This window comes from Paenibacillus sp. Root52 (assembly GCF_001426865.1).
Taxonomy (GTDB): Bacteria; Bacillota; Bacilli; order Paenibacillales; family Paenibacillaceae; genus Paenibacillus.
Map to the genome: position 1 here is coordinate 1 of NZ_LMFO01000030.1, position 57,671 is coordinate 57,671.

The 57,671-nt window shown below is 45.3% G+C and carries 52 protein-coding genes (1 of these 52 running past the window's edge); 45 read left to right on the forward strand and 7 right to left on the reverse strand.

The annotated features are described in order from the left end of the window. Window positions 1-200: 200 nt before the first annotated feature. The 8 genes from ASD24_RS23575 to yajC all read left to right on the forward strand — a co-directional run bounded on the left by ASD24_RS23575 (window position 201) and on the right by yajC (window position 8,314). On the forward strand, window positions 201-899 hold the full coding sequence (locus ASD24_RS23575) for a BofC C-terminal domain-containing protein (protein ID WP_056701194.1): 699 nt from the start codon (window positions 201-203) through the stop codon (window positions 897-899). A gap of 371 nt (window positions 900-1,270) precedes the next feature. Continuing rightward, complete coding sequence (gene ruvC / locus ASD24_RS23580) at window positions 1,271-1,774, forward strand: crossover junction endodeoxyribonuclease RuvC (protein ID WP_056701196.1); 504 nt, start codon at window positions 1,271-1,273, stop codon at window positions 1,772-1,774. Then, window positions 1,771-2,385 carry a Holliday junction branch migration protein RuvA gene (ruvA, locus tag ASD24_RS23585; RefSeq protein WP_056701199.1) on the forward strand — a complete coding sequence of 205 codons (615 nt, stop codon included), beginning with the start codon at window positions 1,771-1,773 and terminating at the stop codon, window positions 2,383-2,385. Before ruvC ends, ruvA begins: the two co-directional genes overlap by 4 nt. 54 nt (window positions 2,386-2,439) lie before the next feature. After that, window positions 2,440-3,450, forward strand: a complete 1,011-nt coding sequence (ruvB, locus tag ASD24_RS23590) for a Holliday junction branch migration DNA helicase RuvB (protein WP_056701201.1) — start codon at window positions 2,440-2,442, stop codon at window positions 3,448-3,450. 198 nt (window positions 3,451-3,648) lie between these two features. Continuing rightward, on the forward strand, window positions 3,649-5,670 hold the full coding sequence (locus ASD24_RS23595) for a SpoIID/LytB domain-containing protein (protein ID WP_235540819.1): 2,022 nt from the start codon (window positions 3,649-3,651) through the stop codon (window positions 5,668-5,670). Window positions 5,671-5,677: 7 nt separating this feature from the next. Continuing rightward, complete coding sequence (gene queA / locus ASD24_RS23600) at window positions 5,678-6,706, forward strand: tRNA preQ1(34) S-adenosylmethionine ribosyltransferase-isomerase QueA (RefSeq protein WP_056701203.1); 1,029 nt, start codon at window positions 5,678-5,680, stop codon at window positions 6,704-6,706. Between the two features lie 92 nt (window positions 6,707-6,798). Then, the gene (tgt, locus tag ASD24_RS23605) at window positions 6,799-7,935 is read left to right on the forward strand and encodes a tRNA guanosine(34) transglycosylase Tgt (protein WP_056701206.1); all 1,137 of its coding nucleotides are present in this window, start codon (window positions 6,799-6,801) and stop codon (window positions 7,933-7,935) included. A gap of 67 nt (window positions 7,936-8,002) precedes the next feature. Next, window positions 8,003-8,314, forward strand: coding sequence for a preprotein translocase subunit YajC (gene yajC / locus ASD24_RS23610; protein ID WP_056701208.1), 312 nt, complete (start codon window positions 8,003-8,005; stop codon window positions 8,312-8,314). A 161-nt stretch (window positions 8,315-8,475) separates the two neighbouring features. Here the strand turns inward: yajC and ASD24_RS23615 are convergent, their stop codons facing one another. Then, window positions 8,476-8,868, reverse strand: a complete 393-nt coding sequence (locus tag ASD24_RS23615) for a TIGR04086 family membrane protein (RefSeq protein WP_056701210.1) — start codon at window positions 8,866-8,868, stop codon at window positions 8,476-8,478. A gap of 226 nt (window positions 8,869-9,094) precedes the next feature. Here ASD24_RS23615 and ASD24_RS23620 point away from each other — a divergent pair, with 226 nt between their 5' ends. Next, window positions 9,095-9,811 (forward strand): DUF421 domain-containing protein, encoded by a 717-nt coding sequence (locus ASD24_RS23620; RefSeq protein WP_056701709.1) that lies wholly within the window; start codon window positions 9,095-9,097, stop codon window positions 9,809-9,811. Window positions 9,812-9,819: 8 nt separating this feature from the next. On the opposite strand, the gene spoVB is transcribed toward ASD24_RS23620, so the two are convergent. Next, complete coding sequence (spoVB, locus tag ASD24_RS23625) at window positions 9,820-11,424, reverse strand: stage V sporulation protein B (protein WP_056701213.1); 1,605 nt, start codon at window positions 11,422-11,424, stop codon at window positions 9,820-9,822. Window positions 11,425-11,651: 227 nt separating this feature from the next. Between spoVB and ASD24_RS23630 the strand changes: the two genes are divergently transcribed. From ASD24_RS23630 to ASD24_RS23655, 6 genes are all read left to right on the forward strand, one after another. Beyond that, on the forward strand, window positions 11,652-11,891 hold the full coding sequence (locus tag ASD24_RS23630; RefSeq protein WP_056701711.1) for a post-transcriptional regulator: 240 nt from the start codon (window positions 11,652-11,654) through the stop codon (window positions 11,889-11,891). Between the two features lie 90 nt (window positions 11,892-11,981). Beyond that, entirely contained in the window at window positions 11,982-13,232 is a 1,251-nt protein-coding gene (secD, locus tag ASD24_RS23635; protein WP_056701214.1) for a protein translocase subunit SecD, read from the forward strand. Continuing rightward, a complete protein-coding gene (gene secF, locus ASD24_RS23640; protein WP_056701216.1) occupies window positions 13,222-14,130 on the forward strand; it encodes a protein translocase subunit SecF in 909 nt (302 codons plus the stop codon). Before secD ends, secF begins: the two co-directional genes overlap by 11 nt. Before the next feature lie 73 nt (window positions 14,131-14,203). Beyond that, entirely contained in the window at window positions 14,204-15,178 is a 975-nt protein-coding gene (locus tag ASD24_RS23645) for a cation diffusion facilitator family transporter (protein WP_056701217.1), read from the forward strand. A gap of 40 nt (window positions 15,179-15,218) precedes the next feature. Next, window positions 15,219-17,627, forward strand: coding sequence for a single-stranded-DNA-specific exonuclease RecJ (gene recJ, locus ASD24_RS23650; RefSeq protein ID WP_056701219.1), 2,409 nt, complete (start codon window positions 15,219-15,221; stop codon window positions 17,625-17,627). Window positions 17,628-17,664: 37 nt separating this feature from the next. After that, the gene (locus ASD24_RS23655) at window positions 17,665-18,177 is read left to right on the forward strand and encodes an adenine phosphoribosyltransferase (protein WP_056701222.1); all 513 of its coding nucleotides are present in this window, start codon (window positions 17,665-17,667) and stop codon (window positions 18,175-18,177) included. Window positions 18,178-18,380: 203 nt separating this feature from the next. Here ASD24_RS23655 and uraA read toward each other — a convergent pair whose 3' ends face one another. Then, on the reverse strand, window positions 18,381-19,697 hold the full coding sequence (gene uraA, locus ASD24_RS23660; protein ID WP_056701223.1) for a uracil permease: 1,317 nt from the start codon (window positions 19,695-19,697) through the stop codon (window positions 18,381-18,383). 382 nt (window positions 19,698-20,079) lie between these two features. On the opposite strand from uraA, the gene ASD24_RS23665 reads away from it, so the two are divergent. The 11 genes from ASD24_RS23665 (at window position 20,080) to ASD24_RS23710 (ending at window position 35,092) form a co-directional block, all read left to right on the forward strand. Next, window positions 20,080-22,257: a RelA/SpoT family protein gene (locus tag ASD24_RS23665; RefSeq protein ID WP_056701225.1), complete on the forward strand. Its 2,178-nt coding sequence runs from the start codon at window positions 20,080-20,082 to the stop codon at window positions 22,255-22,257. Between the two features lie 12 nt (window positions 22,258-22,269). Further along, window positions 22,270-22,725: a D-aminoacyl-tRNA deacylase gene (gene dtd, locus ASD24_RS23670; protein ID WP_056701227.1), complete on the forward strand. Its 456-nt coding sequence runs from the start codon at window positions 22,270-22,272 to the stop codon at window positions 22,723-22,725. Window positions 22,726-22,804: 79 nt separating this feature from the next. Continuing rightward, window positions 22,805-22,972, forward strand: coding sequence for a hypothetical protein (locus tag ASD24_RS30425; protein ID WP_156395533.1), 168 nt, complete (start codon window positions 22,805-22,807; stop codon window positions 22,970-22,972). A gap of 343 nt (window positions 22,973-23,315) precedes the next feature. Next, window positions 23,316-23,822, forward strand: a complete 507-nt coding sequence (locus tag ASD24_RS23675) for a type 1 glutamine amidotransferase domain-containing protein (RefSeq protein ID WP_056701229.1) — start codon at window positions 23,316-23,318, stop codon at window positions 23,820-23,822. Window positions 23,823-23,918: 96 nt separating this feature from the next. Further along, on the forward strand, window positions 23,919-24,368 hold the full coding sequence (locus ASD24_RS23680; RefSeq protein ID WP_056701231.1) for a hypothetical protein: 450 nt from the start codon (window positions 23,919-23,921) through the stop codon (window positions 24,366-24,368). Window positions 24,369-25,088: 720 nt separating this feature from the next. Further along, window positions 25,089-26,339, forward strand: coding sequence for a histidine--tRNA ligase (gene hisS / locus ASD24_RS23685; RefSeq protein ID WP_056701233.1), 1,251 nt, complete (start codon window positions 25,089-25,091; stop codon window positions 26,337-26,339). 226 nt (window positions 26,340-26,565) lie between these two features. Then, entirely contained in the window at window positions 26,566-28,344 is a 1,779-nt protein-coding gene (gene aspS, locus ASD24_RS23690) for an aspartate--tRNA ligase (RefSeq protein WP_056701234.1), read from the forward strand. Window positions 28,345-28,361: 17 nt separating this feature from the next. Beyond that, window positions 28,362-29,120, forward strand: a complete 759-nt coding sequence (locus ASD24_RS23695) for a tRNA threonylcarbamoyladenosine dehydratase (protein ID WP_056701235.1) — start codon at window positions 28,362-28,364, stop codon at window positions 29,118-29,120. 424 nt (window positions 29,121-29,544) lie between these two features. After that, window positions 29,545-30,843 carry an NCS2 family permease gene (locus ASD24_RS23700; protein WP_056701238.1) on the forward strand — a complete coding sequence of 433 codons (1,299 nt, stop codon included), beginning with the start codon at window positions 29,545-29,547 and terminating at the stop codon, window positions 30,841-30,843. A 70-nt stretch (window positions 30,844-30,913) separates the two neighbouring features. Then, a complete protein-coding gene (locus ASD24_RS23705) occupies window positions 30,914-32,695 on the forward strand; it encodes an ABC transporter ATP-binding protein (RefSeq protein WP_056701240.1) in 1,782 nt (593 codons plus the stop codon). 219 nt (window positions 32,696-32,914) lie between these two features. Then, entirely contained in the window at window positions 32,915-35,092 is a 2,178-nt protein-coding gene (locus ASD24_RS23710) for a HelD family protein (protein ID WP_056701242.1), read from the forward strand. A 181-nt stretch (window positions 35,093-35,273) separates the two neighbouring features. On the opposite strand, the gene ASD24_RS23715 is transcribed toward ASD24_RS23710, so the two are convergent. Genes ASD24_RS23715 through ASD24_RS31545 form a run of 3 tightly spaced genes read right to left on the reverse strand, consistent with a single transcriptional unit; the run spans window position 35,274 to window position 36,402 of the window. After that, a complete protein-coding gene (locus ASD24_RS23715; RefSeq protein ID WP_056701245.1) occupies window positions 35,274-36,149 on the reverse strand; it encodes a DMT family transporter in 876 nt (291 codons plus the stop codon). Window positions 36,150-36,178: 29 nt separating this feature from the next. Next, window positions 36,179-36,316 carry a hypothetical protein gene (locus ASD24_RS30040; RefSeq protein WP_442952604.1) on the reverse strand — a complete coding sequence of 46 codons (138 nt, stop codon included), beginning with the start codon at window positions 36,314-36,316 and terminating at the stop codon, window positions 36,179-36,181. After that, window positions 36,250-36,402 (reverse strand): hypothetical protein, encoded by a 153-nt coding sequence (locus tag ASD24_RS31545; RefSeq protein WP_442952609.1) that lies wholly within the window; start codon window positions 36,400-36,402, stop codon window positions 36,250-36,252. The genes ASD24_RS30040 and ASD24_RS31545 overlap by 67 nt, the downstream gene beginning before the upstream one ends. 145 nt (window positions 36,403-36,547) lie before the next feature. Here ASD24_RS31545 and ASD24_RS23720 point away from each other — a divergent pair, with 145 nt between their 5' ends. The 4 genes from ASD24_RS23720 to crcB (ASD24_RS23735) are packed head-to-tail and all read left to right on the forward strand — an operon-like array spanning window position 36,548 to window position 39,509. After that, window positions 36,548-37,429, forward strand: a complete 882-nt coding sequence (locus tag ASD24_RS23720; protein ID WP_056701247.1) for a LysR family transcriptional regulator — start codon at window positions 36,548-36,550, stop codon at window positions 37,427-37,429. An 18-nt stretch (window positions 37,430-37,447) separates the two neighbouring features. Beyond that, complete coding sequence (locus ASD24_RS23725) at window positions 37,448-38,755, forward strand: replication-associated recombination protein A (RefSeq protein ID WP_056701250.1); 1,308 nt, start codon at window positions 37,448-37,450, stop codon at window positions 38,753-38,755. A gap of 2 nt (window positions 38,756-38,757) precedes the next feature. Continuing rightward, window positions 38,758-39,156 (forward strand): fluoride efflux transporter CrcB, encoded by a 399-nt coding sequence (gene crcB / locus ASD24_RS23730; RefSeq protein ID WP_056701253.1) that lies wholly within the window; start codon window positions 38,758-38,760, stop codon window positions 39,154-39,156. Continuing rightward, window positions 39,153-39,509, forward strand: a complete 357-nt coding sequence (crcB, locus tag ASD24_RS23735) for a fluoride efflux transporter CrcB (RefSeq protein WP_056701255.1) — start codon at window positions 39,153-39,155, stop codon at window positions 39,507-39,509. Before crcB (ASD24_RS23730) ends, crcB (ASD24_RS23735) begins: the two co-directional genes overlap by 4 nt. A gap of 184 nt (window positions 39,510-39,693) precedes the next feature. Here the strand turns inward: crcB (ASD24_RS23735) and mnmA are convergent, their stop codons facing one another. Next, window positions 39,694-40,818, reverse strand: a complete 1,125-nt coding sequence (mnmA, locus tag ASD24_RS23740; RefSeq protein ID WP_056701257.1) for a tRNA 2-thiouridine(34) synthase MnmA — start codon at window positions 40,816-40,818, stop codon at window positions 39,694-39,696. A gap of 438 nt (window positions 40,819-41,256) precedes the next feature. Between mnmA and cymR the strand changes: the two genes are divergently transcribed. The 15 genes from cymR to ASD24_RS23815 all read left to right on the forward strand — a co-directional run. Further along, complete coding sequence (gene cymR, locus ASD24_RS23745) at window positions 41,257-41,676, forward strand: cysteine metabolism transcriptional regulator CymR (protein WP_056701259.1); 420 nt, start codon at window positions 41,257-41,259, stop codon at window positions 41,674-41,676. A 159-nt stretch (window positions 41,677-41,835) separates the two neighbouring features. Continuing rightward, window positions 41,836-42,987 (forward strand): cysteine desulfurase family protein, encoded by a 1,152-nt coding sequence (locus ASD24_RS23750; protein WP_056701261.1) that lies wholly within the window; start codon window positions 41,836-41,838, stop codon window positions 42,985-42,987. A gap of 165 nt (window positions 42,988-43,152) precedes the next feature. Next, window positions 43,153-43,674, forward strand: a complete 522-nt coding sequence (locus ASD24_RS23755; protein ID WP_056701263.1) for a PRC-barrel domain-containing protein — start codon at window positions 43,153-43,155, stop codon at window positions 43,672-43,674. Between the two features lie 10 nt (window positions 43,675-43,684). Then, window positions 43,685-43,894, forward strand: a complete 210-nt coding sequence (locus ASD24_RS23760; RefSeq protein ID WP_024633070.1) for a hypothetical protein — start codon at window positions 43,685-43,687, stop codon at window positions 43,892-43,894. Between the two features lie 313 nt (window positions 43,895-44,207). Then, window positions 44,208-45,275 (forward strand): AI-2E family transporter, encoded by a 1,068-nt coding sequence (locus ASD24_RS23765; protein WP_056701265.1) that lies wholly within the window; start codon window positions 44,208-44,210, stop codon window positions 45,273-45,275. Window positions 45,276-45,700: 425 nt separating this feature from the next. After that, window positions 45,701-48,331: an alanine--tRNA ligase gene (alaS, locus tag ASD24_RS23770; protein ID WP_056701267.1), complete on the forward strand. Its 2,631-nt coding sequence runs from the start codon at window positions 45,701-45,703 to the stop codon at window positions 48,329-48,331. Between the two features lie 232 nt (window positions 48,332-48,563). Continuing rightward, window positions 48,564-48,824, forward strand: coding sequence for an IreB family regulatory phosphoprotein (locus ASD24_RS23775; protein WP_056701269.1), 261 nt, complete (start codon window positions 48,564-48,566; stop codon window positions 48,822-48,824). 127 nt (window positions 48,825-48,951) lie between these two features. Then, complete coding sequence (ruvX, locus tag ASD24_RS23780) at window positions 48,952-49,368, forward strand: Holliday junction resolvase RuvX (protein WP_186380887.1); 417 nt, start codon at window positions 48,952-48,954, stop codon at window positions 49,366-49,368. 12 nt (window positions 49,369-49,380) lie between these two features. After that, entirely contained in the window at window positions 49,381-49,680 is a 300-nt protein-coding gene (locus ASD24_RS23785) for a DUF1292 domain-containing protein (RefSeq protein WP_024633075.1), read from the forward strand. Beyond that, window positions 49,681-49,995, forward strand: coding sequence for a DUF1292 domain-containing protein (locus ASD24_RS23790; RefSeq protein ID WP_056701273.1), 315 nt, complete (start codon window positions 49,681-49,683; stop codon window positions 49,993-49,995). Window positions 49,996-50,088: 93 nt separating this feature from the next. Continuing rightward, on the forward strand, window positions 50,089-51,111 hold the full coding sequence (mltG, locus tag ASD24_RS23795; protein WP_056701713.1) for an endolytic transglycosylase MltG: 1,023 nt from the start codon (window positions 50,089-50,091) through the stop codon (window positions 51,109-51,111). Window positions 51,112-51,126: 15 nt separating this feature from the next. Then, complete coding sequence (locus ASD24_RS23800) at window positions 51,127-52,056, forward strand: peptidase U32 family protein (RefSeq protein WP_056701275.1); 930 nt, start codon at window positions 51,127-51,129, stop codon at window positions 52,054-52,056. A 17-nt stretch (window positions 52,057-52,073) separates the two neighbouring features. After that, window positions 52,074-53,402 carry a peptidase U32 family protein gene (locus tag ASD24_RS23805; protein ID WP_056701277.1) on the forward strand — a complete coding sequence of 443 codons (1,329 nt, stop codon included), beginning with the start codon at window positions 52,074-52,076 and terminating at the stop codon, window positions 53,400-53,402. A gap of 239 nt (window positions 53,403-53,641) precedes the next feature. Then, window positions 53,642-55,903 carry a methyl-accepting chemotaxis protein gene (locus ASD24_RS23810; RefSeq protein WP_056701279.1) on the forward strand — a complete coding sequence of 754 codons (2,262 nt, stop codon included), beginning with the start codon at window positions 53,642-53,644 and terminating at the stop codon, window positions 55,901-55,903. 122 nt (window positions 55,904-56,025) lie between these two features. Next, window positions 56,026-57,671 carry the 5' portion of a peptidoglycan D,D-transpeptidase FtsI family protein gene (locus ASD24_RS23815; RefSeq protein ID WP_235540792.1) on the forward strand. The gene runs 175 nt beyond the window's last position, so only the first 1,646 of its 1,821 coding nucleotides appear in the window; the start codon lies at window positions 56,026-56,028; its stop codon lies beyond the right edge, outside the window.

Below are 57,671 nucleotides of genomic sequence, written 5' to 3' on the forward strand. Positions count from 1 at the left end.
AGAGCACCTGGTTTGGGACCAGGGGGTCGCATGTTCAAATCGTGTCATCCCGATCTAAGAAAGCAGATTATCTGATATAGATAATCTGTTTTTTGTATTTGTGTAAATAATGAGTAATGTTTAAATGCAAGCTTGTTTGTGCATAAACGGTAACCCTTTCGGTCACACTAGGTTTAAAAAAAGTGATAGAAGGGGTTCAGGTGAACACGTTTAAATTAAAGAAACAATTTAAAAGGCGTTGGCGACGTTGGAAACGAACTGCATGGATGAGTCTAGCCTTAGTGGCTGTAACGATACTAGCATATAGCGGACTGTCCATCTCTTCTCATATTCAACGTTTATTAACAACTGATTTTAGTGAGACCGTCACTGTCATGGGGGCAGCTCCTATAGAGGCGAATCGTTCGGAAGCAGAGGTACAAGCCATAGTAAAACAACTAGGATCTACTACACCTGATGACTTAACTGCTGTTGTATTGGAAGTCCACTATATTTGTGGAGTCGAGACTGAGCAATTAGGCAAAATGACAGCTTCACAAGTCGAAGTGTTATTACTCCAACATCCCGAATGGGATGCAGAAGTTGCAGCAGATGGTTTACGGGTTAAGCAACAGGTTGATGACCTTTCTCCTCTATGCAAAGAGCAGGCTTATATTAGCATAGATGCATTAGGGAATCTGAATTTGTACGAAGGTCGCCCTACAGAGGACAAAGTAATCCGCACTTTTTTTCAAATGGATGTTGGGTCACTTGAGTCTTCATTGCCTGAGGGAGTATGGGAACAGCTACAGCAAGGAATTCGAGTACAGGACAAAGATGAATATAACAGTGTCATTTCTACATTTAGCGACTATGCGGTTGATCGAGCCTCTGAAGAAGTCATTCTAAATGGTGGTTGACTCAAGAAAGTTTTGAAGAGCATTAAAACGAAGACAGGTTATAGGTTTGCTGGAGAAGGGCATCGAAGTGATGTCCTTTTTGTCGTGTGTTGACCGATCGTAAGGAAATAAATTAGCCCTTAGGGTTTGTGTGATACCTTCCTGTTAACAGGTTTAGGGCTTTGCTCGACCTTGGATACCAGAGGATGGGAAATGTTTTGTGACATCTTTATAGGTAAAGCGACAAGGTTTTCTAAGACTCCATAGGAGTGTGAATGATAGATTTTATGAGGATTAAAATGTAGTCAAAGTTTCCTGCCGCAGGGTCTATCTTTTTGTTATAATGAAATGAACGATACATATGTTCGCTTTATTGTAAGGGAGAGATGGGTTTGCGTTTTTTGGGGATAGACCCGGGAATTGCGATTGTTGGGTTTGGTTTTGTGGATAAGATCGGAAGTAAAGTGGTTCCTGTACAATATGGCTGTATTCAGACAGAAGCTCATACACCTGAAGAGGAACGATTACTTCACGTATATGAGGGAATGGTACAGCTCATCGATAAATATAAGCCAGATGCAGTCGCATTGGAGAAACTTTTCTTCAATCGGAACGTTACAACAGCGATGTCCGTCAGTCAGGCCAGAGGGGTAATGGTTCTGGCTGCTGCACAGAAAGGGCTACCTATTGCTGAGTACACACCGATGCAGATTAAACAGGCGATTGTAGGATACGGCAAAGCGGAGAAACGTCAAGTGCAAGAGATGGTCAAAATGTTTTTGCGGTTACAGGCGATTCCTAAGCCAGATGACGTAGCAGATGCGTTGGCAGTAGCCGTATGTCATGCACATTCTTATACATTAAATTCGAAGTTAAATGAGGTATTGCGAAAATGATTGATTTTCTTAGAGGACAGTTCGTGCATGTGGAGAATGAATATATTGTGCTTGATGTTCAAGGTGTGGGCTATCGTGTATTTTGTCCTAACCCATATGCGTTCGCGAAACAAGAAGGTGAGATCATGGTCTATACCCATCATCACGTGCGTGAAGATGCCATGTTGTTATATGGTTTTGTTACAAGAGAAGAACAGCGCTTGTTTCGTAAGTTGATCGAGGTGTCTGGTATTGGACCACGAGTCGCCCTGGGCATTTTGGCAGGAGGCACGCCTGATCATGTCGTTACAGCGATTTACCAAGAGAATCTGACATTCCTAACCAAACTACCGGGAATCGGTAAAAAGACAGCTCAGCGTATGATTTTGGATCTGAAGGATAAGCTGGACGGATTCGGTGCTGCCGCGTATGCAACAGGTTTATTTGCTCCTCCTTCAGAAGAAGCAGGAAGCGGCTCAGCTTGGGATGAGGCACGTGATGGTCTCAAAGCGCTTGGTTACACAGACAGCGAGTTGGATAAAGTATGGCTCAAGCTGAAAAAAGATGTTACATCTGCCGATTCGGTTGATGTGTTGATGAAACGAGCACTGCAAATGCTATTCACTGGATAACTAACTTTACCAACACGATAGCACATTGCTCGTACTAAAAAGGTAGGGATGAACATGGATGAGCGTATTATTTCCGCTAACCTGATGATGGATGATCAAGCTGTTGAGCTGAGTCTTCGTCCCCGGTATTTGAACGAATATATCGGACAAAATCAGGTGAAGGAGAATTTAAAAGTATATATTGAAGCAGCCAAAATGCGTAATGAAGCATTGGATCATGTTTTATTGTATGGCCCACCAGGACTAGGTAAAACAACACTTGCCAACATCGTCGCTAATGAATTGGGTGTTAACTTGCGTACCACTTCAGGGCCTGCAATTGAGCGACCAGGAGATCTAGCAGCATTGCTGACTAATCTTCAAGAGGGTGATGTGCTATTTATTGACGAGATTCATCGTCTGCATCGTACTGTTGAAGAAGTGATGTACCCTGCGATGGAAGACTCTGCATTGGATATTATGATCGGTAAAGGTCCCAGTGCGCGATCTGTGCGTCTTGATCTGCCACCATTCACTCTCATTGGGGCTACAACACGCGCTGGTTTGCTGTCTGCGCCTCTGCGGGATCGTTTTGGTGTCATTAGCCGGTTGGAATTTTATACGGTTGATGAGCTAGCCTACATTGTCTCTCGCTCTACAGAAATCCTTGGGGTTGAGATTGTTGGAGATGCTGCAGAAGAGATTGCCCTCCGTTCCCGTGGAACGCCGAGGATTGCCAATCGTTTATTGAAGCGAGTTCGAGACTTCGCTCAGGTACGAGGCGATGGAGTCATTACACAGGCATTAGCAGAAGAAGCACTTAAACGTCTACAGATTGATCCGAGAGGATTGGACGAGATCGACCACAAGATGCTTAAGTCCATGATCAATAGCTTCCGGGGAGGCCCAGTTGGTCTGGATACCATTGCAGCTACGATTGGTGAAGAGAGCCAAACCATTGAGGATGTTTATGAGCCTTATTTATTGCAGATCGGTATGATTCAACGTACACCAAGAGGTCGAATTGTTACAGATATGGCTTATCATCATTTGGGTTTGCCGATTCCGCCGCGAGATGGAAAGTAACATAATTGACTCATGGGTAGTGGGATGTGTGAATGTTGTTCTTCTATTACATGAAACAGTTCTAAATATCAAATGAAGTTTGAAATTCATAGATGTATCTACACAAGGAAAAGTGCGGAGAGGAGCCTGATTGTGGGGAAAGCAATACAAAATAAGAAATGGAGTCGCCGATTAAAGGTTTTGGCTGCGGCTGTATTGATGGCAGGATGTCTGCAGGTACCCGCGTATGCAGCAGAAAATGATGGACAGCTGATTCGGGTTGCGATGTTTGCGAATCTGGGAAGCACATACAAATCAACAACACCATTAATCACACTTGAATCGAATGGGAGTTGGACAATTGGATCTGAGACGGGTGCTAACGTAAGTCTTCCAGCGGGGCAGATTCGATTCAGCGCAGATGGTTTCCGAGTGAAGGTGTTGGAGACAGCAGATTTCAAAACAGCGGCGGCAGCAGCCAAATTATTGCAACCAACCAGCGATAAGCCGTTACTCTTCAGCTCAAGTGTGAGCGGCAAAACGGTGTATCAGCTCTATACCGGAAACTATGCTACAGAGACACTCGCTGGACAAGCCGTTGCTCGAGTTCAGAAGGTAGCTGCAGCTCAATTGGGTGGGCAGAAACCAGTCGTAACGGGAAACAAGCATTTATCTACTGGAAACTATAGCTCCTTACAAGAAGCACAAGCGGCGCAAGCTTCTCTCTCAGCATCAGGCATCACTTCCTTTACTGTATTGTCATTGGATGCAGGTAGTTCGGGCTACAGTGTATGGGTCGGTGAAGCTGTGACAGATGCAGAGCTTACTGCTGTGAAGAAGACGGTAGAGACTCAAGTAGGTGGCAGCAGCCTATCTCCTATATCTAATAACAGCTCTGCTCTAATCATTCGGCAGGATGCGGGGTTAAGTCTAGACACGCCTAAGACTGCAGCACATTACACGATTGCCGGTACGGAAGCCAAAGCGTGGGTGCAGGGAGATGGAAATGGCATTAAAGTATTGGAACGTTCCCAGCGAACATATCGCGGAGATATGGAAGTCAGTATCGTGAATGGTGACTTGGCTTTAGTGAATGTCGTTCCGTTGGAACAATATTTGTACTCCGTAGTTGGAGCAGAGGTGTATTCCTCCTGGCCTGCAGAGGCTCTAAAAGTACAAGCAGTTGCTGCTCGTTCCTATGCTCTCCAACAGGGCACTCGCTTCCAGATTGCCAATGTTGTGGATACAACACTAAGTCAAGCCTATAACGGCGTTGATTCGGAGAATGATAAAGTAACCAGCGCAGTAGATGCTACCGCAGGAGAAGTTGTCAAAAGTGGTGGTAAAATTGTAGAGGCTGTATTTTCATCCAATGCAGGTGGACAAACGGCACATCCCTCCGAGGTTTGGAACGGGGGAGCAGGGGTCTTCACCAATGTGGATAGTTCTGGAGATACATCAGCACAGGCTGGATTGCATACGTGGTATCATGTACTGCTTAACTCAGGCATCAGTGGGTATATCCGTGAGGACAATGTGAAGGAGCTAAGCTCCAAAACGGATGCGGGCCTTTCCAAGGTTACTGTCACCGCACAGAATACGAATGTACGTGCCATCCCATTAATCCAATCTACGGTTGAGCCGGTAGCCAAAATGAATCCAGGGAACGAAGCCGTTGTTTTGGCAAAAGTAGCACAATCCAATGATTATGCTTGGGTGAGAGGGCCATTTACCGCTGCTCAATTAGTCAAAACGTTGCAAGGTAAAACGACGACGACTGTTCCCTCATCCATCTCAACATTAGAAGTCACGAAGCGCGGACCTTCTGGTCGAGCACTTGAAGTAAGTGCCAATGGACAAGCGCTGACTGTTAAATATGCAGATACGTACCGCTCGGCGCTGGGTGGATTGCCTAGTACTTTATTTGATATTGCAGGTACTGGAAGTTATACTGTATTAGGCGCTGACGGGAATACAGCGAGTAAGACAGGGTCTCAAGGAGCAGCTGTATTGTCTGCCTCAGGTACAGGAACTTCATCTGGTAATGCCCTTGTCGTCATGAGCGGTGATGGTCAGGCAAGAGCCGTAACTCAGGGACAAAACTTTATGTTCATCGGCCAAGGAAATGGTCACGGATTAGGTTTGTCGCAATGGGGAGCCAAAGGCATGGCGGATGAAGGGTATGATTACCAGGAAATATTGAAACACTATTACCAAAATGCGACTATTGTTAAGGAATGAATTGACGATGAATGTGAACTTATATGATTTTGAATTACCGGAACAGCTTATCGCACAGACGCCGTTGCTTGATCGGACTGCGTCTCGCTTGCTTACCTTGAATAAGGAGAGCGGTGAAGTCAACCATAATACGTTTCCGGATATTATTAACTTTCTACAGCCTGGTGACACACTTGTGCTTAATGATACACGAGTGTTGCCAGCTCGTTTGTTTGGAACAAAAGAGGATACAGGAGCCAAAGCGGAAGTGTTACTGCTCAAAAACGTGGAAGGTGATCGCTGGGAAGCACTGGTTAAGCCAGGCAAAAAGCTGAAAGCCGGTTCTGTTATCGTTTTTGGTGATGAACTGAAAGCCGTGATTGACGAAGAAGGCGAAATGGGCGCGCGTATGCTTACATTTTCGTATGAGGGGATTTTTCAGGAGATTCTAGATCGTCTCGGTGAAATGCCGTTGCCTCCGTATATTAAGGAAACACTGGATGATCGTGAACGCTATCAGACGGTATATGCGAAGCATGAAGGTTCTGCGGCCGCACCAACAGCTGGACTTCATTTTACGGATGAGTTGCTTGATCAGATTCGAGCAAAAGGTGTTAATGTAACCTTCATTACGCTTCACGTTGGGCTGGGAACATTCCGTCCTATGTCCGTAGATGTAGTAGAGGATCATGTTATGCATGAAGAGTATTACTCTATGTCACAGGAGACGGCCGATCTGATTAATGAAACGAAGCAACGTGGGAATCGTGTTTTTGCTGTAGGTACAACAAGCTGCCGTACACTTGAAACGGTAGGCAGTAAATTTGAGCAAGGACTCCTGCAGGAGAGTAGCGGCTGGACTAAAATTTTCATTTATCCTGGCTATACCTTCAAGGTAATTGATGGCATGCTGACGAATTTCCATCTTCCGAAATCTACATTAGTCATGCTGGTAAGTGCGCTTGCAGGCAGAGAACACATTATGCACGCCTATGAGGAAGCTATTGCTCAAGAGTATAGATTTTTCAGCTTTGGCGATGCGATGTTGATCTATTAATGTTGAATTAGGCAAAAAATGATTGGTGTTGAACCTACAAAGATTCACGAGTAAAGGTCTAACGATTAACTTTTAGAGGATGATTAAAACCAATGGCAGCAATTACGTACGAACATATTAAAACTTGTAAACAATCTGGTGCCCGATTAGGACGTGTACATACACCTCACGGAATCATTGAGACACCAACGTTCATGCCGGTAGGCACGCAAGCAACCGTTAAAACGATGAGCCCTGAAGAGTTAAAGGAAATGGATGCGCAAATTATTCTGAGTAATACGTATCATCTGTTCCTTAGACCTGGACATGAGATTATTCGTCAAGCTGGTGGCTTGCACAAATTCATGAATTGGGATCGCCCAATTCTGACTGATAGTGGTGGATTTCAAGTATTCTCTCTCAGTGAAATGCGTAAAATCACAGAGGAAGGCGTAAATTTCCGCTCGCATCTGAATGGAGACAAGAAGTTCTTGTCCCCTGAAGTTGCCATGGAAATACAGAACGCACTGGGTTCCGATATTATGATGGCATTTGATGAATGCCCACCGTACCCGGCAGAATACGAATATGTGAAAAAATCCCTTGAACGTACAAGCCGCTGGGCGGAGCGTTGCTTAGAAAGTCATGCACGTCCACATGACCAAGGTTTGTTCGCCATCGTGCAGGGTGGAATGCATGAAGATCTGCGCCGCCAAAGCGCAGCAGATTTGACTTCCATGGATTTCCCGGGGTATGCTATTGGTGGACTGAGTGTTGGAGAGCCGAAACATTTAATGTATGGCGTGTTGGATTATACGGTGCCTTTGTTGCCTTCCAACAAACCACGTTATTTAATGGGGGTAGGTTCACCCGATGCATTGATTGAGGGATCGATTCGTGGAGTAGACATGTTTGACTGCGTACTTCCAACGCGGATTGCCCGTAACGGAACAACGATGACTAGCCAAGGACGGCTTGTAGTTCGAAATGCCAAGTTTGCAACTGATTTTGGTCCACTTGACCCTGAATGTGATTGCTACACTTGTCGTAACTATTCCAGAGCCTATTTGCGTCATTTAATCAAGGCGGATGAAACGTTTGGCTTGCGTCTGACGACCATCCATAATCTTCATTTCTTGCAGAATTTGATGCGCAACGTGCGCAAAGCCATTATGGAAGATCGTCTGCTTGATTTCCGGGATGAATTTTTCGATCAATATGGTCTTCATGACAATGACAAAGGTTTCTAAGAGGTTTGTTGCGGAACCGGAGGAACAAGCATTATTTTGTACGTATAGTCGATAAGGGGGAGTTTACATGTTTCAAGGAATGGCACTACAAGCGGCTAATCCAGGCGGAGGTATCGTATCTTTGATTGTACCTTTGGTACTTATGGTTGCGATTTTCTACTTCTTGATGATTCGTCCACAGAACAAAAAGCAAAAACAGCGTAATGCGATGCTTGGCCAGTTGAAAAAAGGCGATAAAATCGTTACTATCGGTGGTCTCCACGGTACAATCGCTGAAATTACAGAAGACGTGGTTGTTCTGCGCGTAAACGATGTAACGAAGCTTACATTCGATCGTAATGCGATCAGCAGTGCAGTAAGTCGTGAAACTGCTGAATAATTATAAATGAGCGAGAAGTTAGAGAAATAGAGTTCGCTCACAATAGTTAGTTCTGTCTGTTATTACAGAACCGAAGCTCCTTTTTACAGGGCTTCGGTTCTTTTTTTATTTTATAGTCTGATCAGGAACTCATATGCCATATACCAAGAACTCGTTGACTGTTAGTTTCGTTGTGTGTTTACTCCGAAAATTCCACCCAGAGCAGAGATTAGAAATGCACTTGCGAGTTGAAGGCTATCCTTCCAGTTGAACGAAGCATCCAGTGCCAGAAATCCAATGATCAATACGATTATCCCATAAACGACACCCGTTAGGCCTCCATGGTACCATCCTTTTTCACCGGATCTTTTGCCAGCCACGAATCCACCAATGAGTAGCGACAGCGCATGAACAACGTAAGTATACAGGGAAAGATCCTGCTCCCGCATTCCAGTCATCCAGAGAAATAAGGAAAGAACCAGTGCTCCTAATAACATCCAAACAAAGGCATGACAGAGACCTGACAAAATCGGGTTGGACATTCGAAACGAGATCACTCGGCGAATCAGCTGCATGAAGCATCCCCCTTGTACAAGTTTGAAATTAATACAGTGTATGGTCAAGCCTTCAGACTTATGAACTGAATTTTCCATTAAATGAATTGATGTGATCTGCATGAGCATGTCAGCTTCGGGTCAAAATAGGGATTACGCTACAGGTGCCTATGGATAACTCAAACAAAGGAGGAACCTTGTCGTGAACTTCTCAGATATCGGAGCACATGTTTTTCGAACGATCCTCATGTATTTCATTGTCTATGGCGCGATCCGAGTGATGGGGAAAAGGGAAATTGGAAAGCTGTCCATGTTTGACCTGGTCGTGTCCATTATGCTTGCAGAGATTGCGGCCTTTGTCATTGAGGATATGGAAAAACCTTTATCTCACGGAATTGTGCCTATGCTAACTGTACTTATAATGCAGATTGGTATGGCATTTGTCAGTCTCAAAAGTCGTAGACTCCGCCTAATGATTGATGGCAAACCAACAGTTCTCATCTCCAAAGGAACCTTGCATCGGGATGAGATGCGTAAGCAGCGATATAACTTAGATGATTTGTTACTTCAACTGCGTGAGCAGAATATAGACAGCATCGGTGATGTCGAGTTTGCGATTCTGGAGACGACAGGTAAATTAACTGTTTTCCCGAGTAATCAAAGCAACACAAGTAATTCAGGTGGAAATGGATCATCAAACAACAGAGGCAGTGCACATACGAAACAAAAAGCCAGGCAAGATCGAGTGGATGGGTTTCAAAATATTAAATATGAAGGTCTGCCCTTACCACTAATCATGGATGGAAAAGTTCAGGATCAAAATCTGGAGCTGATTCAAAAGACAAGGTTCTGGCTTAAAAATCAGATTCAACAAAAAGGTATCCTTGATTTCAAGGAAGTATTTATCTGTTCAATTGATCACAATGGCAAAGTTTTTGTTAGCCTGAAGGATGATTCCAAATAAGACGTTGCTTATTTACGTGATCTGCGTTCAAACCACGAACCGATGATAGGTACACGAGACAAATCATGAAAATCAATCATACGTGTCATACCCATCACGATCAAATAGACGATTAACCCTATGGCTGGAGCAAGAATCATTCTTGCCCATAGTGGCAGAATAACGACAGTATGCTCAAAGACAAGAAGAGTGGCTGCGCCCATGATGAACATGCCTGTGCCTGTCTTAACCCAGTCCATAAACTTGAAACGAAATTGAAGTAAAGTACGTACACTTCGTGCATGTAAAAGAGTTACGATTGTGGAGTTAGCACAGATAGCAATAATTGCACCAAAGATGCCGTATTCAGGACGTGAAGCGAGCAGTAGGATCAATGTGATTTTGATAACAGCTCCGATAAACGTATTAAGCAATGCTTTTCCCGGACGATCAAGTGCTTGTAATGCTGCCTGCAGAGGAGCCTGAATGTAAATGAAGAGAGCAAAAGGAGCCATGAGTTTCAGCATGCTTCCAATCGATGCATCATTATAGAGAATAAGGCACATCGGTTCGGCAAGCACATACATAAAAACAGAAAAAGGAGCACCTGTAACGAGTGCAAGCCTTAAAGCTTGATGCATGCGTTTATGAATCAGGGCACGATCCCCCTGCGCAGATGCTTCAGACAATGAAGGGACGAGAGAGGTTGCCAGTGATGAGGTAAGTGCCCCTGGAAGCAATAATAATGGAATAATCATGCCTTGTAGTGCTCCGTACTGGGCGGTAGCTAATCCTCGTGAAATACCTGCAATGGCCAAGCTTTGCGCTGTTACGATAGTTTCGGCAAGATAGGATAAGGAGCCGACCAATCGTCCTGCCGTAACAGGTACAGAGATGGCTAACAAACGGCGAATAAGTGAATGATTGGGCTGAGCAACTGAACCGAGACTGTTGTGTGCTTGAGGTAAGACTGGCGGCGGAGTGTAAAGAGGCTCGGTATCGTTTTTTTGCCTATGGTAATTCCATAGCAGTACGAGCATGCCAATGAATTCACCGACCAGAGCACCCAGCATTGCACCAGCGGCAGCCTGAGCAATACCATGTGGAAGCAGCAACCAAGCAAACCAAATGACGCAAATAATACGTACAATCGTTTCAACAATAGAGGAAGCTGCCGTAGGAATCATATTTTGCTTACCTTGAAAGTAACCTCTGTAAACAGCCGACACAGCGATAATTGCAATCATGGGGCTCATGCTAACAAATGTGTGGTATACTCGCTCATCTGTAAGAACATAACGTGTAACCCAAGGGGCAAAGACAATGCACAAAAACATAAAAATCACACCAAGCGTCAACGTAAAGGCTAAGCTGATCTGCAAGATCCGTTGAGGCGAAAAACGATTCGCACCTGTGTCTGCTTCAGCTACGAGTTTGGCGACGGCAAGCGGTATGCCGCCTGTAATCAAGGTTACGAGCACGATGAAGAAGGGGTAACTTAATTGATAGATTCCGACGCCTTCTGCTCCGATAACCCGTGGTAATGCAATGCGTGGGATGAATCCGAGAATACGATTAATAATGCCTGCGGCGAGCAGGATCATAGCTCCCTGGATAAATGTCTGCTTCTTCAAGACTACCCCTCTTTCCCGAATGAAAGTAACAGGTTTCGTTAACGGGACCAAGCCGTTGTTCTTCATCCTATGCCAGTCCATCATATTCTCATGACAAATTGATCACGATTAACAAAAAGATCCATCAACAGCAAGAAGGAATATGACCAGGGGAAGTCGAATGATGTAATATTGATGCCGCATAAAGGCTTGTGTGTGGGAAGGGAGGCTAATCCCCGTTGGAGGAAATGAACGATATGGAGATGGAACAATCCATTGAGATGCTCTGCTGCAGCAAGGCGGAAGAGTTTAGGCTTGTAGGTTATGAATATGTGACCAGCAAAGATGTCTGGAATTGCGTCAGTCATAAATATGAAAAGCAGGGCATTCCACCGCTTCACCAGCTGGTGAACGACATTTTGTCACTGAAAGCAACAAGCTTTATGAACTTTATGACCGTGTCTGCATACCGGGGATCCTCTTTCTAGCGAAAGGGATCTTTTTTGTTGAAAATTGACTGCTTTTTACGGCATCGCTATAATAGGAATATTGAGAACGAAAGGGGATCTAGGAACGGCATGAAAAGAATTATCAGTTTCATTCTGGTCGTGCTTGTCACCACAGGGGTAATGGTGGGAACAAGCCCGGAGCTGCTCAAAAATATACGCTTGGGCCTTGATTTAAAAGGAGGCTACGAGATCTTATATGAAGCAGAGCCGCTTGATGAGGGACAACAAGTCACCAAAGCATCTTTGGTGCAAACAGCCAAGAGTCTGGAAAGCCGTGCCAATGCGCTCGGAACAAGCGAGCCGGAGGTAACCACTGAGGGAAGCAACCGGATTCGATTGAAGTTGGCAGGGGTTACGGACGAGGCTGAAGTTAGGGCCAAAATGAAAGAACCAGCAGTATTGACCTTCCGCAGTAAAGCTGAGGGGGACAAGGAAGGCGAATACACCAAGATCGAGCTGCGTGGTAATGAATTTGTCGAGAATGCAGCCAAAGTTGTCTTCACTTCATTGAATGAGCCGATGATCGACATTCAAGTGAAAGACAAAGCTAAATTTTCTGAGATCACTAAACGTTTGATCGGACAACCTCTCGCCATTTATTTGGATGATGAGTTGCTGTCTGCGCCAACGGTTAGACAACAATTAACAGATGGTTCTGCTCAAATCTCAGGTTCCTATTCGCGCGAAGAAGCAAACCAGCTTCGTGATACTATTAACCTGGGCGCGCTTCCGCTGAAACTTACAGAGAAGTATTCACAAAGTGTTGGTGCAACACTGGGTAAATTGTCTTTGGATCAGACGATCAAAGCGGGCTTGATTGGTTCCGTTATTATCCTCGTATTTATGATTGGAATATATCGTATTCCGGGTATCATTGCGAGCTTTGCGTTGATTACACATACGTGGCTGGTGCTTGCTATTTTCTACCTAGGGGAGTTTGTACTTACCCTTCCAGGGATCGCGGCATTCATTCTAGGTATAGGTATGGCGGTTGACGCCAACATCATCACGTACGAACGGATCAAAGAAGAGATGCGGAGTGGTAAGTCGATCTTGTCTTCGGTCAAAGCGGGTAGTAAACATTCCTTCCGCACGATTATCGACTCTAACATAACAACGATCATTGCTGCTGCTGTTATGTTCTTCTTGGGTACGGGTGCAGTTAAAGGTTTCGCACTTGTGTTGATTTTTGACATCGTCACAAGTATTATCACGAATATTTTCTTCTCCCGCTTCCTGTTAACCTTGCTCGTACGGGGTAACGTCTTGAAGAAGCCTAAGTACTTCGGAGTGAAGGAGAGTGAAATTCGTGCGCTTTAATTGGAATTATGATTATGTTAAAGGCAGTAAGATTGCCTATATTTTTTCGATTATTTTAACCGTTACGGGGATTGTTAGTATTCTTGCGCTTGGTTTGAACTATGCGGTTGATTTCCGTGCTGGATCGAATGTTGATATTTCAGTATCCAAAGAAATTACAACAGAACAGATTAGGCCTATAGTTGCTGATCTTGGTGTTGATGAGGGCGATGTAACGATCACACCAGGTGCAGAACGGGTTAACGTTCGTTTTTCCAATGAGCTTGATGAAACGCAAGAGAGTACATTTAAGCAGGAATTCAGCAAGTTGGATTCCGCTGCTTCTTACGAAGTAAACACGGTAGATCCCGAGATGGCGAAAGAACTAGAACGTAATGCGATCTATGCCGTTCTCATTGCAAGTATCGGGATCATGATTTATGTAGCTATTCGTTTTGAATGGCGGTTCGGTTTGGCGGCAGTTATTGCTCTCTTCCACGATGCATTTGTTGTAATAAGTGTGTTCTCGATCTTCCGTCTGGAAGTAGATTTGACCTTTATTACCGCTGTATTGACCATCGTCGGTTTCTCGATCAACGATACGATCGTTATCTTTGACCGAATCCGTGAGAATTTACGTTTTGCCAAAAAGACAACCAAAGCAGATTTGCGCCAGGTCGTTAACAGCAGTTTGGCACAAACGATGACACGTTCCTTGAATACGACATTTACCGTATTTGCAGCTTCCATCTGTTTGTTCATATTCGGCGGAGAGTCCATTCGTATGTTCTCGCTTGCCATGGTAATCGGAACGCTGTTCGGTGCGTATTCTTCCATCTTTATCGCTGCTCCACTATGGCTGGTACTCAAAGGTAAACAAATTGATAAGCCAAAAACAGCAGCTAAAGCATCTAACTAAACATCTTATTGTGAAGTCGCGTCTATTAGGCGCGGCTTTGTAACTTTAGAGACAGAAACAAGGGGGAATTTCCATGGCCAGAGAACATATTCCAACGGTTCAGGCGGCAACGTGGAGTGGTATTGCTGGGAATATGACGCTTGCAGTAATTAAGGCTGTTGTCGGTTATTTAGCCAATAGCAAATCGTTGCTCGCAGATGGTCTGTACTCCGCCTCAGAAGCTGCCTCTTCACTGGCGGGACTATTCCCTTCCCATTCTGTAAGGCACAAGAGCAAGGATACAGATCGAGCAGCTACGCGGTCTAAGGAGCATTCACGTGTAGCGAGACCAGGGATATCGATTTTGCTGTCTGTTCTCATTCTTATGGGAGGATTACAGATTGCGATTTCAGCCCTAAGTAGCCTAATAGGCGATACTCCAGTGGCATCTGATACGTATCAGCATGCACTTGTCGCAGCCTTTGCAGCCTTAGCGATCAAAGAAGCCATTTTCCAATTTCAATACAGGTATTTCCGGAAAAGAAATCAAGCACAAGCATTGACCTATGCTCAGCAGCATCGCCGGGCGCTTTACTGCTCACTTACGGTATTGGTTGGGATCATTGGTTCAATGATCGGGGAGATGTCAGGGTGGAGTATGCTTCTGTACATGGATCCAGCAGCGGCATTAATTGCATCTTGTTTCGTGTTTCATAAAGGTTATAGAATGATTGTAGACACAGTATATGGTTCTTTAGTGCAAGAACTGCAACAGGAAGAGGCTCTCGATTTCAAAGAGACTGTACAGCGAGTGTACGGCGTCATTACCATCGAACAACTGGTTGCGCGCGAACAGGAGCATGCCGTTACCATTGAACTCATCATTAGCGTTAATCCACGAATCTCTGTTTTGGAGGCTCAGGAGATATCTAATCGAGCCAAAACGCTGCTCTTCACTCGCTTCAGCCATGTAAAGGAAGTACAGATTCAGGCAGTACCCTATGACCCTGGGTATCCTTATAAATCCAATCATGAACTGCCCGATCATGAAGCGACATTAATTCAGTAATGGAGCTCGGATCCCGTAGATCAAGAAAGGAGCGTTATTATTGCTTTATTCGCAATACCGGTGGAATACACCACATATTGATTTGGATGCGGCTGCGGGACTCTCGCAGGCGCTTTCCGTGTCATCTCTTGTTGGACGTTTGTTAGTTAGTCGCGGGGTTCATAATGAAAAGGAGGCAGAACGGTTCTTGCATCCAGATCTGAATCAGATGCATGATCCTTATCTTCTGCTTGGTATGAAAGAAGCTGTACCACGGATACGTCAGGCTATTGAGCGGGAAGAACATATTTTAATTTATGGAGATTATGACGCAGATGGTGTCTCCAGTACTTCACTGATGATCCATCTGATGCGCCATTTGGGAGCATCCTACGATATTTATATTCCTCATCGCTCCAACGAAGGTTATGGACTTCACAATCATGCATTAGATTGGGCTCATCAACAAGGTGTGACGCTGGTGATTACCGTCGATACTGGCATAAGTGCAGTAGAGCAGATTGCCTACGCGTCCACGCTAGGGATAGAAGTGATTGTCACGGATCACCATGAACCACCTGAGATACTTCCTAAGGCGTACACACTTATTAATCCGAAACTACCCGAATGTCCTTATCCATTTAAGGGGCTGGCGGGCGCAGGCGTAGCTCTGAAGCTGGCTCAGGCTCTCATTGGTGAAGTTCCAGGTGAATGGATGGAGATCGCAGCAATTGGTACCGTCGCTGACTTGATGCCGCTCGAAGGTGAGAATCGTGTTATTGTCAGTTATGGAATTGAATCTATGCGTGGTTCACGCTTACCTGGTGTAAGTGCTCTCCTTGAGATTAGTGGTGTGGATCAGAGTCAAGTAACGTCCGTTAATATTGCATTTGCAATGGCGCCTCGTATTAATGCAAGTGGACGTTTGGATCATGCAGGACGAGCTGTATCTCTTCTGACGACTGAAGATTTAGACGAAGCTCATACACTTGCAGGTCAATTAGATCTGCTTAACAGAGAGAGGCAACAGGTTGTTGAGGGGATTCTTCAGGAAGCAACAGCTCAATTAGAACAGAAAATAGAGCTTCGCTCTGGCGCTGTTCCCGATGTAATCGTTCTTGCGGGAGAAGGGTGGAATGTTGGCGTTGTAGGTATCGTTGCATCCAAGTTGCTGGAACGTTACTACCGGCCAACACTAATTCTGGGCATTGATCCTCAGAGTGGGATTTGCAAAGGCTCTGCCCGTTCCATTGACGGATTGGATATCTATGAAGCATTAACGGCTTGCAAAGACTCCATGGATCATTACGGGGGACATCCAGCGGCGGCAGGTATGACACTCCATCGAGATCAGTTGGAAGAGCTGGAGCAAGGCTTGAACGAGTTTGCTGCGGCTGTTCTAACCGAGGGGGATTTTGTACCTCAGCGTCTTGCAGATGATGAATGTCGCATTAGTGATGTACCTCTACAAGTGATTCAAGAAATTGACAGACTGCAACCGTTCGGGATGAGCAATCCTTCTCCCCGTTTCGTATTTAGAAATGTTACGGTTAAAGAGACCCGAACGATGGGGCGAGAGAAACGCCATCTGAAACTTGTTCTGGAACAAGAAGGGCAACAGTTAGAGACCGTGGCCTTTGGCAAAGGTGCGCTAGCTGAATTTTTACCAGTGGGTTCCATCATTGACGTTATGGGCGAGCTGTCGATTAATGAGTGGAATGGAATGCGCAAACCACAATTGATGCTCCAAGACATTCATGTGCCTCATGCACAAGTGTTTGACTTAAGAGGAAATGGTGAGCCGCTGAGTACAATGAAGCAGTTCCTGAGCACACTAGAAGTACATTTACGGTACAAATCTGGCTCGGTCGGTGCAATCGTTAAGAACGAAACGAATGTTTCTGAGGGAAATTCATTGTATGAACCGTGCCTTTGGGTATATGATAGAAAGGTCGGGTTGTTTCCGTGTAATGCTGCTGCGCAGCAATATGGACAGGAACAGATCCGGACGTTATTTGTGTTTGATACGCCGGAAACTCCGGAACAACTTGATGCTATGCTGGCTTTGTTCAGCGGAGCAGAGAATATCATCCTTCTGCACGGATCAGGCAACCGCCGAGATCGCCTTCAGATGCCTTCCAGAGAACTATTCAAGCGAATCTATATGCTGGTATCGAAATGGCGAGCTGAACCGGTGGAGGAGAAAGAGATTACTCCCGTACTCAGCCGTCAATGTGGCTGTTCTCCACGCATGATCACCATGATGCTTGATGTATTTGAGGAGTTATCCTTCATTACAAGAGATTCTGGAAAAATTGCGTTTGTGGATAACCCACCCAAACGTGAGCTAACCGCGTCACGTCATTATCAGGCGCTGGAAAGTATGGCCGAGACGGAGCAAGTGATGCTGGATGCATCTACGCCTCAGCTGACACAATGGATGATATCCCGGATGAAGGGCGTATCTTAGATGGAAGTTGTGCTATTTATTTTAGGAGGAGATTATTTTGGATTTTAAAGAGTATATTCGTGTCATTCCTGACTTTCCACAACCGGGAATCAGCTTCAAGGACATTACGACATTGTTGAAGGATGGAGAAATGTACCGCAATGCAATCAATGAGATCAAAACAATGGTTTCTGATCTGAAAATTGATGTGATTGCTGGACCTGAAGCACGTGGTTTCGTTGTGGGCGCCCCTCTGGCTTATGCTCTTGGTGTCGGTTTTGCTCCGATCCGTAAAAGCGGAAAATTGCCAGGAGAGACGATTGAAGTTGGATATGATCTCGAGTATGGCAAGGATACACTCGCTATGCATACAGATGCGATCGAAAAGGGACAAAACGTTCTGATTGCGGACGATCTGCTTGCAACGGGTGGAACGATTGCAACTTCCATCAATTTGATTGAACAATTGGGTGGTAAAGTTGTTGGTGCAGCCTTCCTGATTGAGCTTTCTGATCTGAATGGACGTGCCAAGTTGCCTGAAATTGATGTATTTACATTGATGAACTACTAAGATTTCAGCATAGAGCTTGCTGTGATTAAACACGAATTGGCTCTCCCGTTTCCCGGGAAATAATATACAGCATTAACTATTATAAAGAAGCCTGTTCCCTCATTCCTTGATGGTGTGAGAGAACAGGCTTTTTGCTTTTGATAAACTTTATACCTTCATAAAGGTAATTCGTGTTTAAGTATTATTTTGAACCGAATTATATATCAGTCTGGTGTTTTCTCTGTCAAAGGTTGATTCTCTGACTTATCGTTAGACAAGCCTAATACATCGAACAGTTTGAATAACAAGCTCATCAATATGCCAGCAATTGTTGCAAGTGCCATACCTTTCAGATGAACACCATAGAAACTTACTTCGGTTCCACTTAATCCAACCACGAGCACGATTGTTGTTAGAATCAGGTTTGTTGGTTTTGTAAAATCAACTTTTTGTTCAACTAGAATACGTAATCCAGATGCGGCAATGACACCAAATAGAAGCAGGGAAACACCGCCCATAACTGGATCAGGAATATTGGCAATTAGAGCCGAGAACGTTCCTGAGAAGGAAAGGATAATCGCGATGATGGCTGCGCCACCAATCACATAGATTGAGTACACTTTAGTTAAGGCCATAACTCCGATGTTCTCACCATAGGTTGTATTTGGAGTAGATCCAACAAAACCAGATAGAATGGTGGAGACGCCGTTTCCAAGTAAGGAGCGATGCAGACCAGGGTCTTTGGACAGATCCTTACCTACAATACTGCTCGTTACAAGTAAGTGACCGATATGTTCTACAATAACAACGAGAGCTACAGGTAGAATCGTTAGGATGACAGACCAATCGAATGTTGGTGTTGTAATCGTTGGAAGAGATACAATGCTAGCATCAGCAATCTTCTCCGTCTCAACAGCCTTCATGACGAAACCAAGTGCATAACCGGACACAATCCCGATCAAAATGTGAATGATTTTGGGGAATCCACGGAACGTTACAGCACCTATAACAGTGACACCTAAAGTGACCATGGATAATATAATTGGTTTAGCTTGTGGAACCCAGTTAGGGTTCTTGAGAGGTTCTGGGTTAATCAGCCCTGCCATTCCGGCTGCAACAGGAATGAGCTCTAACCCAATTAAGGCTACAATCGCACCCATAGCTGCTGGGGGAAAGACAACGTTAATCCAGCCGGTACCCGCATATTTAATAATGAGAGCTACAATACAGAACACGATGCCTGTGATAATAAAAGCACCAAGAGCCATCGAATATCCGTTGCCTGGATGAGTGAGCAAGACTGACTGTACTGGTGCAATAAAAGCAAAGCTGGAGCCCAGGTAAGCAGGAATCTTCCCTTTACACATCAGTATGTACAATAATGTTCCAATTCCGTTCATTAGCAAAATCATACTTGGATCGACACCGAAATAATTCGGTACAAGCACCGTACTTCCAAACATGGCGAACAAATGCTGAAGGCTTAGCAGCGAACCTGAGCCGAGCGGCATCTTTTGATTAACCTGAATTTCGCGTTGCACTGAATGTTCATCTCCTTTTCCGAAACACAAACTTTCAATAGATTACAGAGTTTCTCTTAATTAAGCAATAACATTTTGTGTAATAGCATGGGTTTGAGCTGTTTTTTTATACTTTATATTCTATTTCAGCTAGGATCGGGAATAATAATGCAGTGGAATACTCATTTTTCTTCGATTAAACCGAACATTTACAGGAAGCATCAGCATGGGAACAGAATACATATTTTCAGCTAAAAAAATGGAAAACTTACTCTTATTCGTCAGCAGTTGACGGGAAACGGGTGAAGCGTCATAATTATAGGAAATTACTTTTACGGGGAACCTGTGTTCATGCAATGTCACGGGTTCCATTTTGTATAGAAAGGACACGGAACAGATCAGAATGGGCATAGAGCAATTACTCGAGAAGGCCGGAGCCTACATCAAAGAACCTGATTTGGTGCGCATACGTGAAGCTTACGAATTTGCGGATCAGGCACATCACGGACAGACGCGAAAATCGGGAGAACCTTATATTCTGCATCCGCTTGCGGTTGCCGATATTGTTGTGAACATGCAGATGGACACCATCTCCATTATTGCAGCGCTTCTTCATGATGTAGTAGAAGACACTACGGTGTCCCTTGAAGAAATTCGCAATCATTTTGGCAATACGTGTGCTATGCTTGTTGACGGTTTGACGAAGCTGGAACGAATTCAGTTCCGCTCCAAAGAAGAGCAACAGAACGAGAACTATCGTAAGATGTTTATCGCTATGGCGCAGGATATTCGTGTAATCGTCATAAAATTAGCGGACCGTCTGCATAATATGCGGACGTTGAAATTCCAATCGGAAGAAAGCCAGCGCCGAATCTCGTATGAGACGTTGGAAATTTTCTGTCCAATTGCGAACCGTCTAGGTATCTCTGCAATCAAATGGGAAATGGAGGACATCGCCCTCCGTTATTTGAATCCGCAGCAATACTACCGCATTGCGAATCTGATGCACAAGAAGCGTGCAGAACGAGAGCAATACATTGATACGGTTATGGACGGTATCACGAGCAAGCTGGAAGAGATGGGAATTCAGGCAGACCTATCAGGTCGTCCGAAACATATCTACAGCGTGTTTAAGAAAATGACAACCAAAAACAAACAATTCAATGAGATATATGACCTGCTTGCCATCCGTATTATTGTGGATAATATTAAGGACTGTTATGCGACGCTCGGAATTATACACACGTTATGGAAACCGATGCCAGGACGGTTCAAAGATTATATCGCAATGCCGAAGGCGAACATGTATCAATCCTTGCATACAACGGTCGTTGGCCCTAATGGTGAACCAACCGAGGTTCAGATCAGAACTTGGGATATGCACCGTACCGCTGAGTTCGGTATCGCTGCCCACTGGGCGTACAAGGAAGGCGTGGCTTCAGGCAACAATTTTGAAGATAAAATTACGTTCTTCCGCGAAATCCTCGAACTTCAAAATGAGGCTCAAGATGCATCAGAGTTTGTGGAATCGCTCAAAATGGACTTTTTCTCTGATCTGGTGTTTGTATTTACACCGAAGGGAGAAGTCATTGAACTTCCAACAGGTTCTGTGCCACTTGATTTTGCCTACAGGATTCATACGGAAGTAGGTAATCGTACGATTGGAGCTAAGGTGAATGGTCGCATTGTACCACTTGATTATCACCTGAAGACCGGCGATATTATTGAGATTTTGACGTCAAAGCATTCGTATGGCCCGAGTCAGGACTGGCTCAAAATCGCCAAATCGTCCCATGCGCGAGCGAAAATCAAGCAATGGTTTAAGAAGGAACGGCGTGAAGAGAATGTGGAAAAAGGTCGCGAGAGCTGTGAACGTGAGCTCAAGCGTATGGGGCTTGATCCATCTGCTTGGATGACGGACGACAAGTTGCAGGAAGCAGCCAAAAAATACGCATTTAACGACATTGACGATATGCTTGCAGCTGTCGGGTTCGGCGGAATTACGGCTGCGCAGATTGTGACCAAAGCAACGGAAAAGCTGCGTAAAGAGCAGGAAGAATCCAGCTTACTGGAACTGAATTCCGAGATGCGCGAATTGAAGCCTGCACCAGAACGCAAAAATCGTCCTACCAATGGCATTCGTGTCAAAGGAATAGATAATCTGCTTGTTCGTTTTGCCCGCTGTTGCAACCCTGTTCCTGGAGATGAAATTATCGGATATGTTACACGTGGACGTGGCGTTTCTGTCCATCGTAGCGACTGTCCCAATATTCCAACTAGTGCAGATGGGGATGAAGCAGCACGTGTCATTGAGGTCGAGTGGGAAGAGAATATTGAAGCGAGCTACAGTGTGGATATCGAAATTACAGGTCATGATCGTAATGGCTTGCTTAATGAGGTACTTCAAGCTGTCTCCGAAAGTAAAACTAATATTTCTGCCGTTACAGGACGGACAGACAAAAATAAATTAGCGTTGGTGCATGTCACTATTTTGATTCGGAATACAGAGCATCTGCATGCCGTGGTAGAACGAATCAAACGGGTGAAGGATGTCTATTCGGTGCACCGGATTATGCAGTAAGGAGCCTGTGCAATGAGAGTGCTTGTGCAACGCTGTAAAGAGGCTCAGGTCACTGTGCATCATGAATTGACGGGGCGGATTGAGTCAGGGTTAATGCTGCTCGTTGGCATTACGCATGAGGATACGGAAAAGGACGCCCAGTATTTGGCTGACAAAGTTGCGGGACTTCGTATTTTTGAAGATGAGCATGGGAAGATGAATCTTAGCCTCTTGGATGTGGGCGGAGCCGTGTTATCTGTGTCTCAATTTACGTTGTATGGCGACTGCCGCAAAGGAAAACGTCCGAGCTTCGCGGCTGCGGCCAGACCGGATGAAGCGGAAACGTTATATGAGCTGTTCAATCAGTTGCTGCGGGATAAAGGCATTCAAGTAGAAACAGGGCGTTTCGGCGCTATGATGGATGTGACCTTCACGAATTGGGGGCCAGTCACCCTAATGCTTGAAAGTCCTAGTAATCCAAGCTCGTGAGCATAATGAGATCGTAATCTGGTCATAATGTAGGATATCCAACCGATGAAATTTATTGTCAAAGGAGTATCCTGCCATTATGCGTCAATCTGTCAAGGAAACACGATCACGCATCGAACCCTTACTTCTACCAGGGAATTTATATGAATCGCTTCAACTTGCCCGTGCAGCTGCTGAATATGCTTCAACAGTGTGGGCGCTGGAGAACGCAGACAAAGGGGAGCAGAGCCGGCTTCCACGTAGCTGAGTTAAGTGGATCCTGCATGGCACGTAAGAGTGAGCCTGAAACGGACTCTTGAACGGAATTCTGTTTGAAAATGACAAACTATAAAGAAGACCTGATTTCATGTTATATGAATCAGGTCTTTTTTGTATGGCGGCCAAAGATACGCTCGGAACATAAAGGTAGTCGCGAAAGAAAAGAAAACGAATTGTTATAAACGTCATCAGTTAGGGTAATAACAAAACGAGGCGCAGGGATGCGCCAAGTCATGCGACAACTTAACGGGTAAAGAACAGAGTGATAGACATACAGTTCTGCAGAACCCCGATTTCAAGAAATTTCGAACACGGAAAGGAGAACATACGTTATGAGTAAAGTTGCTTTTTTATTGGCGAATGATTTTGAAGATTCGGAAATGCAGGTGCCATATGATGAAGTGAAAAAAGCCGGACATGATGTAGAGATCATCGGTTTGAAGGCTGGAGAGTCGTTAAAAGGTAAGGGAGGAAAAGTGACCTATACCTCAGATAAGGCGATCTCAGAAGTCTCTTCATCCGATTACGACGCAGTAGTTATACCTGGTGGCTCTTCCCCTGAAAATCTGCGAACAGATGCAAACATTTTGAAGTTTGTAACGGAGATTAATAGTGCGAAGAAACCTATTGCGGCGATCTGCCATGGTCCACAGATTTTGGCAAGTGCAGACTTGCTCAAAGGTCGTACCGTGACGGCTTATCCACCGCTTAAGGATGATATGGTGAATGCTGGGGCAGAATTTAAGGATCATGAAGCTGTAGTGGATGGGAACTATATTACATCCAGAACACCTGAAGATGAACCAGCATTTGTTCGTGAATTGTTGAAAGTCATCTAATCGCCATTAAATGAATGAGCCTTATGTAGTTTAGAATTCTAAACTATATTTTAGCTTAGATACATGGCAGTTCAACTCGACAAAGGAGGGTTTGACATGGCAAAACATATTCAGGCGTATTTTCGAACAGAAGATGAGGCAGAGGGAGCAAGAATCTCACTTCAAGCGTATCGTACAGAGCATTTGGAAGTAGGACAACTAGATGGTGCAGTAGGCAGAAGTAATCGCATTCTAATACCTCTAGTGCCCTATACGACTACTGGCGCTACAGGAACCAGTGGAGGCGTTGGTGTGGGTACAGCACCTGGCGCTCCAGGGACTGGGAACGTTGTTCCAGTCATCGCGGATGTAGACCGTAACAGGGAGACAGATCCTCGTGATCGCGTGAATGAGGATGGAGATTTGTTAAATGCTGCGGATGTATCTCCGGGAGATTATAGTGATCTGCATTACGTTTTGTCTGCCAAAGTGAGCGATGAAGACTATGATGATATCGTTCATAAGCTTCGCTCTAACCATGCCTATGTAGAGGAATTAGACGAATAATTAAAATGATAGGCCAGTGAGCCCCTGTAACGTCTGACTCTCAGACGTTGCAGGGCTTTTATGCATATAAAACAGGTAATTTATAAAGCGCTATCATTTTTGTAATATTACTGTAATATTAGTTACATAAGGCTTTAACATAGGGGGCTTATAATAACACACATGACCCCCTTTTTTTATATATGATTTGAGCCCGCACACCGTGTGCGGGCTTTTTTTTGTTATCTTTTCAGGTTAACCCTTGACTTTAGCACTGCGGTTCATTACAATCAGGAAATAATATTGACTCCAAACGTTAGATTAGAGCGTTAAAGGACATATAACGATGATTTGATGACGGGATCAAGTACTCCGTACCCACATGACCAGAGAGGAATCCCTAGGCTGTAAGGATTCTCTTGATGAGCGGACGAATGACTTCCCTGAGAACAGACTGCGAACACTCTGAGCTTCTTAGGAGGTCAGTAGCAGATCTGCGCAGACGTGCGTTACACGTTGAGCGGAATGATTCTGAATGAATTCATACAAATGCACTTTTTGTATGATCAGACGAATCACCTGAACGGCTAATGTTTCAGGTTTCCGAAATGTGGGTGGTACCACGGGTGAATGTTAAACACAATCTCTCGTCCCTTTGTTTGCTGTATACAGCGACAGGGCGAGGGATTTTTTTGTTATCTAAAGAGAACCAATTCATATCAAAAGCTGGAGGGATGAATGATGGCTTTTCAAAAACCAACAGGTACACAAGATTTGTTGCCTGGCGTTGTAGAGAAATGGCAGTACGTAGAAGAAAAAGCACGTGACCTCTGCCGCCGCTTCAACTATCGTGAAATTCGCACTCCGATTTTCGAACAGACTTCTCTGTTTGTGCGAGGTGTTGGAGAGACGACGGATATTGTAGAGAAGGAAATGTATACTTTTGACGATAAGGGTAATCGAAGCATGACTCTTCGCCCCGAGGGAACTGCGGGCGTGGTGCGGGCTTATGTGGAGAATAAAATCTACGGTGAACCGGATGTAAGCAAACTGTATTATATTGGTCCGATGTTCCGTTATGAGCGTCCACAGGCAGGGCGTCAGCGTCAGTTTCACCAGTTTGGCGTAGAGGCGATCGGAGCACTTGATCCAGCTATTGATGCAGAAGTAATTGCACTGGGTTACCAACTGTGTGTAGAGCTTGGCTTGAAGGATGTTAAGGTTGAGATTAACTCCGTAGGCAATCCAACCAGTCGTGCAGCTTACCGCGAACAATTGCTGGGATTCCTCAGACCGATGAAAGACACTCTCTGCAAAGATTGCCAATCTCGGATGGAGCGTAACCCACTGCGTGTGCTTGATTGCAAAGTAGACCAGGATAAATTCGTAGGTGCACCGTCCATTCTGGATAGTCTTGATGAAGAGTCCCTGGATCACTTTGCTAAGCTTAAAGCATATCTGGATGACTTCGGAGTAGACTATGCCGTGAACAATCGTCTCGTACGTGGACTGGATTATTATACTCTTACTGCTTTTGAGTTGAAGGCACAAGGTATCGGTGCAATTGATACTGTAGGTGGCGGTGGTCGATATAACGGACTTGTGGGAGACATTGGCGGACCAGATCAGCCAGGGATTGGTTTCGGAATTGGCTTGGAGCGGATTCAGCTCATTCTGGAACACCAAAACATTGACGTTACCACACTTGCTCCGCTGGATGTTTACTTTGTCGCTTTAGGCGAGGCAGCGGATCGTGAAGTGAACCGTCAGTTGTTCAAACTTCGTCAATCAGGTATATCCGGAGAACGTGACTATCTCGGCCGTAAGATGAAAGCACAGATGAAGTCAGCAGACCGCTTCAAAGCACGTTACACCGCCATTCTTGGCGATGATGAGCTAGAGCGCGGTGAGATTGCACTGAAATCCATGGATACAGGTGAACAACAGACAGTGAAGCTTGAAAACTTGGTCACTGCAATCCAAGGTAAGTAATCATCTGTTGAAAACTTTATCTAGTGCAACAAAACATAAAAAGTAACATATGATCCGGCTATCTTACAGACAAACGTAGACTAAACACATTGGATGCGAAAGGTCGAGTGATTCTGTAAGAGCAATGCCTTTTCAATAAAATCGTCTTCACACAACCGCACTGGTGATAACGGGAATTGCCTGCTATCAACACAGAACGGAAATTCACATAATGAGGAGTTTGGTTATGAAAAGAAGTCATCATTGCGGCGCATTAACACCCGCACACATCGGTGAAACAGTAACATTAAACGGTTGGGTTCAGACTCGCCGTGACCTTGGGGGCGTACTCTTCATTGATCTACGTGACCGTAGTGGAATTGTACAAGTTGTCTTTAACCCAGCTTACTCAGGCGAAGCTCTGCAAATTGCAGATCGTGTACGTAGTGAGTATGTTATCGCTGTTACTGGTAAAGTCGTTAAGCGTGACGAAGAGACCGTTAACAAAAACTTGCCTACAGGTGAAATTGAAGTTCAAATTACAGAAATTGAAGTGCTGAATGCAGCCAAAACGCCTCCATTCTTCATTGAAGACGGCGTTGAGGTAGATGAATCGCTTCGTTTGAAATATCGTTACCTGGATCTGCGTCGTCCGGAAATGTTCGAAACACTGAAACTGCGTTCCAAAGCATCTAAAGTATTCCGTGATTATCTGGATGGAGAAGAGTTCGTTGAGGTAGAAACACCAATCTTGACAAAGAGCTCCCCAGAAGGTGCACGTGACTATCTTGTACCAAGCCGTGTGCATGAAGGTGAATTCTTCGCCCTGCCACAATCCCCACAGATCTACAAGCAATTGCTGATGGTCGGTGGATTGGAGCGCTATTATCAAATCGCACGTTGTTTCCGTGATGAGGATCTGCGTGCAGACCGTCAACCTGAGTTCACTCAAGTCGACATTGAGACTTCCTTCCTGCAACAGGATGACCTGCTGCCAATGATGGAAGAGCTTATGGCTAAATTGCTTCGTGAAACAAAAGGCATTGAGATTGAACTGCCATTCCAACGTATTACGTATGCAGATGCAATGGGTAAATACGGCTCAGACAAACCAGATCTGCGTTTTGGCATGGAACTGGTAGAAATGAACGATATCGTAGCGAACAGCGGTGTTAAAGTATTTGCTTCTGTCATCGAAAAAGGTGGAGAAGTAAAAGTACTGAACGCTAAAGGCTGTGGTACATGGAGCCGTAAAGAAATCGACGACCTCGGACCATTCGCAGCACGTTATGGTGCCAAAGGTCTGGCATGGATCCAAGTGAAAGATGGCGAGTTCAAAGGGCCAATCGTGAAGTTCTTCACGCCTGAAGAGATTGAAGCCGTTAAAGAACGTACAGGTGCAGAGGAAGGCGACTTGTTGCTCTTCTCCGCTGACACGAAAAAAGTCGTTGCTGACGTTCTCGGTGCATTGCGTCTGAAAATCGGTCGTCAACTCGGTCTGATTGATGATAGCAAATTCAAGTTTGCATGGGTTGTAGACTTCCCACTGCTTGGATATGATGAAGATGCGAAACGTTATGTGGCGGAACACCATCCGTTCACACGTCCAAAAGATGAAGATGTACATCTGTTCGACACAGACCCAGGTGCAATTCGTGCTCAAGCCTATGACCTTGTTCTGAATGGTTATGAAGTCGGTGGCGGTTCGATGCGTATCTACAAACGTGACGTTCAAGAGAAAATGTTTGCAGCTCTGGGATTGTCTCCAGAAGTGGCAAATGAGAAATTCGGTTACTTGCTCGAAGCATTCGAATACGGAACTCCACCACATGGCGGTATTGCCTTTGGTCTTGACCGTCTCGTGATGTTGCTTGCTGGTCGTACGAATCTGCGTGAAACGATTGCCTTCCCGAAAACGGCAAGTGCAACGGATCTGCTCATGAATGCACCTTCTGAAGTAGACAACTCGCAATTGGAACAACTTCACATCCGTGTAGCCCGTAAACCGGTCGCGGAAAAGAAATAAAGGAGGTTTCGATCTCAATGCTCCATCAATTTTCCAGAACAGAACTGGCGATCGGATCGGAAGGTCTAGATGCTCTCAAAAATAGTACAGTAGCTGTGCTCGGCATTGGCGGCGTAGGTGGTATTGCAGTAGAAGCTCTTGCGCGCAGCGGCGTTGGACGCATCATCCTGATTGATAAAGACGTGGTGGATATCACGAATATCAACCGCCAGATTCATGCGTTGACGACAACCGTAGGTCAGAAGAAAGCCGATCTGATGGTTGACCGGGTGAAGCTGATCAATCCCGAGTGTGATGCGATTGCACTGAATATGTTTTACACGGAAGAAACGTACGAGGAACTGTTCAAATATGAATTGGATTATGTACTAGATGCATCCGACACGATCATCTATAAAGTCCACCTCATTAAAGAGTGCCTGAAACGTAACATTCCAGTGATCTCCAGCATGGGTGCGGCAAATAAAATGGATCCGACGAAATTCCAGGTTGCGGATATTTCCAAGACATCCATGGACCCGATTGCCCGTGTAGTTCGTACGAAGCTTCGTAAAGACGGCATCAAAAAAGGCGTGAAGGTGGTTTTCTCCACGGAAGAGCCACTCAAACCACGTGCAGATGTTACGCAAAAAATCGTACCGGAGAACGCACCAGAAATACGTAAAGCCAAACAGCCACCAGCGAGTAATGCCTTTGTTCCACCGGTAGCTGGACTGATTATGGTCAGCGTAGCGGTGAAAGAACTGCTTGAAAAAGCGGAGAAGCAACAGGCCTAACAGAAGCAATAAGTAACATCAATTAATAAACATTCTCTACCTTATAGAACGTGGGTGCCTATGTGCACCTGCGTTTTTTTTGGTGTTTGTCTACTACTTATCCTCTGAAACAGGTAATCGACATATCTAAATGCGTGCAGCTCCCAGCACGCAGTGCCCTGCTTCATGACAAGGTTGGTCAGCTCAGTCACGTATTTGCTGTGATAAGTGAATTAGAGGTGCAATAGATATGTCAGGATTACGTCATGTACTTCAAAGTGAAAACCGTGTATGATATTCATTGCTGTGCGAAATGATGATAAATACATAGAGATTCGCAGCGATATAAGAAGAATCTAAGATTTACACTATGATGTTCTGTCCGTGTAGTGGTGGAGTGTAAATTAAGGTGTTCGGCTTATATAGAGAGAGGGGAATAGAACGAATGAAACATGGATGGATGTCCAGACGTCTCGGGATCGAGCCGGGGGATCAGTGGAAAAAGGAGATTGTGGCAGGAGCCATTTCTTACTTTGCCGTGGTCTATATCGTTATGGTCAATGCTACAATTCTATCTGATGCCGGAATGCCTTTACAGGCGGCAATGGTAGGCACGTTACTCACATCTATTGCAGGCTGTTTACTTATGGCATTTGGCGGGAAATCACCTATTGTGGTTGTGCCTGGTATGGGGATTAATGCCTTCTTCACGTATACATTGGTACATTCAATGAAACTGAGCTGGCAGGAAGCGTTGGCTGTTGTAGCCGTTACAGGGGTATTATTTGCGATCGTTGCATTCACGTCATTATATAAAATGATCAGTGAAGCGATCCCTAAAAATCTACAGCACGGTATTACCGTAGGAATTGGATTATTTTTGACGTTCATCGGTTTGCAAAAAAGCGGGATCGTAATCGCGCACCAGACTACGTTTGTAGCAATTGGGCATTTCAACGATCCTAATGTAATCACCGCCTGCGTGACGCTAGTTCTTGCCTTAATTTTATTTATCCGTAATGTACAGGGTGGACTTCTCATCAGTATTCTAATTGGGACAGGGCTTGCGTATGTCCTCGGTGCAGTACACCCAGGCGAGTCGGTATCCGCAATGGAAGCGCTGCGCCAGTATGGGGGCTTGTTTGGCGAGTTATCATTGATGAAGCTGGCGGACATCGCCTTTTGGATTGCAGTATTCCTTTTACTGCTCATTGTGGTGTTCGAAAATATTGGACTTATTACCGCGCAGACGCAAATGATTGGCCGTCCAGAACGATTCAAAGGCAGTTTGCGAGCACTCTCCATCAGTACGATCCTGGCAGGGATATTTGGAAGCAGCCCGCCGGTAGCGGCAGCGGAGACGACTGCTGGTATTGCTGCAGGTGGTCGTACGGGCTTGACACCGCTCGTTACAGCGGTGCTGTTCGGGGCAACCTTTTTCTTCATTCCATTGCTCGGTTACATTCCAGATAGTGCGATTGCACCAATCTTAATTATTATTGGTGGTCTGATGGTGCAAGGTGTGAAGGACATGGATTTTGGTGACTTCACAGAGGCATTCCCAGCCTTTTTGATCATGGTCATGATTCCCTTTACGTATAGTATCGTGGATGGTATGGCGTTTGGATTCATCGCTTATCCGCTTGCGAAGCTGGCCGCAGGTCAAGGAAAACAGGTGCCGCTAGTGATGTATGGCATATCCATTCTCTTTTTGGCTAATTTCGTGCTGCACGGGGTGTTGTAAAAGGCGGGAAACCTAATGTAAGTTCATACGTATGATCTTTGGTAAGCAGATGAGAACGGGAGGAACGGGAATGGAAGAGCAGCAACAAGTAGAACAGAATGAGCCTAAGGTTGGGAAAAAGGGATTTAAGGATTTCGTTAAGCTCATTGCTTCCACGAACCCACCCAAACTAATCCTGATTCTAGCGCTCATTTTGACCTTGATTCAGACTACGGCCGGATTGATCGTGCCTCTGATGACCAAAGGTCTGATCGATGGACTGACGACTTCTGCGTTAGATAAGTCTATCATTTTGTTATTGGTTGGGGCATTTGTCATTCAGGCGATTGCTTCGGGTATCAGTATTTATATGTTGAATTATGCGGGACAACGCGTGGTGGCGACACTGCGGACGAAGCTATGGAACAAGGTTTTATCCTTGCGCATGCCGTATTTTGATCGCAATCGCACTGGGGACACGATGAGCCGGATTACCAATGATACGAGTCAGATCATGACCTTAATTGCGGATTACCTTGTATCGTTTGTATCGAATATCGTTGCTGTGATCGGTGGAGTGGCATTGTTATTTTATCTGGACTGGGTGATGTCGCTCATTATTCTAAGTCTGGTACCACTTACGTTATTAATTCTGTTGCCGGTTGGGAAGAAGATGTACAAGATTTCCAAGAAACAGCAGGATGAGATGGCAGGCCTAACATCGGTGCTTAGCCAAGTGATTGGCGAGATTCGATTGGTTAAAGCCTATGGTACGGAGAAACAGGAGGCAGAAGCAGGGGATTCCCGGATTCGCAAAATGTTTGCTTTTGGTTTGCAGGAAGCACGCATTTTGGCGCTGATCGGTCCGTTGTTCTCATTTGTCATGACGGCTGTGTTGGTCGTTATTCTGGGTGTTGGGGGAATGCGCGTTGCGTCTGGTATACTGTCGCCAGGTGAGCTGGTAGCATTCATACTGCTCTTATTCCAAGTGATCATGCCCATGGGACAGTTCACGACATTATATTCCCGTTTGCAAAAAGTAGTCGGAGCGACAGAGCGCATTCAAGCTATTCTTGCAGATGAGGAAGAACAGAACCACAGCACGAAGATAGCGCCTAAGGGGAATGAAACCATTGAATTTCATCAAGTGCATTTCTCATATGTCACAGGAGAAGAAGTGCTACATGGGATTAATCTAACGGTTCCTACACGGAAGGTAACAGCTATTGTTGGGCCAAGTGGTAGTGGGAAATCAACGTTGTTTTCCTTATTAGAGCAGTTTTATATGCCGGATTCAGGTCACATTTCTTATGGTGGACAACAAATATCAGAGTACTCTTTGTCCTCTTGGCGGAGTAAGATCGGGTATGTATCACAGGAAAGTCCGCTCATGGCAGGTACGGTCAAGGACAACATTACATACGGATTGAACCGTGATGTTACAATGGATGAGATCAGGCGAGCTGCGGAGATGGCGTATTCGGCTGGCTTCATCGACAAGCTACCTCAGGGCTATGAGACAGAAGTGGGCGAAAGAGGCATCAAGTTATCCGGAGGTCAGCGTCAACGGATTGCTATTGCTCGTGCACTGCTGCGTAGTCCGGATATTCTCATGTTGGATGAAGCGACATCCAGCTTGGATAGTACCTCAGAACATGAAGTTCAACAGGCCTTATCCAATCTTATGGAGGGAAGAACCACGATTGTGATTGCACACCGGTTGTCTACGGTCGTCGATTCTGATCAGATTGTTGTGTTGGAACATGGACATGTGACTGGAACAGGAACGCATGCGGAATTGATCAGCAATCATGCGGTATACCGTGAGCTGGCTCAGAAACAGTTTGTGGCTCAGGAAGGCCAGAATAATTAATTTTAATTACAGGAACACGTATATCATCATAGATAATCAACAAGCTGAAGCTATACACCGTTGTTCTTTCGTTTCTACAAACGAGAACAGCGGTTTTTAGTTTACTGGTATTGGGAGTACCTGTAGCTTTTTGCAGATCAATGTGATATATTGGGTATCCTTTTGCGTGGTCAGTGATTGGCTATGCAGAGCAAACATTTCTTAGGAGGTAACTGAAACATGTCAGACAGCTTTCAAAGTGCCTATCAAGAAGAAGAGTACAGGTTAGAGCGAACGATGGAGGAAGTGGATCGTCAGTTGGAACGACTGCGGAATGTTCCGGTCTATACCGGCCACGACTTCACAGAGCAAGTGCTGGAAGCGGGACGCGAAGAGCGCCGCACCGCCTTGTCCAAGAGCGCGCAGCAACCCTATTTCGGACGCTTGGATTTCGAAGAGCAGGGCAGTGGTGCACGGAAACCGCTGTATATTGGTAAGATCGGCGTAGACCGCGAAGAGGTAGGCGAGAATCCACTCGTCATCGATTGGCGTGCTCCTGTCGCAAGTCTGTTTTACTCTTTTACAGGAGGCGAAGCTTCCGCTACGTATGAAGCCCCAGAAGGGCTCATTGAAGGTCTGGTTTACTTGAAACGAAACGTTGTCATTCGGCAGCGGATATTGGAACGTGTAGCAGATACGTATAATCGCGACAGCGACCAGCCAGCCGTATCGGATGAATTTCTCGTGTATCGGTTGGGTGAGAACAAGGATAACAAGCTACGTGATATCGTCTCAACCATTCAGGCAGAGCAGGATCAGATCATTCGGGCGGCAAGAAACACCGCTTTGATTATCCAAGGTGTAGCTGGATCTGGAAAAACAACGGTTGCCCTGCACCGACTCGCCTTCTTGCTGTATCAATATAAGGAGCAGGTATCTGCGGAGAAAATGGTTATTTTTGCACCGAACCATATGTTCCTTGATTACATCTCCGATGTACTCCCCGAACTGGGTGTAGGTGATATCCAGCAGCAAACTTTCCCGGATTGGGCGATGAATCTGCTCAGTCTGGAGATGCCTTTGGCGGATACAGCGGAGACACTACACACATGGTTCGAAACACCAGCTGCTCGTCCTGAGCTGAATGATGATGTGCCTGGGCGCTACAAAGGATCGATCCGCTTCATGGAACTGATTAAGGAGTGGCTGTCTGGGATGGAAGAGGATTCCGTACCAGATATGGACTTCAGCCCATGGGATGGAGCAGTGCTCAGCAAAGCCGAGATCGAGGGCTGGTTTGGGGACGAATACAAGCACTACCCACTCGCCAAACGAAAAGAACGTGTCATGGCGCGTATTCATCGCTGGATAGAGATGGAACTTAAGAAACCTGCACCGGAGGCTGTGCGCAAGGATCGCAAAAAGAAAGCAGCAAGCCGGGAGAAGGCTTACGCCAAAAAGTGGCCGCAATATGAACCTTTGACCCTATATAAGCAATTGTTCAAAGTGATTAAAGGTGGTTCAGTTCCAGCGTCTGCACAGCAAGCGATTCCGAAGATGGTTATGAAACAAACGGCAGCAGATCTGAAAGAAAATCGTGTGCGTGAAGAGGATTTACCTGCGCTCGTTTATATTCATACGTTAGTCAACGATATTGAAGGCAATGAGCGGTTTGATCACGTCGTTATCGATGAGGCACAGGATTTTTCACCGTTTCACGTGGCATTGCTGGATCAGTTTGTCAAAGGGCATTCCTTTACGATTCTTGGCGATCTCTCGCAAGGCATTCATGAGTACCGGGGTGTACACACATGGGAAGAGATGAGTTCCTTGTTTCCAACAGAGCAGAATGCATATTTTGCACTAACACGTAGTTATCGCTCTACCATGGAGATCATTGATTATGCGAATACCATTCTAGAACAGGGCGTTAAGAGCGGAATTACAGCGATTCCTGTGTTTCGGAGTGGTGATTCTGTCCGGACTCTCCCTTATGGTAGTGAGGGGCGGACTTCGAGTCTAGAGCGTGCTCTGAAACTGCTGACGGTCAAGGATTATCGGACAGTTTCTATTCTAACGCGTACCTTGCATGAAGCGAAGGCGTTACATCGTGAACTAGAGCAGGCGGGCTGGGATCTTAATCTGATTGATGGTGGCAAAAAAGAATATACTGGTGGTCACTCCGTTCTACCCGTGTATTTGTCCAAAGGGCTGGAGTTCGATGCAGCGATTGTGGCGGATGTGGATCAGACACATTATTTGCCTAATGCAGGAGATGCGAAGCTACTATATGTTGGGTGCACGCGTGCCTTGCATGAGCTATGGCTGTTTCATGAAGGTGATTTACCAGCATATGCTTCTGCAACGCATAATTCAGAGGGTGAGCTGGTATCTATTCAAGAGTGGCCTGAAGTTTAGTGATACAGAGATACATGAGATCGATTCCTCTATAAATAAATGATACAAGTCATGGTTGCTCAGTTAGGGAGCGCCATGACTTTTTTTGTGTTTTTATCAGATACTTGTACTACTTACTTGTGGTTAATAACTCGTTTAACATCTCGTATTAACCGCTCATATTAACTACTGGTGTCAGCTATTACGGATTCGTTGTGTTCATCTCCATTATACGTTGACGTCGATTGACCAGATAAATACCGATACAGATGAACGCCCCGCCTACACCCATCATCCACTCCATGCGTTCAGATAGCAAAATCCAACTTGAAAGTACACCAAAGAACGGAGCCAAGAAGAGGAAAGAACTTGTTTTGGCTGGATCACTATGTTGTAACAGATAGAACCAGAGTGAGAATTGAATGATCGAACAGATGAGTGCGAGCCACAGCAGGACAAAGATAGAGGTCTCATTTAGAACAAAATGGGGTTCTTCCGTCCAAGCACTTAGGATCAGAAGAACGATGCCACCGGCGAGCATTTGGTATGCGGTAAGCACAAACGTATCCTGCGCAGCTCCCCAGCGTTTAATCAGTAATGTGGACACGGCAAAACAGAAGGCGCCGGCAAGACCAATCCATGTTCCAGGACTTACACTCAGCTGCAGACCAAACGTTAACACAACTCCTATGAAGCCTAACAAAACACCAGCCCACTGGCTCAAGCGATACCTCACCCCATACAGAACTGCACTGAATAGAATGACCAGTAGGGGATTGGTGAAGGTGAGAATGGCCGACTCTCCCGAAGTGATCCAGTTCATACTGTAGTAAGCGCAGCCCATGACACCAGCGGACTGGAATAGTCCGATCAAGGCTACCTGTAACCATTGTCGCCATCCTACAGGCAGTGGGCGTTTACGCACAATATAGGCCATAATGATGCTGGCGAGGATATAACGCAGTCCCATAAGCAAGAAGGGCGGAGCATAATGCATGCCTATTTTACCAACAGGAAATGAAGTTCCCATAATGAAGGTGGTGATGATAATCAGTAGTGTGTATCGTCCGCTTTTCATACCATTAGTACTCCTTTCAATAATTCACGTTACAATGTCTGACCAGCATCGACTGTTATTAATTGTCCTGTCATGGAGGGTTGTTCGAGAACGGCGCAGATCATATGGGCGATATCTTCACGGGAACGGGAATAGTTGACAACAACCTTCGCACCTCGTTCAGCCAAAAGTATGCTGGTTTCTCGTCCGATGCCTGTACCACCTCCAGTAATAAAACCACTTGCTCTGTCCAGCTATTGTGATGATTTTCCATACTTATACATCCTCCTAGGGTGACACAGCGATATGCTGTATCCAGATACCCTCAATTGTAGGACTGATCTGTCATACTGTATAATGATTGTTAATGATCTTGGTATCATTAATAGTGATGTCAGGTGAGGAGGATAGTTCATCATATGGAGAGCGGAGATCTACGAATATTTCAATATGTAGCCCAGGAGGGCAATTTGACCAAGGCAGCGGAGCGCCTGGGATATGTGCAGTCCAATGTCACAGCGAGAATCAAATACTTGGAGGCAGAGGTCGGTACATTACTGTTCATTCGTCATAATCGGGGGATGACGTTATCTCCTGCGGGGGAGTTGCTGCTTACCTATGCGGATAAGATTATCGGATTGTTGAATGAAGCAGAGAAAGCACTATGTGCCACCAATGAGCCAACAGGCCCGCTACGAATAGGCTCTACACAGACAGCTGCGGCTGTGCGATTGCCAGAGCTGTTTGCGAGTTATTATACGCTGTATCCATCGGTTTCCCTGTCATTAAGCACAGGCAACTCACAGTATCTAATGGATCAGGTGCTGGGTTATGAGCTGGAAGGAGCCTTTATAGGCTGTTCATGTGATCATCCTGATCTCTCTGCGGTACCCGTCTACGACGAGGAATTATTTATTGTATCCTCTGGCATTCGTCCAGAGAATCAAGAACTCGTTGAGAAGCCTGTTTTGGTATACAGCATGGGATGCTCCTATCGTCAAATTTTAGAAGATTGGTTACGAAGCAACGGTGTTAATGGTCCCGTAATTATGGAGTTTGGTACCCTTGAAGCCATTATCAGTGGGGTTACTTCAGGTATGGGGATTTCTTTGTTACCTGAAATTGTGATTCGGCAACATCTGCAACAAGGATTACTGCGTAAACATCCACTTCCTTTGGGTATGAATCATATGATGACGTATTTTATCACTCGCAAAGATGCCTTTGTTAGTAGTGCTCTACGTGCATTTATGGATTTGCTACCGAAAGAATATGATATGATAGAGAGTACAGGTCATTAGTTAAGGAAGTGATAGATCATGGATTTATTTTCATTTCAACAAGATTCACAGCCACAGGCAAGACTGCTCGCTGACCGGATGCGGCCAGAGCAGCTTGATGAATATATTGGACAAGAACACATTATCGGACAGGGGAAGCTGCTGCGACGTGCGATCGAAGCGGATCAGATTTCCTCGATTTTATTATACGGCCCTCCAGGCTGTGGTAAGACAACTCTTGCTAACATCATCTCCAAGCATACACAGGGTCAATTTGTGCGTCTCAACGCAGTGGATGCCTCTGTCAAAGATGTGCGTGAAGTGATAGAACAGGCGCAGACGAACAAACAGCTGTATGGAACCAAAACGATTCTATTTCTGGATGAGGTTCATCGCTTCAATAGCTCTAGACAGGATGCTCTTCTTCCAGCAGTGGAGAAAGGCACCATTATTTTTATTGGGGCTACGACGGAGAATCCTTTTCACTATGTCAATGGAGCCTTAATGAGTCGTTCCACCCTGTTCCAGTTGGAGTCCTTAAACAAGGAGCATTCTCTGATTGCGATGCGTCGTGCGCTTACGGATGCAGACAAAGGGCTGGGCTTCATGGAGCTGCAGGTAGACGAGGAAGCACTGGAGCATATCGCTACGATGGCTAATGGGGATATTCGCCGAGCGTTAAATGCATTTGAACTGGCTGCCCTGACGACGCCACCGGAGAAGGATGGTACGATTCATATTACGCTTGGTGTAGCGGAGGAGTCGATTCGGCGTCCCATTGTAAAAGCGGATGAATCAACGCAGTATGATGTGTTATCTGCCTTCCACAAGAGCATTCGTGGTTCTAGTGATGCGGCATTATTCTGGTTTTTATATGCAGTTGAGAAACTCGGCATGGATCCGATGACGTTTATTCGTCGCCTGATTGCAGCGAGCAGTGAGGACATTGGACTTGCTAACCCACAAGCGATGACACAAGCCATTGGCGCATTGGATGCATATCGGAACAACGGATGGCCGGAAGCCAAGCTGAACATTGCCCAAGCGATTCTATTTGCGGTAGAGAGCCCTAAATCGAATGCGGTGTATACGGCCATATCCAAAGCGATGAATGCCATCGATGAAGTGAAATCGGCAGAGGTTCCCCTTCATTTGAGGGATACCCATTACTCAGGCGCGGTGAAACTTGGACATCAAGGATATCAATATCCTCATAACTATCCAGGTCATTATGTGAAGCAGGAATACCTACCTAAGCAACTATCACGTCGTGTATTTTACGAAGCGACAGAGCAGGGGAATGAATCGAAAATTCGGCTGAATCAACAACGGCGCAGAGACCTGTAGTCATGAAAGAATTCATATATGTGGCGTGTGGTGGATTGGTAGGAACACTTACCCGGTATGGAGTACAGGTCTGGATGCCTGCAGCGAATGAAGGTTTTCCTTGGGCGGTACTGTTGATTAATGCGCTTGGAAGCTTGTTTCTTGGGTGGTTCTTCACCATTGCTATTCCGGGTAAAATAACACCTCAACTCCGCCTAGCGATCGGCACTGGTTTTACGGGGGCATTCACTACATTCTCCACGTTTAGTCTAGATATCGTACGATTGTTCGACGGAGGATTATGGGAAAGAGCTCTGATATACCTGTTCGTTACTTTGGTTATGGGTCTACTTCTCTGTGGACTTGGCATCAAGATTGGACATCGTATGCTCAGCAAATCATCGGCAGGAGGTGCTTCATGATCCTGTGGATTGGGTGTGCAGGTATGGTGGGTGCGCTGCTTCGTTATAGCCTGGGAAAATGGATCTCGGGCTCCGTCGGTACGGGGTTTCCATGGGGAACCTGGATGATTAATATTAGTGGTTCTCTATTACTGGGTTTGCTGTATGGCTGGCATCAGTCGGCTATAATACCGGATTGGTTATGGGTGGTAGGGGGTACAGGTTTTTGCGGAGCGTATACCACCTTCTCCACCTTCGGGTATGAAACACTTGGCTTATTGAATCAATCGCGTTATGCCAGAGCTGCGGTGTACGTCGTTAGTTCGGTCGTGCTAGGTGTTGCTGCTGCTTATGTAGGAACCTGGATCGTTTGACGAACGAGGAAATCAGACGGGTTGCCAAAATAGAAAAATTAATTTTTTTGCAATAAAAAGCAGGAAAAAAGCCATCTCTCATGGTATACATGAAAGGTGGCTTTTCTTATCGAGATACAAGGCTTTCTTTATGATAATGGAAGAACTGTGCAAACAGTCCTAAACTACATCATAACGCCATTTGTTATTGCATTGCGGGTACAGGTACCTTTTGCACTTGATCAATGGTTCCACCGCCCAGGCATACTTCTCCGTCGTAGAAAACGACAGCTTGTCCTGGTGTAATGGCTTTTTGCTGTTGGTCAAATTGTACATCGACACTACCGTCTGCTTGCCATGTCAGCGTTACGCCTTGATCTGGCTGGCGATAGCGGAATTTTGCGGTACAGCGGAATGGAACGTTAGGCACCTTCTCGGCGCCGGCAATCCAGTTTACACCGGTTGCTGTGAGACCTGTTGAGTACAAGCTTGCATGGGCATCGCCCTGTACAACGAGCAATTGATTACGCTCTAGATCCTTATCAGCAACAAACCAAGGCTCTCCATTACCAGACCCACCAATACCGAGACCTTGGCGCTGTCCAAGTGTGTAGTACATTAGGCCATCATGACGACCTTTGACTTCACCAGTAACGATATCGACCATATCTCCACCTTTGGCAGGTAGGTAGTTACTCAGGAACTCTTTGAAGTTGCGCTCGCCAATAAAGCAGACACCTGTACTATCTTTTTTCTTCGCAGTGTACAGACCGGCTGCTTCAGCAATTTTGCGTACTTCCGGTTTAGGAAGATGACCGATCGGGAACATTGCTTTGGATAGCTGGTTCTGATTGAGAGCGTTAAGGAAATAGGTCTGATCCTTGTTATTGTCTACACCACGTAGCAGTTTGAATTGACCATCCTCTTCAACAAGGCGGGCGTAGTGACCTGTTGCTACATAATCTGCACCCAGATCAAGCGCTTTGTTCAGGAATTCGCCGAACTTGATCTCACGATTACACATGACATCAGGATTTGGCGTGCGACCTGACTTATATTCATCAAGGAAATAGGAAAATACTTTATCAAAGTATTCTTTCTCGAAGTTGACAGTGTAGTATGGAATGCCGATCTGTTCACAAACCCGGCGCACATCCTCTGAATCTTCTTCAGCGGTACAGTGGCCGAACTCGTCTGTGTCATCCCAGTTTTTCATGAAAATGCCGATGACATCGTATCCTTGCTCTTTCAATAAGAGTGCAGTTACGGAAGAATCGACACCTCCGGACATGCCAACGACGACCCGTGTATTTTCAATTGTTTTGGACATCGTTATCACCACTTCTATATATAAATGTGTTTCGTTCTCGTTCCTTATCATATCAGAAAGTGCAAGCCTCGGAGCATCCTCTTTCTAATAGGGTAAGAAACATTTTCGCTGAAAGCGATCAAGCTTCTGTGAAGCACGTCAATGGACGCTTTTCTTATTTTAGCATAACCTGGTCTAAGTTACGATACACCCGGCCAATTTTGGATAGTGTCCACTGTAGGCGTACATTTTTTGAAAATCGTCAATCTTTGTTTTCCATAACGCAGACAGATATGTTAACATTAGCTGAGGGTTATGATCGGAATACGTAGGATTAGAAGTATAAGACCTGTATTTTCCCATTCTTAACCACACAATAAGGGAAAGACGGTCATGAATCACATAGGGTAAGTTAAGATTTATCGTGCGTTTTTTCGAAAATTGAAAGAGGTGACTCCTTTGAAGATATCAACAAAAGGCCGTTACGGTCTCACAATCATGATGGAGCTGGCTGCAAGAACAGGCGAAGGCCCTACATCACTTAAAAGCATTGCCGAGCGCAACCAGCTCTCTGAGCATTATCTGGAGCAACTGATCGCTCCGTTGCGTAATGCAGGACTTGTTAAAAGTATTCGTGGTGCGTACGGTGGCTACATTCTGGCAGGCGATCCTGCGACAGTAACTGCAGGTGACGTGATTCGCGTTCTGGAAGGGCCGATCTCTCCGGTGGACTTCACCGAAGAAGATGACCCGGCTAAGCGGGATCTATGGCTGCGTATTCGTGATAGCATTGCAGAGGTACTGGATTCCACGACATTGAAAGATCTTATTACGTTTGAGGATCAGGAGAAAAAAGACAGCTATATGTTCTACATTTAATGAAATGTTCCATATCTAAATAAGATGACGAGCATCAGAGATCACACATATAAAGCCCCCATTATGGGGGCTTTAGCCATGCAACGAGCTATTTAAGCATATTTGTACATGTGAATTTAATTGCGAATTCGTACTTTAACGATAACGGAGTGAAGTGAAATGCAAAGAATCTACCTGGATCACGCTGCATCCACACCAATGCATCCACAAGTCGCAGAAGCGATGATGAAAGTTATGACAGAGCAATATGGGAATGCGTCTAGTATTCATGCATTTGGACGTGATGCCAAACGTGTTGTCAGCGGCTCAAGAGATGCTGTAGCCAAGGCTTTGGGCTGTTTGCCGGATGAGCTAGTGTTCACTGGAGGTGGAACGGAAAGTGATAATCTAGCTATTTTTGGTGCGGTGTCAGCAAGAAAAGATCGTGGACGTCATGTCATTACAACGGAGATTGAACATCATGCCGTATTGCATACTTGTCAAGAATTGGAGCGTCAAGGATACGAAGTAACTTATCTGCCTGTTGATCAACACGGAAGAATTAACGTGGATGAGTTACGTGATGCTATTCGTCCAGACACGATTTTAATTACGATTATGTTTGCCAACAATGAAGTAGGTACAATTCAGCCTATACGTGAGATTGGTGAGGTTGCAAGACAACATGATATCTGGTTCCATACCGATGCGGTTCAAGCATTGGGTACACAACAAATTTCCTGTCATGACTTGCCTGTGGATTTGATTAGTTTCTCTGCTCACAAAATCAATGGGCCACAAGGTGTCGGTGCACTCTATGTGCGGCGTGGCGTTGTACTGGAAGCAAGAGCACATGGAGGGTTGCAGGAGCGGCAGAGACGTGCAGGTACAGAGAATATGGCTGGCATTGCCGGATTCGCTGAAGCATTACGACTTGTTTCGGCAGAACAACAAGTGCGTTACGAGCATGATCTGCAGCTTAGAGCATTGTTGTTTCAACAATTGGAGGAGCACGTGGGGGCAGAGCATTTTCATGTGAACGGCCATCCTGAATTCACGCTTCCCAACATTATAAATATTAGCTTCCCTGAAGTGTCCACGGAAACGATGTTAATGAACCTCGATATGGAGGGGATTGCTGTTGCCAGCGGCTCGGCATGTACATCAGGTTCTCTTGAATTGTCCCATGTGCTCAAAGCGATGAAGCTTCCAGAAGCATTTTTGCATTCAGCGATTCGGTTTAGCTGGGGATTGGGTAATACTACGGAAGAAATCAGGATAACCGCCGAAAAAATTGGAACCATTCTTGGGCGACTGCGTAATAGACCCTAAGGGGATCTTTACACATGGGACATAAGGAGGGAAGAAGTTCCATTTCATCGGTTGGATAGAGCGGTTTGGATGTTGGTATCTGATTGCCATTCATAAGCTTTGGGCATACCTAACAATGATAGCACCGCGCCTATTTAATGATAAGAAGATGAGGGGGACCCTACGATGAAGCTTCAGGAAATGATCGGTCTAGCTGTTTTTGATGTTGAGGATGGCAAACAGGTCGGCAAAATCCAGGATTTCATTGTGAGTGACGATTGGAAAATTGAAGGCATTGAACTTGAGAACAAAGGCCTGTTTACCAGTCATGTCAAAATCGTGCAGTGGCAAGATATCGTTGCCTACGGCGAAGATGCCGTCATGATCCGTAATCAACAGGCTGTCCGCAAGACGGGAGCCGACGACATAAAACATACGTACCTTCTCGGTCAGTCTAAATTGAAGGAGAGAAATGTACTTACTGAAGAGGGTTTGTTATTAGGACGAATCTCTGATGTTTATTTTGACCAAGAGTTGGGAAATACAATAATAGGGATTGAAATTACGGACGGGTTCGTGTCCGATCTGATTGAGGGCCGTAAATGGCTGCCATGTACAAGCGATATGTCTATCGGGGAAAATGCCGTTATGGTACCTCCACTGAGTGAGCAGCGCTTGGAAAATGCCATTCATTCTGTTAATGGATAGGTGAATGAATATGAAATGTCCAAACTGTAGTTCCAAAGATATCGGGAAAATTGGTTCCCACCAGTTTTATTGCTGGGGTTGCTTTATCGAATTAACGGTGAACGGAGAGAAGATGTCTGTGTATCAGGTAGAAGAAGACGGCACACTTAGCTCACTCGATGACTTGTTCTTCGGTGAAGAGTTGCCACAAGACTTCCCTCACCTGCATGCTTCTTCTTAAAGTCAAAGAACTTCCTCTATATGTGGTTTGATGACAGTTTATGTCGTTAAATGCTGTTGCGATACGCGGAACAGGGCATATAGATGTGTGGTTACATAGTAATTCATAGAGTATGCCATATATATGCTCGACCGGATTACAACATGCGTCTCTTTCATGAGAAGGAGGCGTTTTTTTTGCGTTTAGATATAGTGCATGTTCAAAATGCGGTAAAAGATGCACTTCAGCGAGTTTTGAGACATGTCCTGTTAATAAATATTCTCTTTCCTACATATACTGACTTTCAGAGCCAGTCCAAAAGGGAGAGATACAAGTGGAGCAATTAACCAAACACAAGCTGTTCCGTTACGCCATCTGGCTGCTGCTGGGCTTAATTATCTTATATTTTATCTGGCTGTTAAGGCCATTGCTGCTTCATATATATGGATTTCTGAGAACAGTTCTGGCACCTTTTATCGTAGCACTTATCATATCTTATGTTCTGAATCCAATTGTAAGTATGCTAGGTGGGCGTAAAGTGCCGAGGACAATTGCAGTCCTGCTGATTTATGCTTTTTTCCTGACCTGTATCGGTGTGATCTTAATGAATGTGATCCCTGTATTGATTGAACAACTGGAAGAGTTGAATGAACATATGCCAGAGCTTTCGATGCGAGCCCAAAGTTTAATGAATAGCATGGATAACAAGTTAATGCCGCCAAGCGTGCGCACGGGCATGAATAGCTGGTTTTTTCAGATGGAGGATCGACTGACACAAGGGATTACGGTGCTGATGGATAATATCGGGGCAACAATTAACGTATTGTTCAATGTATTTATCGTGCCTTTTCTTATTTTCTATATGCTTAAGGACTTTGAAGTATTTGAGCGTACGGTTGTTGCCTACTTACCCCGCTCACGTCGCAAAGCCATTGTTTCAGTCATGAAAGAGATTGATGCAGCACTGGGCAATTACATTCGTGGGCAATTTATTGTGTGTGTGATCGTGGGGATCTTTGCCTACATCGGTTACGTGATTGTAGATATGCCCTATGCCTTATTGTTGGCAAGCATTGTTGCTGTGTTTAATATTGTTCCTTATCTGGGTCCGTTCCTGGGGGCAGCACCTGCAGTCGTAATGGCGTCAACCGTATCTCTCAAAATGGTGCTGTTCGTGGTCATCGTCAATACGTTATGTCAGGTATTAGAAAGTAACGTCATATCACCACAGGTGGTTGGGCGAACATTGCACCTGCACCCGCTGTCAATTATCTTTGCCCTTCTCGTTGGGGGAGAGCTAGCTGGTATTGTTGGACTTATTCTTGCCGTACCTGTCTTTGCAGTCCTGAAAGTGATTATGCAGCATTTCTTCGCATATTACATCAAGCGAAGGATTGAATAAAGCCAGTCTGGGAGCAGAAGTTACGTGCGTTGACACCTGATAGGCATATCGATATAGTGAGGGTGTATGTTTAGACTATGAAATCGATGATGAAATAAAGTATGCCGGGGTTCCTTTCTCAGAGAATAGACTCCTTCGGAGCAGAATTGAATCTGTCCGATGGCTGGAAGAGTCTAGGAAGTTGAAGCGGCAGAAAGCTAATTTCGGAGTGCAGGACAACCCTGCCGGAAGCGACCGTTATTCGCATCAACGAGGCGATTGTCAATTTATCCAGGATAAATGGCAATAACCAGGGTGGTACCGCGATAACATCGTCCCTGATATAATCAGGGGCGTTTTTTGTGTTGTTTTTATCGCATTATCAGATTAACAAACCGGGGGAGTTACAGCACCGGACATTATAATTAAATTGGAGGAAGACCAACATGAAAGCTAGTGAAATCCGGTCTAAATGGTTAGAGTTTTTTGCAAGTAAAGGTCATAAAATTGAACCAAGTGCATCCCTTGTACCTCACAATGATCCATCTTTGTTGTGGATTAATGCAGGTATGGCGCCGCTCAAACCGTATTTTGACGGTCGTGAGAAGCCAGAGAATCCGCGTCTTGCGAACTCGCAAAAATGTATTCGTACGAATGATATCGAAAATGTCGGCAAAACGCGCCGTCACCATACATTTTTCGAAATGTTAGGTAACTTCTCCATTGGAGATTACTTCAAGGAAGAGACAATCGAATGGGCATGGGAGTTCCTAACAAGCAAAGAGTGGATTGGTTTCGACCCAGAGCGTCTGTCCGTAACGGTATATCCAGAAGACGAAGAAGCGTTCAAACTGTGGAATGAAAAGATTGGTCTACCGGCAGAACGAATTATTAAGCTGGACGAAAACTTCTGGGATATCGGTGAAGGTCCTTGTGGACCATGTACGGAGATTTTCTACGACCGCGGCGAAGCTTATGGCAACGATATGAATGATCCAGAGATGTATCCAGGTGGAGAGAATGAGCGTTACCTCGAAGTATGGAACTTGGTATTCTCTCAATTCAATCATAATAAAGATGGCAGCTATACCCCGCTTCCGAACAAAAACATTGATACAGGCGCAGGCCTCGAACGGTTTGCTTCCATTCTTCAAAATGTGGATTCCAACTTCGATACCGATCTGTTCCAACCGATGATTCAGAGAACAGCAGCACTTGCTGGTGTTAAATATAATGATAGCGTAGAAATTGACGTTGCGCTAAAAGTGATTGCGGATCACATCCGTACGGTTTCTTTTGCTGTAGGTGATGGCATTCTGCCAGGTAATGATGGCCGCGGATATGTTATCCGTCGTTTGCTCCGCCGCGCAGTGCGCTACGGTAAAGTACTTGGACTAGACCGTCCGTTCCTGTATGAACTGACAACCACCGTCGGTGAGGTTATGGGCGTGTACTATCCAGAAGTGGTGGAGAAGCAAGAGTTCATTGCTAAAGTCATCAAAACGGAAGAAGAGCGTTTCCATGAAACACTTAGCGATGGATTGGCGATTCTAGCTGATATTAGTGCAACAGCTAAAGCGGAAGGACGCACAGTGATTAGTGGCCCAGAAGCTTTCAAATTGTATGACACATATGGATTCCCGTTTGACCTCACAGAAGACTATGCAGCTGAGAATGGCCTCACGGTAGACCGTGAAGGATTCGATGTTTCGATGCAGAGACAACGTGATCTTGGACGTGCAGGTCGTCAAGAGAACGAAAGTATGAAGGCTCAAGGTGGCCCTCTTGCTGATCTAGAGGTTAAAAGCGAGTTTGTTGGTTATACTGACCTGTTGAAGGAAGCGAAAGTGGTAGCTATTGTTGCTGACGAAGCGCTTGTGGATGCTGTCGGTGAAGGGCAGTCTTGCCAAGTCATCCTTGACCAAACACCGTTCTATGCGGAAAGTGGCGGACAAGTCAGTGACCAAGGTTTATTGCGCGGAGCTAATATGACTGCTAAAGTTCAAGGCTTGTTCAAAGCTCCAATGGGACAACATGTACATTTGGTCGTGGTAGAAGCTGGTGAGCTGCGTGTAGGCGATGTCATTACAGCAGAGGTGGACGCGTCCAAACGTGGGGATATTATCAAAAACCATACCGCAACCCACCTGTTGCACAAAGCGCTCAAGGATGTACTAGGAACTCACGTTAATCAAGCAGGATCATTGGTTGAACCACAACGTCTGCGTTTCGACTTCTCTCACTTCGGCAGCATCACACCGGAAGAATTGACGGAGATCGAGCGTCAAGTTAACGAACAGATCTGGAATCGCTTGAACGTGAATATTGAATTGAAGGCGATCGATGAGGCCAAAGAAATGGGCGCAATGGCGCTATTTGGTGAAAAATACGGGGATATCGTGCGCGTAGTTCAAGTAGGAGAATACAGTTTGGAACTTTGCGGCGGTTGCCACGTAAATAATACATCGGAGATTGGAATTTTCAAACTAGTAAGCGAAAGCGGAATTGGTTCCGGTGTGCGCCGTATTGAAGCTGTTACGGGTCGTGGTGCATATCTCTATGTTGAGAGTCAATTAGAACTGTTGAAACAATCGGCTACCTTGCTCAAAGCGAATGTTGCTGATGTGCCTAAACGGATCGAAGGCTTGAATCAACAATTGAAAGAAGCAGCGAGAGAAGCAGAATCCCTGCAAAGCAAGCTCAGTGCTATGGAAGCAGGTCAACTGACCGACCAAGTGGTACAAGCTGGTAACACGCAGGTGCTAGCGGCTCGTGTAGATGCTCCGAATATGGATGCACTGCGAACTGTAGCGGATGAACTGAAGGCGAAACTGCCTAATGCAGTCCTCGTACTGGGTGCTCCTGCAGATGGGAAAGTGAACTTTGTTGTCGCTGTACCTGCAGAGCAAGTGAAGCAAGGTCTTCATGCAGGTAAGATTGTCAAAGAAGTTGCAGCTGTGTGCGGCGGCGGCGGCGGTGGACGCCCAGATATGGCACAAGCTGGAGGTAAGGACGCATCCAAGCTCGATGAAGCACTGAAAGTGGCTGTATCACTTGTAAGTGAGCATGTTGTTTAATTCTAACGAAATCAATTGAATTGAACATCTACAGAGGATGAAGCGAATATAAATTACTGTTTTCAGTTACGAATGAACAGAAACAACTTGCTGTAAACAGTAACAGTCAAGCAAAAAACACAATTCGCTTCTCCTTTGTTTACTCGTGACAGTCAGAATATGTTATTATATAAGCAGAAATCAATTCGGCAGGACATGGTCCCCATGTTCATGCAGGAGCGAGGTGTCATCAATGGACTCCATGGATAAGACGGTTAAATTTAATGTGAAAGCTGACGAGCAGGAGGCATCCTCCCAAGAGATTCTTCTCACGGTATATGATGCACTGGTCGATAAGGAGTATAATCCTATCAACCAGATTGTCGGGTATCTGATCTCTGGCGACCCCGCATACATCCCTCGTCACAACAATGCACGCAGCCTGGTTCGGAAAAAGGAGCGCGATGAGCTCATTGAAGAGCTTGTACGTTCTTATCTGGCCAATCACCGGTAATGTACACCGCTTCCGCTGTGATGCAACCCATGCAGGGCAGCGGGAAATGAACCGACAGTAGTCAGCCTGAAGCTTGAGAGAGAGGATGATTCATCCTCCTAAGCAGGCTTGAGGATGGGAGAGCATGATGAAAATATTAGGTTTGGATTATGGGGACCGAAGAATCGGAGTTGCTGTCAGTGACGCCTTCGGTTGGACTGCCCAGGGATTGGAAGTGCTTGAACGCCGCCGGGATGAAGGTGAGTTCGGTCGAATTGCCGAGCTTGTGCGCGAGCACGAGGTTAGCGAGATCGTTGTAGGGCTCCCCAAAAACATGAACGGCACCGTAGGGCCGCGTGGTGAAATCTGTATCGATTTTGCCGAACGCCTGCGGGGCGAACTGAATTTACCTGTTCACCTTTGGGATGAACGGCTGACAACCATGGCAGCAGAAAGAACGCTGATTGAAGCGGATGTCAGTCGGAAAAAACGCAAGCAGGTTGTGGACAAAATGGCCGCAAGCTTGATTTTGCAAAATTATTTAGATGCCAACAGTAAAAGGTGAGGGGGATCAACAATGGCTGAAGATCAACTGGGTATGGAAGAAGAATCGGAGATTATTTACATTGCGGATGACGAGGGCAATGAAGAAGAATTCGAAGTCATCATGAAGTTTGAAGTAGATGGTTCGGAGGCCAAGTACATGATGGTTGCTCCGGTTGAGCCCGAGGATGGAGAGACGGATGTATATGCATTCCGTTACGAAGAAGAGGGCGACGACATTAAACTTTTCGTCATCCAAGATGATGCCGAATGGGATATCGTTGAGGAGACGTTTAATACATTCTTAGCAGAAGATGAAGAGGAAGCGAACTAAATGACTGAATACAGCCGCAAAGACCTAAAATGGACAGATTCACTGCGTTTGGCTTTTGGTGCTCAAGTTGAGCTCGAGGAAGAGAACGGGAAATCACATCCCTACGACTTGCTGGCTGAATTCGAAGTGAATGGTCAGCAATACGCCGTACTTCGAAGCTCATTGCGTCCTTATGACGAAGTTGAACTTCTGAGAGTATTACCAGGTAGTGAAGACCAGATCATGCCTGAGTTAGTAACGATTGACGATGATGAAGAATGGGAGGACATTTCGGAATTATACGATGAATGTACACTTCCCATTGATGAAGATTAATCAGCTTCAAATTGAAGAAACCGGAAGGGCGGAGAAGTCCGCTCTTTTTGGTTGTGTAAAGGAGTTGTTTCTTTTTTGAAAGGGAAAGTCTGGATGATTCTTCTGCTTATCATTGTTATAGCTGTCGGTGGGGCTGGTGCTTATGCCTGGAACATGATGCGTCCACTCGAAGCTTCAACAGAGCCGATCGTTTTTGAGATCAAAAGTGGAACAGGAACATCGAAAATTGCAGAACAACTACAGCAAGAAGGTCTTATTCGAAGTGGTCTAGCTTTTAAAGGATACTTGAAATGGAAGAAGCAAGGTTCGAATTTTATGGCAGGTACCTATTCGATGAATCCAGGTGTATCATATGAGGAGATCGTGAACAAGCTGAATAATGGTGAAGTTGTACCCGAGGAAATGGTGAAGTTTACGATTCCGGAAGGTTATACTGTGCTGCAAATGGCAGATAAATTATCGGAAGAAGGCATTGTGGATCGCGATGAATTTATCAAGCTTGCCAATGATCCTTCGGCCTTTGATGTAGATATTATTAAAGATATTCCAGTAGATGAAGAGCTGCGTTATGTGCTCGAAGGGTATCTGTTCCCAGAAACCTATGAACTCAAAAAGGACAGCTCTACCCATGATGTTATGCAGCGCATGCTGGAGGAGTTCCAGACCAAAGTGAATTCAATTCCGAATCTGGAGACTGAGCTGCAACAGAAGAAGTTGTCATTGCATGAATTGCTGACTATCGCTTCGCTAGTGGAGAGAGAAGTTGTCGTTGATGCGGAACGTCCTCTAGTCGCGGGTGTGATCTATAACCGGATTCATCAGGACATGAAGCTGGAGATTGACGCTACAGTGCAGTATTTGTTGGACAAGCCAAAGGCTAGATTACTCTTCAAGGACCTAAAGGTAGAGAGTCCCTACAATATGTATCTGAACAAAGGGCTACCTCCGGGACCCATCGCAAGTCCAAGTCTGCCGTCCATTCAGGCGGCGCTTCAACCAGAAGCTTCAGAGTACCTATTTTACGTAACCAAAAAAGACGGTTCGTCCGGGCATTTGTTTGCCAAAACGTATAAGGAACATCAGCAAAATATAGCCAAAAGTAAGGCTGCGCAATAAGCGGAGGGGATGTATATGAGTAAGAAACATGAACTGCTGGTTACAGCAGCGAATGTAAATGAAGCAGAGGTACTGTTACAGGCAGGCGCGGATGCCCTGTTAGTTGGGGATGATCGATTCGGTATGCGACTTCCTGGTAGCTTCACTATAGAAGAGACAGCAAAGGTCGTAGAACTTGCAACTCAACATCAGGCACGCGTTTATGTATCTATGACGAACTTGATGTCTAATGATCTGCTGAAGGAACTACCTGAGTACGTGCAAGCATTGGGCAAAATCGGTGTACACGGAGTGGAGTTCAATGATCCGTCGGTGCTTGGAGCTATTCGAGAATACGCTCCGCACATTCAGCTTCATTGGAATGCAGAGATGACGTCGACCAACTATGCCACCGCCAACTATTGGGGGACAAAAGGTGCTAGTCGTGTTGTGTTGGCGCGTGAGCTGAACATGGACGAGCTTACAGAGATGGTTCCTTTTTTGAAGGTGGAAGCTCAGGTACAGGTACATGGGATGACTAATATTTATCATTCCAAGCGTAGCCTCGTACAGAGTTACATGGCACATCAGGGTCGTCCTGTGGAGGGAGATCTCGGCAAAGAGCGTGGCTTGTTCTTGATTGAAGCTGAGCGACGGGATGAGAAATTCCCGATCTATGAAGATGTGAACGGGACACATATTATGAGTTCAGAGGATATTTGCATTTTGGAGGATCTACATTTGCTAATGGAGGCAGGCGTGCATAGCTTGAAGATTGAAGGCATTTTGAAGCCGCTAGCCTACAATGTAGCTGTAGTTAAGGCCTACCGAAAAGCAATTGATCATTATATCTCAGATGCTGATGCATATGCCTTCTCCGAAGATTGGCTGGATGAAGTTCGTGAATTGCAAGATCCTGAACGGGAATTGTCATTTGGATTTTTCTACAAAGAACAAGTGTATTAATAGAAGAGGTGAAGAAAATGGAAACAGTGGCGGTACAGCGGAAGTTCTCCGGCAAACGTAACCGTCTGGATAAACCGGAGTTGCTTGCTCCGGCTGGGAATCTGGAAAAACTGAAGTTTGCAATCCATTACGGCGCAGATGCCGTGTATATTGGTGGACAGGCTTATGGCTTACGTTCGAATGCAGACAATTTTAGCTTTGAGGAAATGCGTGAAGGTGTTGAATTTGCCAAGAAATACGGAGCGAAAGTGTTTGTGGCAACGAACATCTATGCACACAATGAAGATATTGAGGGGATTGAAACGTATCTTCAGAATCTGTACAATGCCGGCATTTCGGCTGTAATCGTAGCAGACCCAGCCATTATTGATGTAGCGCTGCGTGCGGTTCCTGGACTTGAGGTTCACTTGAGTACCCAACAGTCAACCCTTAACTGGCAAGCTGTGAAGTTCTGGAAAGATGAAGGACTGCCACGCGTCGTTCTAGGTCGTGAGACAAGCTTTGAGGAGATCGAGGAGATCAAGGCACATGTCGATATCGAGATTGAAGCTTTCATTCATGGTGCAATGTGTTCTTCATATTCCGGACGTTGTGTATTATCTAACCACTTTACGGATCGGGACTCCAATCGCGGAGGCTGCTGCCAATCCTGCCGCTGGAAGTATGATCTATTTGAGGATGCAAGAGAAGAAGGGGTATGGGTCAGCGAAGAAGAGATGCAGATGCAAGCTCCTGCTCCGTTTAACCTTGGTGAGAATCAGATTCCGTTGTTTGAGAAACAGGATAACGCGTTCTCGATGGGTTCCAAAGATCTGTGCATGATCGGGCATATTCCTGAATTGATCGACGTAGGTGTGGATAGCTTCAAAATCGAAGGGCGTATGAAATCCATCCACTATGTAGCTACTGTGGTTAACGTGTATCGTCAAGCGATTGATTCTTATATGGCTGATCCAGAAAATTATGTGTTGAAACCGGAATGGGTTGAAGAGATGAATAAGGCTGCAAACCGTCCGTTAAACACAGGTTTCTTCTATGATACACCAGACCATGAGGATCACATCTACGAGCCGGAAGAAAAAGCAGTTCCTTATGACTTCGCAGGGCTTGTTATGGATTATGATGCTGCTACGGGTATGGCAACAATTCAACAACGCAATCACTTCAAGCCGGGCGATCAAATTGAGTTTTTCGGCCCAGGAGGGACATTCTTCAAACAAGTTGTAGGAGAATTGCAGGATGAGGAAGGCAATGTTCTGGATGCGGCAAGACACCCATTGCAACGTGTCAAAATGAAAGTAGATCAACCTATTTCTTACTTCGATATGATGAGAAAAAAGAAATAGTCTTACAGACCTATAATATAACAAAATAGTATTATGGAATGACAATATTATGTTATAAAACAATAAAAATGACCTCCGTATATCGGTTAATGGGGGTCTTTTTTGTATAGAAAATTAGGAAAAAAGTTGTAAAAAATTTTCGTTTTAGTAAAGGGGAAATAGGAAAACTGTCGAATAATACATCTTTATAGGGGAAAGTAAGGAAAATCCAACAAGTAGAAACTGGCAGGTGAATGGGAATGGTTCAAAAGAAGCAGAAAGAAAATGGGGAAAAGAAGGAAAAGCCGGTGAAGGAAAATAAAGTGTTAAACGTGTTAAAGGAAAAGATTACGAAAAAGGGAAAAGCTGTACATAGCAAAGCGGATGGAGCTCCGAATAAAGAGCCCTTTAAAGTAAAATGGAGCAAGCCAGATTTGAAGAATGTGAAGTGGAAGAATATAGGGGGTTCAACGTTATCCCAAATTAAGAAAGCGAATCCAATTAAATCGGTTGGCGTCAAATTGTTCTTTATCTTTTTTGCTGCAATTATGATTTTTGTCGTTAGCTTGGGGCTATTATCTTATAATAAAGCCAAGAACACGATTGAACAAAATGCCTCTCTTTCTAACCAAGAGACGATTGAACAAACGAAACAAAAGCTGGATATTATTTTAGAGCGTTTTGTGGATACATCCACACAGATTTTCTTCGATCCAGAGATGCAATCGTTATTGCAGAAAATGTCTGACAAGAACTTGTCTGCGTATGACCTATTTGTGAATTCTAGTTCCATCAACAAGCAATTGTCTAACATTGCTTTTACAAACAAATCCATGGAAGCGATTTATTTGGTTCCTACGGATGAAACGAAATCAACTATGGGTACAGGGAATAGTAGTTCCTCCATGGGAAGCATTCGTACTGAGCCTTGGTATGCTGAGCTCACCCAATCCGGTGGATATCGCTGGTTGCCTACAGAGAATGAAGAAGATGGATCTATGCCAACCTTCCGCATTGCTCGCTCCATGAAGAATTTACAAGGCTCCAACCAATCGTATGTCTTAATTATTGAACTTAAATTAGAAGTATTGGAAGAACAATTGAAATCGCTTGATTTGGGGGCAGGTTCAGTTCTACAGTTGATTGCTCCAGACAATAAAGTAGTTGCTTCTACCATTCCGGATCGGACAGGAAAAGATACCGAACTGGCATTTTTCAAAGATCTTACCGAAACGACAGGAAGTCTTAATACGGAATACACGGTGGATGGTAAGAACACAGAGATGTTAGCTGTGTATAGCACGATGGAATCCTCCAACTGGAAATTAATCGGCATGTTGCCAACGTCCGTATTGGTTAAGGATGCCAAAGGTATTCTTACGCTCACATTGTGGATGGCACTGCTCGATGCTGCAATTGCAGTCTTAATCGGTATTTGGATGGTTCGTATGTTTGCCCGTCCGCTCGGTAAATTGAAAGACCTGATGCAACAAGGAGCCAAAGGGGATCTCAAAGTTCGCACGCCGTATACATCTAAGGATGAGATTGGTCAATTGTCGGCTGCCTTCAATGAGATGATGGAGCAGATTACCAAGCTGGTTGAACAAACGAATCGTTCTGCACAAGAAGTGCTGGATACAGCGTCGGAGCTCAGCAATGCTTCCAAGAAAACGGCTGTTTCCGCTTCTGAGATCGCTGTAGCTACAGAAGAGATTGCAGGAGGTGCGAGCAGTCTTGCAAACGAAGCTGAGCGTGGGAATGATCTCACAGATAACATCTCTCGTCAGATGGAGAGTGTGGTCGCTGCCAATGAGGAAATGGGGCAATCCGCACGTCATGTTGAGAAGTCCAGTGAAACGGGTATTCAGCATTTGAATCAATTGATGACCAAAACCCAGAAGACCGAAGAAATGATTGGTGCACTGGTGAACAAAGTGGATTCCCTTAAAGAGAGCACGTCCTCTGTTCTGAAGGTGCTCGATGTAATGCAAAATATTACGAAGCAAACGAACATTCTGTCCCTTAATGCTACGATTGAAGCAGCACGAGCGGGTACGGCGGGACGCGGATTTATGGTCGTTGCTAATGAGGTGCGGCAATTGGCTGAGCAATCTAGGAAGTCGATTGACATGGTAGGAGAAATTACAGACAACATCATGGCCGAAATGAATGAAACCGTTACAGCCTTATCGGATGCATACCCATTGTTCAAAGAACAAATGGATTCCGTGAAGGACACCAACGTCATTTTTGCTTCAGTTCAGCAACAAATGGGTGCGTTCGTAGAACGACTGGATATGGCAACAAGTTCAATTGGAGACTTGAACCAATCACAGGTTACGCTATCTGAAGCGATGAGTAACGTTAGCGCTGTGGCGGAAGAATCATCAGCTACATCACAAGAGGTTGCTTCACTTAGTAGCGAACAGCAAAATATTAGTAATCAGCTGGTTAACCTGTCTGATAAGCTGCAGAATGTATCCACCGAATTGAAAGACACCTTGTCACGTTTCACCGTGTAATCACATAATCTAAGAGAAGACCTGTTCCGATGATATGATGGAACAGGTCTTTTGCTGTTATTTATTGGATACATACATGTCCTTTGCAGCATACTATGCTAAAACGCTAAAGGGTGAGCACGATGAATGTAGACTTAAAACGTAGAATCTTTGTAGCCTGTTTGCTTTTGACGGGTGTTTTTGCCATTCTTCTGTTCCGTCTAGCTTGGATTCAGATTATTCAAGTGAATCAGGTAATTCCGGGTACCACTCGTTCATTGCGGGAGATGTCTGTACTACAGCGAGAACGGGGTGTGATGCTTGATTCGGGTCGAGGGCAATTTACAGATTATAGAGGGAAGTCATTAACGGGAAAAATGGAATGGGTGCTTGTTCTATTTCCGCATCAACATGCGATCAGTTCAGCAACGATCCATCGTGCAGATTCACAGTTGAACCAGCTAGCTGCTATTTTACATACTGATGTCGTGAAGTTACAGCAGGAATGGGAACAAGACCATACACCTCGGTTATGGACAGCAGGCAATCAACAGCCTGTTGTATTAAGTGATTCGCAAGTAGCCCAGATTCGTCAATTGGAGGACGTGAGGGCATATGTTTATCCGATGATGAGCCGATATGATCAGAAATATACAGGGATGCAATGGCTTGGGTATGTAGCTGAGCAACCTAATCGCCTCGTAGCTTCAACAGCCCATAAAAATGAAGTAAAGCAACCATTTGCGATGAAGTCGGGTGCAGCGGGGCTAGAGAGGACGCTTGAGCCATTGATGATGGGACTGGGACCTACGTTGCTCACACGTATGGTTACAGGTTCTGGTGAGATCATTCCTGAAATGCAGCCACGAGTTATTGCTCCAACCAATAGTCATTACCCTTTACAAGTAGAGACGACGGTAGATATAGATCTCCAGCAGGGTTTGGAGACCATTGCGAAGCAGTCGGGTATCCGTGAAGGAGCTGTCGTTGTGCTGGATGCGGCTACGGCTGATGTGCGAGCGATGATTTCTATGCCCATGTATACACCACAACATGTGGAGCCGACGGAATCCTCTTGGGCCAATCGTGCGATCCAAGGAGCCGTTCCGGGATCTATTTTCAAAATCGTCACAGCCGCTGCGGCACTTGAATCACATGCTGTATCTCCGCGGGAAACCTTTCATTGTAACGGGGAATGGGGAAAATACGGACTATCTTGCTGGAAAGAACATGGGCATGGAACGTTACATCTAGAAGAAGGTTTTGCTCAATCTTGTAATATCGTCTTTGCCGAGACGGCTCGCCGATTAAGCATGGAACAACTGGAACGTACGGCCAATGCTCTAGGGCTTTCACGTACCATTGGTTGGGAGGGCAAGCATATGGGGGGAATGCCCATCCTGCGACACTTTGATCATGAACAGGCGGGTCGAGTTCGCACCACAGTAGTTTCCTCACAAGATGAAGGAGCTAAAGTGCAGACTTCAATTGGACAGCGTGATACGCTGGTCACACCTCTTCAAGCAGCCAATCTGCTGGTTACTCTCTTGCATGATGGCAAAGTGAGTGCACCTAGGTTAGTTCAACGCATTCGTTATGCAGATGGTGATACGATGCTAGAGATGCCCTTACATGATTCGCCATCTCCTGTGGGTCAGATCTCACCAGCTACTGCTCATCAGTTGTTAAAGTGGATGAGAGGAGTGGTTACGGATGGAACGGGAAAAACCCTGCAGCAAGCCAAGTGGCATGTTGCAGGGAAGTCTGGAACGGCTCAAGTCGAGCAGCA

Bases quoted from the DNA above. Each gene is read 5' to 3' on its own strand.
- crcB (WP_056701253.1), top strand. From the start codon at position 38,758: ATGAAAGAATTCATATATGTGGCGTGTGGTGGATTGGTAGGAACACTT.
- ASD24_RS30425 (WP_156395533.1), top strand. From the start codon at position 22,805: ATGCGTCAATCTGTCAAGGAAACACGATCACGCATCGAACCCTTACTT.
- ASD24_RS23695 (WP_056701235.1), top strand. From the start codon at position 28,362: ATGCTCCATCAATTTTCCAGAACAGAACTGGCGATCGGATCGGAAGGT.
- secD (WP_056701214.1), top strand. From the start codon at position 11,982: ATGAAAAGAATTATCAGTTTCATTCTGGTCGTGCTTGTCACCACAGGG.
- ASD24_RS23615 (WP_056701210.1), bottom strand. From the start codon at position 8,868: ATGCAGCTGATTCGCCGAGTGATCTCGTTTCGAATGTCCAACCCGATT.
- ASD24_RS23705 (WP_056701240.1), top strand. From the start codon at position 30,914: ATGGAAGAGCAGCAACAAGTAGAACAGAATGAGCCTAAGGTTGGGAAA.
- ASD24_RS23665 (WP_056701225.1), top strand. From the start codon at position 20,080: ATGGGCATAGAGCAATTACTCGAGAAGGCCGGAGCCTACATCAAAGAA.
- yajC (WP_056701208.1), top strand. From the start codon at position 8,003: ATGTTTCAAGGAATGGCACTACAAGCGGCTAATCCAGGCGGAGGTATC.
- queA (WP_056701203.1), top strand. From the start codon at position 5,678: ATGAATGTGAACTTATATGATTTTGAATTACCGGAACAGCTTATCGCA.
- crcB (WP_056701255.1), top strand. From the start codon at position 39,153: ATGATCCTGTGGATTGGGTGTGCAGGTATGGTGGGTGCGCTGCTTCGT.
- ASD24_RS23750 (WP_056701261.1), top strand. From the start codon at position 41,836: ATGCAAAGAATCTACCTGGATCACGCTGCATCCACACCAATGCATCCA.
- aspS (WP_056701234.1), top strand. From the start codon at position 26,566: ATGAAAAGAAGTCATCATTGCGGCGCATTAACACCCGCACACATCGGT.
- ASD24_RS23680 (WP_056701231.1), top strand. From the start codon at position 23,919: ATGGCAAAACATATTCAGGCGTATTTTCGAACAGAAGATGAGGCAGAG.
- ASD24_RS23790 (WP_056701273.1), top strand. From the start codon at position 49,681: ATGACTGAATACAGCCGCAAAGACCTAAAATGGACAGATTCACTGCGT.
- ASD24_RS23645 (WP_056701217.1), top strand. From the start codon at position 14,204: ATGGCCAGAGAACATATTCCAACGGTTCAGGCGGCAACGTGGAGTGGT.
- ASD24_RS23710 (WP_056701242.1), top strand. From the start codon at position 32,915: ATGTCAGACAGCTTTCAAAGTGCCTATCAAGAAGAAGAGTACAGGTTA.
- ruvX (WP_186380887.1), top strand. From the start codon at position 48,952: ATGAAAATATTAGGTTTGGATTATGGGGACCGAAGAATCGGAGTTGCT.
- ruvB (WP_056701201.1), top strand. From the start codon at position 2,440: ATGGATGAGCGTATTATTTCCGCTAACCTGATGATGGATGATCAAGCT.
- ruvA (WP_056701199.1), top strand. From the start codon at position 1,771: ATGATTGATTTTCTTAGAGGACAGTTCGTGCATGTGGAGAATGAATAT.
- ASD24_RS23775 (WP_056701269.1), top strand. From the start codon at position 48,564: ATGGACTCCATGGATAAGACGGTTAAATTTAATGTGAAAGCTGACGAG.
- ASD24_RS23725 (WP_056701250.1), top strand. From the start codon at position 37,448: ATGGATTTATTTTCATTTCAACAAGATTCACAGCCACAGGCAAGACTG.
- ASD24_RS23675 (WP_056701229.1), top strand. From the start codon at position 23,316: ATGAGTAAAGTTGCTTTTTTATTGGCGAATGATTTTGAAGATTCGGAA.
- dtd (WP_056701227.1), top strand. From the start codon at position 22,270: ATGAGAGTGCTTGTGCAACGCTGTAAAGAGGCTCAGGTCACTGTGCAT.
- hisS (WP_056701233.1), top strand. From the start codon at position 25,089: ATGGCTTTTCAAAAACCAACAGGTACACAAGATTTGTTGCCTGGCGTT.
- ASD24_RS23805 (WP_056701277.1), top strand. From the start codon at position 52,074: ATGGAAACAGTGGCGGTACAGCGGAAGTTCTCCGGCAAACGTAACCGT.
- ASD24_RS31545 (WP_442952609.1), bottom strand. From the start codon at position 36,402: ATGGAAAATCATCACAATAGCTGGACAGAGCAAGTGGTTTTATTACTG.
- ASD24_RS23755 (WP_056701263.1), top strand. From the start codon at position 43,153: ATGAAGCTTCAGGAAATGATCGGTCTAGCTGTTTTTGATGTTGAGGAT.
- ASD24_RS23595 (WP_235540819.1), top strand. From the start codon at position 3,649: ATGGCAGGATGTCTGCAGGTACCCGCGTATGCAGCAGAAAATGATGGA.
- ASD24_RS23630 (WP_056701711.1), top strand. From the start codon at position 11,652: ATGAACGATATGGAGATGGAACAATCCATTGAGATGCTCTGCTGCAGC.
- ASD24_RS23720 (WP_056701247.1), top strand. From the start codon at position 36,548: ATGGAGAGCGGAGATCTACGAATATTTCAATATGTAGCCCAGGAGGGC.
- ASD24_RS23760 (WP_024633070.1), top strand. From the start codon at position 43,685: ATGAAATGTCCAAACTGTAGTTCCAAAGATATCGGGAAAATTGGTTCC.
- tgt (WP_056701206.1), top strand. From the start codon at position 6,799: ATGGCAGCAATTACGTACGAACATATTAAAACTTGTAAACAATCTGGT.
- ASD24_RS23800 (WP_056701275.1), top strand. From the start codon at position 51,127: ATGAGTAAGAAACATGAACTGCTGGTTACAGCAGCGAATGTAAATGAA.
- ASD24_RS23620 (WP_056701709.1), top strand. From the start codon at position 9,095: ATGTATTTCATTGTCTATGGCGCGATCCGAGTGATGGGGAAAAGGGAA.
- alaS (WP_056701267.1), top strand. From the start codon at position 45,701: ATGAAAGCTAGTGAAATCCGGTCTAAATGGTTAGAGTTTTTTGCAAGT.
- mltG (WP_056701713.1), top strand. From the start codon at position 50,089: ATGATTCTTCTGCTTATCATTGTTATAGCTGTCGGTGGGGCTGGTGCT.
- ASD24_RS23810 (WP_056701279.1), top strand. From the start codon at position 53,642: ATGGTTCAAAAGAAGCAGAAAGAAAATGGGGAAAAGAAGGAAAAGCCG.
- mnmA (WP_056701257.1), bottom strand. From the start codon at position 40,818: ATGTCCAAAACAATTGAAAATACACGGGTCGTCGTTGGCATGTCCGGA.
- ASD24_RS23785 (WP_024633075.1), top strand. From the start codon at position 49,381: ATGGCTGAAGATCAACTGGGTATGGAAGAAGAATCGGAGATTATTTAC.
- ASD24_RS23715 (WP_056701245.1), bottom strand. From the start codon at position 36,149: ATGAAAAGCGGACGATACACACTACTGATTATCATCACCACCTTCATT.
- ASD24_RS23700 (WP_056701238.1), top strand. From the start codon at position 29,545: ATGAAACATGGATGGATGTCCAGACGTCTCGGGATCGAGCCGGGGGAT.